The 56,128-nt window shown below is 54.2% G+C and carries 55 protein-coding genes and 2 tRNA genes (2 of these 57 running past the window's edge); 30 read left to right on the forward strand and 27 right to left on the reverse strand.

What is annotated here, in order from left to right; translation table 11 throughout:
- The 4 genes from trpB to BVC71_RS00305 all read left to right on the forward strand — a co-directional run.
- Positions 1–321, forward strand: the 3' end of a protein-coding gene (gene trpB, locus BVC71_RS00290; protein ID WP_086449650.1) for a tryptophan synthase subunit beta. Its footprint begins 936 nt before the window's first position; only the last 321 of its 1,257 coding nucleotides appear in the window; the start codon falls outside the window, past its left edge; the stop codon is at positions 319–321.
- Between the two features lie 136 nt (positions 322–457).
- The gene (locus BVC71_RS00295; protein ID WP_086449651.1) at positions 458–1,066 is read left to right on the forward strand and encodes a hypothetical protein; all 609 of its coding nucleotides are present in this window, start codon (positions 458–460) and stop codon (positions 1,064–1,066) included.
- A gap of 70 nt (positions 1,067–1,136) precedes the next feature.
- Positions 1,137–1,568: a hypothetical protein gene (locus BVC71_RS00300; protein WP_133064463.1), complete on the forward strand. Its 432-nt coding sequence runs from the start codon at positions 1,137–1,139 to the stop codon at positions 1,566–1,568.
- Positions 1,569–1,570: 2 nt separating this feature from the next.
- Positions 1,571–2,104, forward strand: coding sequence for a helix-turn-helix transcriptional regulator (locus BVC71_RS00305; protein ID WP_086449653.1), 534 nt, complete (start codon positions 1,571–1,573; stop codon positions 2,102–2,104).
- Here the strand turns inward: BVC71_RS00305 and BVC71_RS00310 are convergent.
- From BVC71_RS00310 to pth, 3 genes are read right to left on the reverse strand one after another with little or no spacing between them, the layout of a single operon-like run.
- A complete protein-coding gene (locus BVC71_RS00310) occupies positions 2,089–2,463 on the reverse strand; it encodes a DUF2237 family protein (RefSeq protein WP_086449654.1) in 375 nt (124 codons plus the stop codon). The two genes, BVC71_RS00305 and BVC71_RS00310, sit on opposite strands and share 16 nt — an antisense overlap.
- A gap of 12 nt (positions 2,464–2,475) precedes the next feature.
- Positions 2,476–3,507, reverse strand: a complete 1,032-nt coding sequence (locus BVC71_RS00315) for a DUF2332 domain-containing protein (RefSeq protein WP_086449655.1) — start codon at positions 3,505–3,507, stop codon at positions 2,476–2,478.
- A complete protein-coding gene (gene pth / locus BVC71_RS00320; protein WP_086449656.1) occupies positions 3,504–4,202 on the reverse strand; it encodes an aminoacyl-tRNA hydrolase in 699 nt (232 codons plus the stop codon). Before pth ends, BVC71_RS00315 begins: the two co-directional genes overlap by 4 nt.
- A 110-nt stretch (positions 4,203–4,312) precedes the next feature.
- On the opposite strand from pth, the gene BVC71_RS00325 reads away from it, so the two are divergent.
- The gene (locus tag BVC71_RS00325) at positions 4,313–6,448 is read left to right on the forward strand and encodes a DEAD/DEAH box helicase (RefSeq protein WP_086449657.1); all 2,136 of its coding nucleotides are present in this window, start codon (positions 4,313–4,315) and stop codon (positions 6,446–6,448) included.
- A gap of 118 nt (positions 6,449–6,566) precedes the next feature.
- Here BVC71_RS00325 and BVC71_RS00330 read toward each other — a convergent pair whose 3' ends face one another.
- Positions 6,567–7,181, reverse strand: coding sequence for a 50S ribosomal protein L25/general stress protein Ctc (locus BVC71_RS00330; protein WP_086449658.1), 615 nt, complete (start codon positions 7,179–7,181; stop codon positions 6,567–6,569).
- Positions 7,182–7,430: 249 nt separating this feature from the next.
- Here BVC71_RS00330 and ychF point away from each other — a divergent pair, with 249 nt between their 5' ends.
- The gene (ychF, locus tag BVC71_RS00335; protein ID WP_086449659.1) at positions 7,431–8,528 is read left to right on the forward strand and encodes a redox-regulated ATPase YchF; all 1,098 of its coding nucleotides are present in this window, start codon (positions 7,431–7,433) and stop codon (positions 8,526–8,528) included.
- Between the two features lie 164 nt (positions 8,529–8,692).
- On the opposite strand, the gene BVC71_RS00340 is transcribed toward ychF, so the two are convergent.
- Positions 8,693–9,382, reverse strand: coding sequence for a DUF4130 domain-containing protein (locus tag BVC71_RS00340; protein WP_086449660.1), 690 nt, complete (start codon positions 9,380–9,382; stop codon positions 8,693–8,695).
- A gap of 139 nt (positions 9,383–9,521) precedes the next feature.
- On the opposite strand from BVC71_RS00340, the gene BVC71_RS00345 reads away from it, so the two are divergent.
- The 4 genes from BVC71_RS00345 (at position 9,522) to BVC71_RS00355 (ending at position 11,773) form a co-directional block, all read left to right on the forward strand.
- Positions 9,522–9,611, forward strand: a tRNA-Ser gene (locus BVC71_RS00345).
- A gap of 177 nt (positions 9,612–9,788) precedes the next feature.
- Entirely contained in the window at positions 9,789–10,982 is a 1,194-nt protein-coding gene (locus BVC71_RS15305) for an ATP-binding protein (RefSeq protein ID WP_133064464.1), read from the forward strand.
- Positions 10,960–11,316 carry an STAS-like domain-containing protein gene (locus BVC71_RS00350; RefSeq protein ID WP_165767690.1) on the forward strand — a complete coding sequence of 119 codons (357 nt, stop codon included), beginning with the start codon at positions 10,960–10,962 and terminating at the stop codon, positions 11,314–11,316. Before BVC71_RS15305 ends, BVC71_RS00350 begins: the two co-directional genes overlap by 23 nt.
- Positions 11,317–11,332: 16 nt before the next feature.
- Positions 11,333–11,773 carry a hypothetical protein gene (locus BVC71_RS00355; RefSeq protein ID WP_133064465.1) on the forward strand — a complete coding sequence of 147 codons (441 nt, stop codon included), beginning with the start codon at positions 11,333–11,335 and terminating at the stop codon, positions 11,771–11,773.
- Between the two features lie 156 nt (positions 11,774–11,929).
- Here the strand turns inward: BVC71_RS00355 and BVC71_RS00360 are convergent, their stop codons facing one another.
- The 5 genes from BVC71_RS00360 to BVC71_RS15485 all read right to left on the reverse strand — a co-directional run bounded on the left by BVC71_RS00360 (position 11,930) and on the right by BVC71_RS15485 (position 18,164).
- The gene (locus BVC71_RS00360) at positions 11,930–12,484 is read right to left on the reverse strand and encodes a recombinase family protein (protein WP_086449663.1); all 555 of its coding nucleotides are present in this window, start codon (positions 12,482–12,484) and stop codon (positions 11,930–11,932) included.
- Between the two features lie 984 nt (positions 12,485–13,468).
- Positions 13,469–14,818, reverse strand: coding sequence for a tyrosine-type recombinase/integrase (locus BVC71_RS00365; RefSeq protein WP_086449664.1), 1,350 nt, complete (start codon positions 14,816–14,818; stop codon positions 13,469–13,471).
- 243 nt (positions 14,819–15,061) lie between these two features.
- Entirely contained in the window at positions 15,062–16,687 is a 1,626-nt protein-coding gene (locus BVC71_RS00370) for a GMC oxidoreductase (protein ID WP_086449665.1), read from the reverse strand.
- A gap of 198 nt (positions 16,688–16,885) precedes the next feature.
- Positions 16,886–17,482 (reverse strand): sugar phosphate isomerase/epimerase family protein, encoded by a 597-nt coding sequence (locus tag BVC71_RS00375; protein WP_240516735.1) that lies wholly within the window; start codon positions 17,480–17,482, stop codon positions 16,886–16,888.
- A 4-nt stretch (positions 17,483–17,486) separates the two neighbouring features.
- Positions 17,487–18,164: a trans-sulfuration enzyme family protein gene (locus BVC71_RS15485; protein WP_205905942.1), complete on the reverse strand. Its 678-nt coding sequence runs from the start codon at positions 18,162–18,164 to the stop codon at positions 17,487–17,489.
- Between the two features lie 46 nt (positions 18,165–18,210).
- Here BVC71_RS15485 and BVC71_RS15490 point away from each other — a divergent pair, with 46 nt between their 5' ends.
- Positions 18,211–18,570 (forward strand): ATP-binding cassette domain-containing protein, encoded by a 360-nt coding sequence (locus tag BVC71_RS15490; RefSeq protein WP_240516736.1) that lies wholly within the window; start codon positions 18,211–18,213, stop codon positions 18,568–18,570.
- 84 nt (positions 18,571–18,654) lie between these two features.
- Complete coding sequence (locus BVC71_RS15495; RefSeq protein WP_133064466.1) at positions 18,655–18,966, forward strand: oligopeptide/dipeptide ABC transporter ATP-binding protein; 312 nt, start codon at positions 18,655–18,657, stop codon at positions 18,964–18,966.
- A 90-nt stretch (positions 18,967–19,056) separates the two neighbouring features.
- Here BVC71_RS15495 and BVC71_RS00395 read toward each other — a convergent pair whose 3' ends face one another.
- A complete protein-coding gene (locus BVC71_RS00395) occupies positions 19,057–19,842 on the reverse strand; it encodes a carbon-nitrogen hydrolase family protein (protein ID WP_086449668.1) in 786 nt (261 codons plus the stop codon).
- Complete coding sequence (locus BVC71_RS00400) at positions 19,839–21,155, reverse strand: MFS transporter (RefSeq protein ID WP_165767691.1); 1,317 nt, start codon at positions 21,153–21,155, stop codon at positions 19,839–19,841. Before BVC71_RS00400 ends, BVC71_RS00395 begins: the two co-directional genes overlap by 4 nt.
- A gap of 136 nt (positions 21,156–21,291) precedes the next feature.
- Between BVC71_RS00400 and hisD the strand changes: the two genes are divergently transcribed.
- Entirely contained in the window at positions 21,292–22,590 is a 1,299-nt protein-coding gene (hisD, locus tag BVC71_RS00405) for a histidinol dehydrogenase (protein WP_086449670.1), read from the forward strand.
- 55 nt (positions 22,591–22,645) lie between these two features.
- Here hisD and BVC71_RS00410 read toward each other — a convergent pair whose 3' ends face one another.
- The 7 genes from BVC71_RS00410 to BVC71_RS00440 all read right to left on the reverse strand — a co-directional run bounded on the left by BVC71_RS00410 (position 22,646) and on the right by BVC71_RS00440 (position 31,286).
- On the reverse strand, positions 22,646–24,352 hold the full coding sequence (locus BVC71_RS00410) for an alpha-glucosidase (protein ID WP_205905944.1): 1,707 nt from the start codon (positions 24,350–24,352) through the stop codon (positions 22,646–22,648).
- A 12-nt stretch (positions 24,353–24,364) separates the two neighbouring features.
- Entirely contained in the window at positions 24,365–25,441 is a 1,077-nt protein-coding gene (locus BVC71_RS00415) for an ABC transporter ATP-binding protein (RefSeq protein WP_086449671.1), read from the reverse strand.
- A gap of 13 nt (positions 25,442–25,454) precedes the next feature.
- The gene (locus tag BVC71_RS00420; protein WP_086449672.1) at positions 25,455–26,360 is read right to left on the reverse strand and encodes a carbohydrate ABC transporter permease; all 906 of its coding nucleotides are present in this window, start codon (positions 26,358–26,360) and stop codon (positions 25,455–25,457) included.
- Positions 26,361–26,369: 9 nt separating this feature from the next.
- Positions 26,370–27,404 carry a carbohydrate ABC transporter permease gene (locus BVC71_RS00425; RefSeq protein WP_086449673.1) on the reverse strand — a complete coding sequence of 345 codons (1,035 nt, stop codon included), beginning with the start codon at positions 27,402–27,404 and terminating at the stop codon, positions 26,370–26,372.
- A 76-nt stretch (positions 27,405–27,480) separates the two neighbouring features.
- Positions 27,481–28,731 (reverse strand): ABC transporter substrate-binding protein, encoded by a 1,251-nt coding sequence (locus BVC71_RS00430; RefSeq protein WP_240516737.1) that lies wholly within the window; start codon positions 28,729–28,731, stop codon positions 27,481–27,483.
- A gap of 206 nt (positions 28,732–28,937) precedes the next feature.
- A complete protein-coding gene (locus BVC71_RS00435) occupies positions 28,938–29,960 on the reverse strand; it encodes a LacI family DNA-binding transcriptional regulator (RefSeq protein ID WP_165767692.1) in 1,023 nt (340 codons plus the stop codon).
- A 99-nt stretch (positions 29,961–30,059) separates the two neighbouring features.
- Positions 30,060–31,286 (reverse strand): nuclear transport factor 2 family protein, encoded by a 1,227-nt coding sequence (locus BVC71_RS00440; RefSeq protein ID WP_086450615.1) that lies wholly within the window; start codon positions 31,284–31,286, stop codon positions 30,060–30,062.
- Positions 31,287–31,697: 411 nt separating this feature from the next.
- Between BVC71_RS00440 and soxX the strand changes: the two genes are divergently transcribed.
- The 3 genes from soxX to hemA all read left to right on the forward strand — a co-directional run bounded on the left by soxX (position 31,698) and on the right by hemA (position 34,377).
- On the forward strand, positions 31,698–32,174 hold the full coding sequence (gene soxX, locus BVC71_RS00445) for a sulfur oxidation c-type cytochrome SoxX (RefSeq protein WP_086449676.1): 477 nt from the start codon (positions 31,698–31,700) through the stop codon (positions 32,172–32,174).
- A 25-nt stretch (positions 32,175–32,199) separates the two neighbouring features.
- The gene (gene soxA, locus BVC71_RS00450; RefSeq protein WP_086449677.1) at positions 32,200–33,048 is read left to right on the forward strand and encodes a sulfur oxidation c-type cytochrome SoxA; all 849 of its coding nucleotides are present in this window, start codon (positions 32,200–32,202) and stop codon (positions 33,046–33,048) included.
- Between the two features lie 108 nt (positions 33,049–33,156).
- The gene (gene hemA / locus BVC71_RS00455) at positions 33,157–34,377 is read left to right on the forward strand and encodes a 5-aminolevulinate synthase (RefSeq protein ID WP_086450616.1); all 1,221 of its coding nucleotides are present in this window, start codon (positions 33,157–33,159) and stop codon (positions 34,375–34,377) included.
- 1 nt (position 34,378) lies between these two features.
- Here the strand turns inward: hemA and BVC71_RS00460 are convergent, their stop codons facing one another.
- From BVC71_RS00460 to BVC71_RS00470, 3 genes are all read right to left on the reverse strand, one after another.
- Positions 34,379–35,326 (reverse strand): MBL fold metallo-hydrolase, encoded by a 948-nt coding sequence (locus BVC71_RS00460; RefSeq protein ID WP_086449678.1) that lies wholly within the window; start codon positions 35,324–35,326, stop codon positions 34,379–34,381.
- Complete coding sequence (locus tag BVC71_RS00465; protein ID WP_086449679.1) at positions 35,323–36,240, reverse strand: MBL fold metallo-hydrolase; 918 nt, start codon at positions 36,238–36,240, stop codon at positions 35,323–35,325. The genes BVC71_RS00460 and BVC71_RS00465 overlap by 4 nt, the downstream gene beginning before the upstream one ends.
- Before the next feature lie 104 nt (positions 36,241–36,344).
- Positions 36,345–37,241, reverse strand: coding sequence for a LysR family transcriptional regulator (locus BVC71_RS00470; RefSeq protein ID WP_086449680.1), 897 nt, complete (start codon positions 37,239–37,241; stop codon positions 36,345–36,347).
- 164 nt (positions 37,242–37,405) lie between these two features.
- On the opposite strand from BVC71_RS00470, the gene BVC71_RS00475 reads away from it, so the two are divergent.
- On the forward strand, positions 37,406–38,644 hold the full coding sequence (locus BVC71_RS00475; RefSeq protein WP_086449681.1) for a DUF3500 domain-containing protein: 1,239 nt from the start codon (positions 37,406–37,408) through the stop codon (positions 38,642–38,644).
- On the forward strand, positions 38,644–39,165 hold the full coding sequence (locus BVC71_RS00480) for a hypothetical protein (RefSeq protein WP_086449682.1): 522 nt from the start codon (positions 38,644–38,646) through the stop codon (positions 39,163–39,165). Before BVC71_RS00475 ends, BVC71_RS00480 begins: the two co-directional genes overlap by 1 nt.
- Positions 39,166–39,174: 9 nt before the next feature.
- Here BVC71_RS00480 and BVC71_RS00485 read toward each other — a convergent pair.
- A tRNA-Arg gene (locus BVC71_RS00485) sits at positions 39,175–39,252 on the reverse strand.
- 120 nt (positions 39,253–39,372) lie between these two features.
- Here BVC71_RS00485 and BVC71_RS00490 point away from each other — a divergent pair.
- The 3 genes from BVC71_RS00490 to BVC71_RS00500 are packed head-to-tail and all read left to right on the forward strand — an operon-like array spanning position 39,373 to position 41,812.
- A complete protein-coding gene (locus BVC71_RS00490) occupies positions 39,373–40,071 on the forward strand; it encodes a 5-oxoprolinase subunit B family protein (RefSeq protein WP_086449683.1) in 699 nt (232 codons plus the stop codon).
- Positions 40,068–41,078, forward strand: coding sequence for a 5-oxoprolinase subunit C family protein (locus tag BVC71_RS00495; RefSeq protein ID WP_086449684.1), 1,011 nt, complete (start codon positions 40,068–40,070; stop codon positions 41,076–41,078). The genes BVC71_RS00490 and BVC71_RS00495 overlap by 4 nt, the downstream gene beginning before the upstream one ends.
- Positions 41,075–41,812 (forward strand): LamB/YcsF family protein, encoded by a 738-nt coding sequence (locus BVC71_RS00500; RefSeq protein WP_086449685.1) that lies wholly within the window; start codon positions 41,075–41,077, stop codon positions 41,810–41,812. The genes BVC71_RS00495 and BVC71_RS00500 overlap by 4 nt, the downstream gene beginning before the upstream one ends.
- Here the strand turns inward: BVC71_RS00500 and BVC71_RS00505 are convergent, their stop codons facing one another.
- Both BVC71_RS00505 and BVC71_RS00510 read right to left on the reverse strand, forming a co-directional pair.
- Entirely contained in the window at positions 41,813–42,967 is a 1,155-nt protein-coding gene (locus tag BVC71_RS00505; protein ID WP_086449686.1) for an acetate/propionate family kinase, read from the reverse strand.
- Positions 42,967–44,352: a bifunctional enoyl-CoA hydratase/phosphate acetyltransferase gene (locus tag BVC71_RS00510; protein ID WP_086449687.1), complete on the reverse strand. Its 1,386-nt coding sequence runs from the start codon at positions 44,350–44,352 to the stop codon at positions 42,967–42,969. The genes BVC71_RS00505 and BVC71_RS00510 overlap by 1 nt, the downstream gene beginning before the upstream one ends.
- A gap of 325 nt (positions 44,353–44,677) precedes the next feature.
- Between BVC71_RS00510 and BVC71_RS00515 the strand changes: the two genes are divergently transcribed.
- From BVC71_RS00515 to BVC71_RS00535, 5 genes are all read left to right on the forward strand, one after another.
- Positions 44,678–46,309: a peptide ABC transporter substrate-binding protein gene (locus tag BVC71_RS00515; protein ID WP_086449688.1), complete on the forward strand. Its 1,632-nt coding sequence runs from the start codon at positions 44,678–44,680 to the stop codon at positions 46,307–46,309.
- Between the two features lie 68 nt (positions 46,310–46,377).
- Positions 46,378–47,301, forward strand: a complete 924-nt coding sequence (gene oppB, locus BVC71_RS00520) for an oligopeptide ABC transporter permease OppB (protein ID WP_086449689.1) — start codon at positions 46,378–46,380, stop codon at positions 47,299–47,301.
- Between the two features lie 10 nt (positions 47,302–47,311).
- Positions 47,312–48,241: an ABC transporter permease subunit gene (locus BVC71_RS00525; protein ID WP_086449690.1), complete on the forward strand. Its 930-nt coding sequence runs from the start codon at positions 47,312–47,314 to the stop codon at positions 48,239–48,241.
- Position 48,242: 1 nt separating this feature from the next.
- The gene (locus tag BVC71_RS00530) at positions 48,243–49,208 is read left to right on the forward strand and encodes an oligopeptide/dipeptide ABC transporter ATP-binding protein (RefSeq protein WP_086449691.1); all 966 of its coding nucleotides are present in this window, start codon (positions 48,243–48,245) and stop codon (positions 49,206–49,208) included.
- The gene (locus BVC71_RS00535) at positions 49,208–50,221 is read left to right on the forward strand and encodes an oligopeptide/dipeptide ABC transporter ATP-binding protein (protein ID WP_086449692.1); all 1,014 of its coding nucleotides are present in this window, start codon (positions 49,208–49,210) and stop codon (positions 50,219–50,221) included. The genes BVC71_RS00530 and BVC71_RS00535 overlap by 1 nt, the downstream gene beginning before the upstream one ends.
- 235 nt (positions 50,222–50,456) lie before the next feature.
- Here the strand turns inward: BVC71_RS00535 and BVC71_RS00540 are convergent, their stop codons facing one another.
- The gene (locus BVC71_RS00540) at positions 50,457–51,299 is read right to left on the reverse strand and encodes an EamA family transporter (RefSeq protein WP_086449693.1); all 843 of its coding nucleotides are present in this window, start codon (positions 51,297–51,299) and stop codon (positions 50,457–50,459) included.
- A gap of 121 nt (positions 51,300–51,420) precedes the next feature.
- Positions 51,421–53,256 (reverse strand): dihydroxy-acid dehydratase, encoded by a 1,836-nt coding sequence (ilvD, locus tag BVC71_RS00545; RefSeq protein WP_086450617.1) that lies wholly within the window; start codon positions 53,254–53,256, stop codon positions 51,421–51,423.
- Positions 53,257–53,392: 136 nt separating this feature from the next.
- Here ilvD and BVC71_RS00550 point away from each other — a divergent pair, with 136 nt between their 5' ends.
- From BVC71_RS00550 to BVC71_RS00565, 4 genes are all read left to right on the forward strand, one after another.
- Positions 53,393–54,052, forward strand: coding sequence for a YcbK family protein (locus BVC71_RS00550; protein ID WP_133064467.1), 660 nt, complete (start codon positions 53,393–53,395; stop codon positions 54,050–54,052).
- Positions 54,053–54,114: 62 nt separating this feature from the next.
- The gene (trpA, locus tag BVC71_RS00555; RefSeq protein WP_086449695.1) at positions 54,115–54,939 is read left to right on the forward strand and encodes a tryptophan synthase subunit alpha; all 825 of its coding nucleotides are present in this window, start codon (positions 54,115–54,117) and stop codon (positions 54,937–54,939) included.
- A 92-nt stretch (positions 54,940–55,031) separates the two neighbouring features.
- The gene (locus BVC71_RS00560; protein WP_086449696.1) at positions 55,032–55,961 is read left to right on the forward strand and encodes an ABC transporter ATP-binding protein; all 930 of its coding nucleotides are present in this window, start codon (positions 55,032–55,034) and stop codon (positions 55,959–55,961) included.
- Positions 55,958–56,128, forward strand: partial view of an ABC transporter permease gene (locus BVC71_RS00565; RefSeq protein WP_086449697.1) — the beginning only. The gene runs 591 nt beyond the window's last position; 171 of the gene's 762 nt are visible here — the first part of the coding sequence; its start codon is at positions 55,958–55,960; its stop codon lies off the right edge, out of view. The genes BVC71_RS00560 and BVC71_RS00565 overlap by 4 nt, the downstream gene beginning before the upstream one ends.

A 56,128-nucleotide genomic window follows, 5' to 3' on the forward strand; every position in this document is an offset into this window, starting at 1 on the left:
TCGATCTCGGCGGGTCTGGATTATCCGGGCATTGGCCCTGAACATGCTTGGCTGAATGACATCGGCCGTGCGCAGTACGTGTCGATCACCGACAAAGAGGCGCTAGAGGCATTCCAGTTTGCCTGCCGCACCGAAGGCATCATTCCTGCGCTGGAACCATCCCACGCGTTGGCACATGTGATGAAAATCGCGCCAACCCTGCCGAAAGACCACATTCTGGTGATGAATATGTGCGGTCGCGGCGACAAAGACATCTTTACCGTTGCGCGTCACCTAGGCGTGGATATGGGCGGCAAATCCGAAGGTCGCGATACCGATTAATCGCGCGGTAAACGGACGGAATAGATAAGGGCGAAGGTTGGCAAACCTTCGCCCTTATTTCGTTTGGCGAATTTCATCGTGGCCCGTTACGTGCGCATGTCGGCGGCGACTCAATGAAATCACGAGGGCCAGTCCAATGTCATTGTTTACCCGAGTTTTGCCGACCGTTGCGCTGTTCGCTGGGGTGTTTGCGGCGCCTGTTCAAGCATTGACCGTAACAGAAGCGATCACCGCCGCCGAAGAGGCGGGATACAGCGTTGTAGCAGTACGCACATCACCTGATGGAACTGTCGTATCAGTTTTGGCGACGGATGGTTCGGACTATTACGACATTGAGTACGATACGACATCGGCTGAGACTGTGACCACCACCGTCGATGTACGCGATGATGCCACCGCCGCCACATCAGAGGATGTCGCAGCTGCCATCGCCGCGGCTGAGGCCGCAGGGTATACCGTTGTGTCGGTGCGATCGACCGATAGCGGTGTGTCGGTTTTGGCGACAGACGGTGAAACGCTGTATGACGTCGATTACGACAGCGCGACCGGTACCGCGACAACAGAAACATCTACCCGCCCCGCACGTCATCACGGGGGGCGCCCGGACCGAGATGTCGAAGAAACCGATTCCACAGAAACCACTGACGAAAGTGACGAAACCCGTCCTGAACGTGATGACCGCCGCAATGACCGAGGCCACGGCGGCCGCGGGGGCGAAAAAAATGGCCCGAACGGGCGACGGTAATCTTTGGTTTATTCGTTTAACCCTCATCGTCGCGATAAATGGCGGCGATGACTGCTAGGTAAGGCACATAATGAAACTTTTGCGAATGGCACTTTTGGGGGCTGGTCTGTTGTGGGGCGGCATTGCGCATGCGCAGTCCACTCCGGAAGAGATTGCAGCCCAATTGATTGCTGAAGGTTACACCGATGTGCAGATCGAACGAACCTTGTTGGGTCGTGTTAGGATCGTTGCCAGCGGCGCGGACGGACGCCGCGAAATCGTGATACAGCCGACAACCGGCGTGATTTTGCGGGATCGGGTTCAGGGTGACAATCCACGCCCTACGCCGCGGGACGACCGCGATCCTATGTCGCCGCCTTCTGCGCCGCCTGACGGTGCGGATAATGACGACGCACGCCCCGATCGCCCCCAGCCTCCAGATGACCAAGGCCACGATCGGCCCGAACCGCCTGATCGTGACAGAAATGATAAGGGCGATGAACGTCCCCCACAGGAACAATAGATATGGATTTTGTAAACAGACTACAGGCGGCGTCGCTGGGCATGGTGATGGTCATATCGCTGCAGGTTGTGTGTGCGTGTGTTTTTGTATGGGAACTGCTGTCATCGGTGACGGGCGGTGTGTTGCCACCTATTCCGTGGCAGGTATTTGAAATTGTGCAAATTATCGCGGCGGCTGGTTTGATCGCAGGGATTGTGTTGGGCGCACGCCTGTTGCGGAAATCCGAATGTCGCGCAGAACAGGCCGAAAATCGTCTGCGTGCGGCATCAGGTGCTTTTGGCGAACTGGTGGAAGAACGGTTTGAACAATGGGCACTGACACCAGCCGAACGTGATGTGGCGCTGTTTGCGATCAAAGGTATGACGACGGCTGAAATCGCATCCTTGCGCAACACGTCCGAAGGCACGGTCAAGGCGCAGACAGCATCCATCTACCGCAAGGCAGGTGTATCGGGCCGCCCGCAACTGATCAGTCTGTTTATCGAAGATTTGTTGGACGCAGAAACCGCCGCCCCCATACGTCAGGCGGTTGCGTGACGTTGCAGAATTTCCAGTGGAACGATGTCCAAGGCACCTTTGTGCGTCGCCTTTAGGTCAACCAGCGGGGCGCAGCCTTCGTCGGCGGCCTGCAAAAAACGTCCAGCGCATAGGCACCATTTGTCACCTGCCTTTAGGCCCGGAAAATTGAACGCCGGTACAGGTGTCGACAGATCGTTACCAACGTATTTGGAATAGGCCAGAAATTCGTCCGTCATGACGGCACAAACCGTATGGCTGCCTGTATCTTCGCTGCAGGTATTGCAGTGTCCATCCCGGAAATAGCCCGTTAGAGGATCGGAAGAGCAGGGGATTAACGGATCACCGTAGACGTTCACGGATGGATCTTGTTCGTACATTTGATGCCTTTCCTAAACGGGCGGTGCCCACTGTACCCAGCGACCATGAAAATCCATACGGCCAAGCGATAGTTTCAGATCATTGGGCCACAGGCGCAACGATATCCCTGCGCCTTCGCCTTTGCCGTCATTTTCGATCAGTAGCCACGCAAGAGGCGCATCAGCATTCGTCGCGCGCCCTACCATTTCCATGATTGCTTCACCGCGGTATTGAGCGTCTCTGGGCAAATACTGCCACGCGATTGTTGAATAGACCAAGGTTAGATGGCCTTTGCGCGTGGACAGCGATTTGCTCAGCCAATCTACGGCGTCGGCCTGATCTATTTTGGCGTTGAACATGGAAATCGCCGCATCGGTCATGTCCATCCTTTGGGGCTGGTCCGGCCAGATGTAGGATTTGAGTCGCAGGCGGTCGATTGGGCTGTGTATGTCAATCGGCGCTAGATCAACGCCGCGCCGGTCGCTGATGGCTACTGTTCCCGCAGGCGGTAGGTTTCCCTGCCAATCTGGCATCAATTGCACTTTGCTATCGGCAGGGCCAAAGGTTGCGTCGCCCGCGTTCAGTGCGAATTGATCCCACATCAAATTCAGACCCGCGCTGCATCCGATTTCGCGCAAATCGATCGGCAGCCCATAGCGACGATTGAGCCATTGACCCGCCGCGATCAGGCCTGCGCTACGACGGACTTCGTTCGTTTGGGGCGGACTGTCGATGAAGGTCGAAATATAGGCTGCTTCTTTATCTAGCGCCCAGTCCACGGCTCCCCAAAGGATTTCGATATCCAGTTCATTGGGGGGATATGCGTCTTGTAGTCCGCAACGGTCCAGCATCCGCAGGGCATGGAGCGCCCCCGTCAGGCGCAAAGGCACAGATTCAGCCGCAGGACCCAAGTCGCCGGGCCAGTTAAAGAGGCGTTTCTTTAGCGGCGTATCGGGGCGTAGACGTTCTGCCAAAAGCTCTAGCAGGGTTCGCATAAAAGGCGATCCCAGTTTTTCGCAGGCGTTTGCCTGTTCTATCAGAGCTTCGGTCAGGCGTGCGGTCATTTGAATTTGTCTGCTAGTTTCTGCAACGGGCTGCGGTTATCGACCTCAGGCTCTGCGGGCGAATCCTTTTTCTTTTTTTCGGCAGGTTGCGCAGGTTTTTTACCCTGTTGTCCGGTCCCTGAACGCGGCGGGTTCACGCGCAAGGCGACTGCGTTCATGAATTTTGCGCCGTCACCTGCGGCCAAATCGGCTGCGCCATCGCTGCAGCCGCGGATCATATCATCCAGCCAATCTTGATCAGCCTTGGCAAAATCGGACAGCACATAGCCCGCAACGCGGTCTTTGTGGCCGGGGTGGCCGATGCCCATGCGGATACGGTCATAGTCCGCGCCGATGTGCTGATGGATCGACCGCAGCCCGTTATGGCCCGCATGCCCTCCGCCCGTTTTCAGGCGACATTTGCCAGGGGCAAGGTCCAATTCGTCATGGAAAACAATGACATCCGCTGGCGTTAGTTTGTGAAACCGCATCGCTTCGCCCACGGCCTGACCTGATAGGTTCATGAATGTGTCGGGTTTCAGCAGGATGACTTTTTCCGAACCCAACCTGCCTTCGCTGGTTTGGCCCTGAAATTTCGACCGCCACGGTGTGAAACCGTGGTCGTCTGCAATGCGATCCAATGCCATAAACCCGATGTTATGACGGTTCTGCGCGTATTTCGCGCCGGGGTTGCCTAGGCCTACAAATAACTTCATTCCTTACCCATACCCTCAGGGCATGGCAGAGCCAACATATTTGCTATATACATAGGGCAGTGCCCCGTGTATTCGGCGGCCTTGACCTTTTGACCCGAAAGCCTCCTGACATGATCCCGACCCTATCCGCCGCGCTATCCGAGCGTGGGTATGACAAATTGACCGACGTACAAGAAGCCGTTTCCAACCCTGAATTGGCAGGGCAAGATTTGTTGGTTTCTGCACGGACAGGATCGGGCAAAACCGTTGGCTTTGGTATCGCAATCGCATCCGACATTCTGGACGAAGACGGCAACGCAGGCCGCGCAGGTTTGCCGACCGCGTTGATCGTTGCGCCGACCCGTGAGTTGGCGTTTCAGGTGGGCCGCGAATTGGAATGGCTGTACGCGAAAACCGGCGCTGTCATCGCGCTAGGCGTTGGCGGCATGGACCCACGCAACGAACGCCGTGCGCTGGAACGCGGCGCGCATATCGTTGTCGGCACCCCCGGCCGTATCCGTGACCACATCGAACGCGGCGCGCTGGACCTGTCGATGGCTCGCGCCATCGTTTTGGACGAAGCTGACGAAATGCTGGATCTGGGTTTCCGCGAAGATCTGGAATTTATCTTGGGCGAAGCGCCAGAAGAAAAGCGTTCGTTGATGTTCTCGGCCACCGTGCCGCCGATGATCGCGAAACTGGCCAAAGAATTCCAAAAAGACGCTGTTCGCGTCGAGGTTCAGTCGAAAACCGAACAGCACGCTGACATTTCGTATCAGGTTTTGAACGTTGCGCCGCACGATGCGGAAAACGCGATGATCAACCTGCTATTGTTCCATGACCCGAACAACGCAATCATCTTTGCGAACACCCGCGCTGCTGTTGCGCGTTTGACGGCGCGTCTGTCGAACCGTGGTTTCCAAGTTGTGTCTCTGTCGGGTGAACTGACCCAGACCGAACGTAGCCACGCATTGCAAGCGATGCGCGATGGCCGTGCAAAGGTATGTGTGGCGACCGACGTTGCTGCGCGCGGTATCGATTTGCCTGGTTTGGAACTGGTGATCCACGCCGAAACCCCACAAAACACCGAAGCCCTGCTGCACCGTTCGGGCCGTACTGGCCGCGCGGGCCGCAAAGGTATTTCGGCGCTGCTGGCAACCCCGCGTGACCGTCACAAGGTTGGCCGCCTGCTGAAATGGGCGAAACTGGACGCAGAAAACATTGACCCGCCTAGCGCAGAAGAAGTTCAGGCCCGCGAAGAAGAGCGCCTGATCGGCAGCCCTGTTTTCAGCGAAGCACTGAACGAAGATCAGTCCGCATTTGCCGCGAAACTGCTGGACAAATATTCGGCAGAACAGGTCGCCGCAGCCTATCTGCGCCTGTACCAAGAACGCCGCTGCGCGCCCGAAGAGCTGGGCGGCGCGACCCGTGAACGCGCTCCGCGCGAAGAATTTGGTCCGTCCACTTGGTTCTCTTTGTCGATTGGTCGCAATGGCCGCGCAGAGCCGCGCTGGATTCTTCCGATGATCTGCAAACAGGCTGGCATTTCCAAAACCGCAATTGGCAAAATCCGCATCACCGATGATGCGACCCTGATCGAGCTGAAAGAGGCTGACGCATCGGCGCTGGTCGCACGTGAAGGCGAGTCGATCGGAATGGAGCAGGGTCTGACCCTAACCAAAATGGACGAAGCACCGTCCATGCCTGATCGTGGTCCACGTAATGACCGCGGTCCGCGTAAACCGCGTGACGACCGTGGCCCTCGTGGCGATTTCAAATCGCGTGATGATCGCGGCCCGCGCGGTGACAAACCACGCGGTGATTTCAAAGGTCGCGGTGATAAACCGCGCGGCGATTACAAATCGCGGGACGATAAACCGCGTGATGAATACAAATCCCGCGATGATCGCCCGCGTGAAGATCGCAAGCCTCGCTACGATGACAAACCGCGCGAGGATCGTAAACCACGTGGCGATTTCAAGCCACGCGAAGATCGCGCGCCAAAGGGTGATTTCAAAGACCGCAAGCCGCGCAAGGATGACAAGGGCGGACGTCCTTCGAAATTCGAAAGCGCCGTGTCCAAGTCGGACAAGGATCGTCCATTCAAGAAAAAATCTGACGGCGCGCCAAAGTCGAACAAGCCAAAGTTTGACGTGAACGACCCATCCGCAGGACGCAAAGCGCGAAAAGGCGTCCGCGTGAAAGGCAAAGGCGCTGATGCCAAACCTTTCGCGAAAAAGGGCAGCGGTAAATCGTTCCGCAAATAAGAATTGAAAAAGGGGCCCGCTGCGGCCCCTTTTTTGTGGCCCAGTCGTTTTTAATACCGGGCCAATAAAAAACGGGGCCCGAAGACCCCGTTTTCTAATTTCAGTCGAAACGCGAAGATTACTCTTCTGCTGCTTCTTCTTCGTCGTCGCCAGCTGCAACCAGACCCGATGGAGCCGAGATGTTCGCAATAACGAAGTCACGGTCGATGGTTGGTTTCACGCCTTCTGGCAGGGTCACTTCGGAGATGTGGATTACATCGCCGATTTCTTTGCCGGTCAGGTCAACAACGATCTGTTCAGGAATGTCGCCTGCAACAACGTTCAGTTCAACTTCGGAACGAACGACGGTCAGAACGCCACCTTTTTTGATGCCTGGTGCTGCTTTGTGGTTTTCGAATTCCACGTGCACGAACAGGTTCACACGGCTGGTGCGCTTTAGGCGCATGAAGTCGATGTGAGTTGGCAGGTCTTTTACAACGTCGCGCTGAACGCCGCGGCAGATGACGCGAACGTCTTCTTGGCCTTCGACTTGCAGGTTGAACAGGGTCGACAGGAAGCGGCCTTGTTTCAGTTTCTGCAGCAGTTTGTTGTAGTTCAGGTTGATCGGCAGAGGGTCTGCGCCGCCACCATAAACAATACCTGGTACCAGGCCATCACGACGAGCTTGACGAGCGGCCCCCTTGCCTGTCCCCGTACGTTCCGTGGCGATAAGATCAGGAATCTCACGTGCCATTTTAATTCTCCAAAAATAAAGGGGCTGTCCTCCAAGGGTGTGCCAGCCCGGTTAGAAGCCGTCCCCTTACACGCGAATCCCTATTTTGCAAAGGTCAAAACGCCCCGTTTTGCCCATGTTTTGCGATATTCGCGAGGGGGAAAGCCCAAAGCGTCGCCGGGGGCAGGCCCCCACTCGGCTTTGGGCGCGCAATACTTGCGCATACCAGCGCCCGGCCTTAGAAGCCAATCAACTAGATAGGAGGGTCCTATGGGATTCAAGATGGGTATCGTGGGTCTGCCGAACGTCGGTAAATCGACCCTCTTTAACGCGCTGACAAAAACTGCTGCTGCGCAGGCGGCGAACTTTCCATTCTGCACGATTGAACCGAACGTCGGTGACGTGGCCGTGCCTGACGCGCGTTTGGACACGCTGGCCGAAATCGCAGGGTCCAAGCAGATCATTCCGACACGCATGACATTCGTGGACATCGCGGGTCTGGTCAAAGGCGCGTCCAAGGGCGAAGGTCTGGGCAACCAGTTCCTAGCCAACATCCGCGAATGTGACGCCATCGCGCACGTCCTGCGCTGTTTCGAAGACGACGATATCACTCACGTCGAAGGCCGCGTTGATCCGGTTGCGGACGCTCAGGTGATCGAAACCGAATTGATGCTGGCCGATTTGGAAAGCATCGAAAAGCGACGCGCCAATTTGGTTCGCAAGCTAAAGGGCAACGACAAAGAGGCCCAACAGCAGGATCGTCTGCTGGCCGCCGCGCAAGAGGTTCTGGAAAACGGGCAGCCTGCACGTACCGTTGAAGTATCCGGCGAGGATATGAAGCAATGGAAAATGCTGCAGCTGCTGACCCAAAAGCCGATCCTGTATGTGTGCAATGTCGAGGAATCTTCGGCCTCGGATGGCAATTCCAAATCCGCTGAAGTTGCCAAAATGGCCGAAGAGCAAGGCGCTGGTACGGTCGTTATTTCCGCTAAGATCGAAGAAGAAATCAGCCAGCTGGACGCCGAAGAGGCTGAGATGTTCTTAGGCGAAATGGGTCTAGAGGAAGCCGGTCTGGATCGCCTGATCCGCGCTGGTTACGAATTGCTGAAGCTAGAAACCTATTTCACCGTCGGCCCGAAAGAAGCCCGCGCTTGGACCATCAAAGCGGGCACCAGCGCGCCGCAAGCGGCTGGCGTGATTCACGGCGATTTCGAAAAAGGCTTTATCCGTGCGGAAACGATCGCCTATGTCGACTACGTCGAATTCAAAGGCGAAGGTGGCGCCAAAGAAGCGGGTAAAATGCGCGCAGAGGGCAAGGCATACATCGTAAAAGACGGCGATGTGATGCATTTCTTGTTTAACAACTAGGCCGCGGCCAAGTTTTAAAACTTTATATTTTGGAATGCCGCTCCTTCCGGGGCGGCATTTTGCGTTTCTTAGGTGCAAACCTTTTAGTGTCACCTGATTGGCCTAAAAACAGGTTGGGATCGGCAGAAATGTTCGCTTCGCCTGTGTGGTAGAAAGGTATGGTTCTAGCTCTCGACGAGGTCACAGTCGTCTTGAAAATCCGGTGGTAACGCTGGGCCAATCAAGTCGTAGGCGGGGTATTCTTGTGCCTGTAACCATCTTACCCAGTCAGGGTGCGCCGTGTTGCGGGGCAGGTCTGGGCGTTCTGGTGGGCGAAATATAAATTCCTGCTGTGCAGTTGACCGAACGGCGCGGGCAGGGGTGTAGATAACCCAGTCAAATTCAGACAGCTGGCGGCGTAACCGCGGTAGGGCAATTTCCAGCGGATCTTGTTGAATGTCGCACCATCCTGCGAACATGCGGCGCGATGTCGTAGATGGTAGTTCATGCAACCGAAGGCGTTGATTAAACCGTCTAAGCGATGTCAGAACGTCTTGTTCCATCGTTATGAGAGTTGCGACATCAGGATCGTTGGTTTCGGTCAAAAGAGTCGGTTTTAACCGCAATCCCCAAGCCGTGCGGTAAAGCAGAGCAAACCTGTCAGCTGCATCATGCCAGCCAACAACATCCGATAAATGCACAAACCGTTCAGGTACGCGCACTTTGAATTTTTCTGCGGGTAGTCGCGGGATGTCCAACGCGGCTCCGATTTTCCAATGCAAATGTTCTGGCGGAATACGCGCAGCCAAAAGCCGCCGCGCGGTTTGGCGCCACGCGGAAACGGTTCCGGCAAAGGGTAAAGTGATATCGACCATGGCAGGCTCTGGGATTTTTGTTCACTTTATGTTCTAGTTGAGGCAATGCAAATCGAAAAGACTATAATCTGCCCGCAGTGATGAATTTTCTTACTTTCCAGCCTTGTTTTCCCCCGAGGTCGCAGATAAACGGGTCGACGGAGACGTGGCCGAGTGGTCGAAGGCGCTCCCCTGCTAAGGGAGTAGGCGGGTAACCGTCTCGAGGGTTCGAATCCCTTCGTCTCCGCCATTACCCCATCGGTAATAAAATGCTTTCAATTTCAATAGCTTATGGTTTCAGTGTCGCGGCGGTCACCACACGTCGTCACCACACGCTTCTTGGCCGGTGCTGTACATTTCGCGCTTGGGCTTTTTAGCTTATTTCGATATTATCTCTGGTTGTATCAGTTGAGGTGTGGGGTTTTTTATGAGGAAGTTGACGCTTAGGTATAAAAACGTACTTCTTTATCGCTCTCGGAAGGCGATGTTGGCAAAGCGGCGCCTCGGCAGATCGAAGCGTCTCTTGGTTGACGTTTGGTACGGGGGGGAAGTCGAGCAAGTATATTGTTTAGAGGCTCCTCAAGTGCCGCCAGAGGTTCTCTGTCTCGACAAAAATACACTTGGCTCACTACGTTTTTTAGCTGATTGGCGTCATCGGATGCTCACGCACAAAGATTGGGACACTTTGGATGATGTAAAGTGGATCAATGACGCAAAGCGCCCGGGGGGTATGAGGTCAATTCAGTATTACGCAGACTTTTCAGGCATCAAGGAGCTTTCGACCGCGGTAGCGTTGATATTAACGGCAGAATACGATCGGCTAGGTACACTAGTTAACGACGTCCCGCCGACAGTGGAGTTGGATAAGTGGCCGAAACACTTGTTTCGACAATTGTTTGAGATTGGTTTTTTTGAGATTCTCAAGCTTTCAGAAGATGTCGCTGATAGATATCGGACGTCGGGTAGTAAAAAGACAATGAGGATCATAGCTGGCAGTACTTCTGAAGAAATAGAAGTTGTTAGCAGTCGAATCAAAGAGCTCTACCAATTTATTGAGCCTGAGCACGGTTTGGGGCAAGAGCTATCTGTAGCATTGAATAATGCTCTTTCCGAAGCAATGATTAATGTTGTCAAACACGCCTATCCAGCGGATCACAAATTCACCTACCGACCCATAAATAAGTGGTGGGTTACCGCATCGGCCGATGTGGACAAAAGAGAATTAACCGTTGTTTTTTATGATCAGGGCGTGACTATTCCAATCACCTTCCCGAGGAGAAAAATTAGTGATAGGACCCGTGATTTCATCAATAAACTGCTGACTTCACGAGGCAAATTTGATTTTGAGAATGATGGAACATATCTTGCAGGTGCAATGCAGAAGGGAAGTACTCAAACAGATGAAGAACATCGAGGGCTGGGCCTTGCTGAGATGAAAGAGTTAATCGATATATGTGGTCATGGTTCACTAAGGGTCTTTAGCCGAGGTGGTGAGTATCGCTATGATGCTGGCTCACAAATTGTTAGTAGGTCTAGGCGATTGTCGATTGGCGGAACCTTGTTTGAATGGACCTTGCGAATTCCACAGGAGCAACTCGATGAAGGACGAAATAGTGCTTAACGTGGCGGAGGAGTTCTCCAAATTTCCGACAGGAAGGGTTCCGGAGGATGGCTCAAATAGTGGGCAACGTTTCCGTCAGGATTTTCTAAGGCCTCGTTTGATTGAGGCGATCCGGTCAGATGCTAAGCTGGTTGTGTCGTTGGATAATTTGGAGACTTGCGGTTCTTCATTTTTGGAAGAATCCTTCGGGGGGTTGTTTCGTGATGAGTGCTTCCGAAAGAAAGGGTTCACGTTTGAACAAATCAAGAAGCATTTGAAGGTCAGTGCTACACAACGTGGAATGTTGAGGTATGTACGTTCGGCAGAGAAGCATATTGAAAAGGCATCACGATAGTTGAGAGGGTGCACTTTTGGCAACCGTTATTGTTACTGTTTTTCTAACAGCACTTACTGCTTATTTAGCTCAAAATTATTTTGCGACCCTTTCTGCACGTGCCGCGCACATGAGAGATCATGTCGAAGAGTTTTCCAAAATCGAAAGCCTAGCTGTCGAGTATTGGTCGAATCGCAGCGCGGATGACGTCAATAAAGACAAGGTGTTGTCAGCGCGATTGCTGGGGGCCGTGACGGCGTCTAGTTTTTTTAGCTCAGAGGCAACGCGCCTGTTAGGGAATCTAGAAGAAGAGTATATTGAGCTTGATGTTGCGGTTTACGATGCTGCCACGGGAGGTGACTTCCAAGCGGCTGATCGTGATCCCGATCCCGCTCGTGTTACCGAAGTCATTAAATGTTGCACGGAGATGCGCAACCTACTTAGACGGGCGTCGTGTCGATTGTACTGGGCAAGGTAGGACTGAAACATTTGCCAGATTTTTAGACGTTTATGTGTCATGTGAATGGCCGAAATACCCCCCCCGCCCCCCCCTCTTGCTTACTCGTTTGTGAGGATCGACTCGATTAAGCATCGAAATGGTTCGATGCATTTGACTCCGTTCATCAAGCAGAACCTACGTCCTCGACAAAATACGATACGTAGTTGCTCTACTAATCCCTACTCGTTTCGCAATTTCTGTAACAGCTGTGCCTTTTTCCCGAAGTGCTTGAACCTCTAATGCAATCTCGCGCCTAATTGGCTTTCGGCCCTTGTATCTGCCCAGAGCTTTGGCCTTCGCAATTCCCTCTCTCTGCCGCTCGAGCATGATCTCTCGCTCAAACTCAGCGATGCTACCGAGGAGGTTGATCATTAGCTTTCCTGTGGGAGTGTTGGTGTCCATGTTGAGGTCAATAATCCGAAGCTCAGCACCTTTGGCTCCAAGCTCGTCTCTAATGGCTCCCAGATGACTCACAGAACGCGCTAGACGGTCCAACTTGGTCACGACTAGGGTATCTCCCTCCCGAATGAAGGATAGGCACTCAGCGAGTCTCTCTCGCGCTCTGGCGTCAACTGAAGACACCTGCTCCTCATAGATGCGTTCACATCCTGCGTCTTTGAGTACTTTGAGCTGCGCCTCTAGACCTGCTGTTTGGTCGGAGGTCGATGTACGGGCGTATCCAACTAGCATTCCGAAAATCTCCTTTGTCTCAATAGGGCCTTAGGGCCTATGAGAGGGTGTGTCTCAAAATGCAGGGATAACTCCAATGAGTCACTTTGACTCATCTTAAGGCTGTCTCACATGGGCAAGGTCTTTTGAGACGTGCTGTCCGTTGATTGAGAGCTACTGCGTTAGAGAGGGAAGTGTAGGGCCGATTACAGGGGCGGTGCGAAAACTCAAATGCACAGCTGCCACGACAGCAAAGTTCGGAGGTTGAGGGAGAGCTTTGGTTTTTGGGAGACATACCCGACAATACAATTAAGCAAGCTTTGGACCTATTTGGTCGGCAGGGAGTTTCTGAATGTTTTGAAGCGTCATTACGGCTAACGGGTATTCATCAGGTTGCTTATCTGGGGGGTCGTGTGTGCTTCATGCGAAGACTTGATTTAACCGTGTTTTGGGTATGCAAAGCGCAAGGCGGCGATTTAAGAGACGCACTCGAAGGGCCGAAGGCCCCTCCGCTGTATGACATATACTTTAAGTCTAACTGTATGTCTTAGCTGTAAGATCTACTTTAGGAAGGACTGTAATCGAGAGAAGGAGAATATTTATATTCCCTCTTAACTATATGAAGTTGTAGATCAATCTGTTCGATTTGTTGGGGTCTACAGATCCATATGGACCATTACTAATCGCCCAAATCTGAAGCTTGTTAACGTGCCTTCGATTTAAGAGACGCACCCGAAGGGCCGAAGGCCCCCCCGCTGTATGATACATACTTTAAGTCTAACTGTATGTCTTACTTTAAGTATTACCTAAGATCTTACTAATCGAGTTACTGGAAGTCTTACTTATGGATCTAACTTAGATATTACTCTTCGATATACCTATGCTCTTGCCTATAGTTGGACAGTTGTCCGTTAGGGGGTTCCGAATTTTCGGATCCGTTTGATGCTTCTGCTTTCGCGCATTGCTCGATGCGGTTACCTGCGCCCCGCCATGGATGGTTAGCAGTCAGCTAGCTAGTAGCCGCAGTAGATCATTCGTAGCGCCGTCAATTCGCGGGTATGAGAGCGTTTGGATGGCCTGTAGCTTCTGCTCAAAACTCGGACCGCCGCTGTAGAGGCCATAAGTCATTGTGCCGACTTCATGCCCAACAATTGCAGCTGTGATGGTTTCAGGGACGCCGTTTTGCTCGAGTTGAGTCACGACCGTCTTTCGAAAGCTGTGAAAGACTTTTGTTTGCTTTTCATGTCCCATTCGAGTTTTTAGGTGTCCGAAGCGTTTTCCCACAGCGTTTGAGCGTGCCCCTGTTTTTTTTGTGGCGCTGAGGTCGGGGATGACAAATTCATTTGTGCTGGCTTCTCGAAGTTTGTTGATTACTGGCGAGAGTTTGGGATGGATTGGTACTCTCCGGTTTCCGGCATCTGTTTTGTCTTTCAGGTGAATTGTCTTGCCGTCTACCTGCGCCCACTGGAGGGAGCACAGAGACTCGATTCTAGCGCCCGTCCACAATGCCAGCAGTACGAGGATAGCTAGAGGTGCGTCTCGCTTCTCTAGGGCCCCTCTCAGGAGCTCTACGGACTCGTTTGGTGTGAATGGTTCATAGTGTTTTGCTCGACCTTGGCGATTTTGGCCCTTTCTAGATGTGGACCGAACTGAGCTAAATGGGTCGCGTTCACTGCTTACGGCACCTTTGGTTTGTAGGTAGGTCCAGAACCTGCGCATAGCTGCTAAATCGCGGCCTAAGGTGTTGTCTGCTCGACCTTCATTGCGAAGCCCTTCGAAGTACCCCTGAATGGCAGCGGCGGTTACGTCTCGCGTATTCTCAAAATTGTCGAGAAACTGAACGATGGCATTGCTGTATAGGTCAACCGTTTTACTTTGGACGTCCCGTCTGAGTTCAGCAATGAAGCCATCGAGGTGTGGGCGTAGCGGCGAGCATTCTCCAAGTGCAATTTCAACGAAAAGAGTAGCGAGTGCGTCGCCATTTGCTTCCTCTGGATCTTCGGGATCGAGGTACTCCTTCGCATTCTCTTTCATATCATCGATGTGAAATTCTCTGGTCGCTGGGTCTGCTGCCATTCCAATACGCTCACGCCATTCTGATGCCTCGCTGAAGACAAGACGTTGTTTTTCTTCGTATGTGAGTGCTGATTTCGAGATCGTATGTTTGCCGTGGCGAGCCTCGTGAATCCGCGCTCTCCAATCGGAATCCCACTTGGATGCGAGTATTTGGGCTTTCTCACGATCTTTTTGCTTGGTGCTTTTAAAAAAACGCTTTGTGCCAAGCTTGCTTTGGACATCCTTAGGGACATCCAAGACCGCGTACCAAAGTTGCCGCCGTTTTTCTAATCGCGCCATGTCGTCACCACACGTTTTCACCACACATTTAGCGTGATTATTGTTTTATTTCAGTGGTTACAACTGGTTATTCGAGGGCGTCGTGTAATCCCTTCGTCTCCGCCATCGAAAGTTTCAGCTTTCGTGAGACCTTGCGTTAGACCAAAAGCGTCCAGTCATTCCAGAAAGCAACGTAGCGATGCGAAAATTGGATCGCTCGCAGCGTGTAGATAACGATAGCGCTGTGGCTAAACGAAGGGCCAGTTATCCTTTTCTTTGACCGGCCAAATGGCGGCAGGCTCGGATTGTTTGGGCCATTATGGTCAGAGTAGTACCTGACACTCCGCTGCTTGGGAAAGCGCTGGCATCAGTGACATAAAGGTTAGAAATATCCCAGCTCTGCCCCCATTTGTTGAGGACGGACGTTTTCGGGTCTTTGCCCATTCGTGCGCCTCCAGTTTCGTGAATGGCAGCGCCCATTTGCATCACCATCGGGAAAAACCGTTTGAACAAGAAACGCGCGATTGGGTGGGCGTTGGGGTAGATGCCGCGCCCCCATTCGCGGATACCGTTGGTCGTTCCTAAGAATTCTACCTGACCACCCGCGTTATTCACGGTGTCCATAATCAGGTCTTCTTGAAGTTTTAGCGTGGTCTTGTCTTGGTCGCTCATTTTGCAACGGATGTGGGGCACCGGAATGCCGTATCGATCGCGCTTGACCGGGTCGATTGTGATCCGATTGTCAGGGTCGGGTTGCATACGGCCGAAACCAAAGAACATGAGTTTTGATGGCTCGTCTGGCTGGTCCGTCGGGGCGCGCCCGATGGAGCCTTGATAAACGAACTCACTTTGGTCCGCTTCGGTGACGAAAATGCCACCGCCATTTTGATAGAATGGGTCTTTCGGTTGGCTGTCCTCGGTGGTGTGACCTTTGATCGGTGGATAAGAGCCCATGCAAAGCAAGGGCAGCTGATCCATGAAATAGCGGCCTAGCGAATCCGAAGAGTTGCCGAGGCCGTTGGGGTGTTCCTCGTTGGCCGAATTCAGCAGCAGCCGCACGCTCTCTATTGGCGAGGCACATAGGACGAAGTGTTTGCCAAGGATGGTTGACCGAACGCCGGTTTGCGCGTCTATCACTTGTATTCCAGTGGCACGGTTACCTTCGCTTATGATCTTTTCGGCAACCGCGTGATATCGGATCGTTAGGTTGCTCGTTGCAAGTGCATCTTCTAGCGGTTTGTAGACGCGGCTTTTTGGCGGCAAGACAGAGCGCCAGCCAAGGACGCGGCGTTCGGGCCATTTGCGTTGAACGCGCGCCTTGAAATTTTCCTCGGCTTCTGTGAGCCCTTGCTGTGCTACGTAATGACCATCCGGCATGCTCTTGATGCCATCTGAATTTCCGTAGATGCCAAGGCAAGTTTCGACTTCGGTATAATATGGTTCGAGATCATCATAGCAGATTGGCCAGTCCACGCCGCATCCCGAACGGCAGTTGTGTTTGAAATCATCATCTGACCAACGCATCAGAACGCGGCCAAACAGATGAAGGCGACCACCTTCTTGGCGTCCTCGAATCCAGATGTAAGGCGCGTCTTTGGGCGTCGTATACGGGTTATCGCGATCGCTTGTGTAGAAATGACCCAGCATTCCGCGGAAAAACATAGAACGCACTTGGATCCAGCGTCCCAGCGCGCCATGGCGTGCGCGTTCAACGATGTTGATGATCGGCGGCTTTTTTGGTTTCAGCGAAAGATCGAAGTCTTCGGGGCCAACTTTGCGACCCGCCTCTAACATTAAGACGTTCAACCCCTGTTCACAAAGCTCTTTGGCGGCGAAGCTGCCAGATGCGCCTGACCCCACGACGATGGCATCATAGGGTTCTGCGCTCATTGATGCCCCCATTCCGAAGTGGCTGAACTTGCTGCATCAAGCGCACGCGCCGTTGCTACAGATCGACGTGCAAAGCGGCGCCAGTCTGCGGGTAAGTCGTGTTCGAGGATATTAAGGCGTGAGCCAGCCTCGACGCAGAGGCCCCAAAGATAATCCCAATCCATTATGCCATGGCCGAGATCGGCAAAGCCTTTTTCTTCAAGGCAGGTACCCGAGGGAGCGACATCTTTCACATGAACTGCAGGAATGCGGACTTTTGTATTTTTCAACGAATGTTCGTGGGTCGGCGCCGCCAACGACCATCCAAGCAAGATCTGGTTCAAAGGGCACAGTTTCACCCAGGAGACGATCAATAGGGTAACTGCCATCGGCCAAAGGCACCATTTCAAATTCATGATTGTGGTAGGCAAAAGTGAGGCCTCTTGAGGTCATTTCCTCATTGACCGCGGCGAGCCGTTTGCCAATAGCATCCCAGCCTTCGGGCGTTTCGGGCCTGATTGCGACGTCAATGACGGGGCAGGCGACGAGCCACATACCAAAGGCTGTTGCGATTTCTTCTACTTGATCGGGGGTTTCTTCAAATTGCTCGAGTAAGAAATGCCCGCTTTGCGCTGTTAGGCCGTGCGCCTTCATTGTGGAGATATAGTTGTGGACATCCTCCATGCTGTCCGGGGGACCAAAGAAAAAGGGTTGGATATCGGTGAGGCCAAGTTCGGCCAAAAGAGCCAACTGAGTATCTAGGTCTTCGGCTGCACGCGAGGAGAACATTTGAAAAGACAAAGTGGGACGCGTCATGGTGTCAGCCTAACGTATCAAGTGCTGCGGCCAAATCGGCCTTTAGGTCTTCGGGGTCCTCGAGGCCGATTTGCAGGCGAATGATTGGCCCGCGATCTTGCCATAGCGGTAGGCTGCGGCTCTCTGGATGGATAGGTAGGACGAGGCTTTCAAAACCGCCCCAACTAAAGCCGATGGAAAAGAGTTTGAGTGAGTCGATGAAACGACGGACTGCCGTTACTTCACGAGAGGCGAGTTCTATCGAAAAGAGGCCTGCGCTCCCCTTGAAATCGCGTTTCCACAAGTCGTGACCAGCGAAAGATGGAAGCGCAGGATGCAAAACGGCGGACACTTCGCTGCGGGTTTCGAGCCATTCGGCGAGCGCGAGGCCAGTGGCTCCCTGTCGTTCAAGCCGAACGCCCAAGCTGCGTAAGCCGCGAAGCGCAAGGTTGCATTCTTCGACACCGGCGCATCCGCCTAGATCTTGGCTCGCTGCACGCACGGCGTCATAGGTTTCAGTGTTGGTCGTAATTACGCCAAGCATCCCGTCCGAGTGGCCGACAATGTATTTGGTCGCTGCGTGGATCGAAATGCCTACCTCCAAATCAAGCGGTCTGAGGAGTAGGGTAGTCGCCCATGTTGCGTCGATCGCCGTGACGATGCTGCGGGATTTGGCGACAGCGACAATTTGCGTTAAATCCACATTGGCGCGCTGTATAACCGGAATTCAGTCTCCAACTGGGGGCAGGTTGGCGATCGAAGGTGTCCAGCCCGGCAAGGGCCGTGCTACGCGGCTCGAACGTGCCCGCAACGTTCAAATGATTTTTCAGGACCCGTCAGGTGCGTTGAACCCTCGTTTAACCGTCGAGCGAATTATAACCGAACCTCTTGCCGTCAGCGGTATAGGCACCCGTGCCAGTCGACGTGAAATGGTGATCGAGATGGCAACCAAGGTTGGGCTGTCCGGTTATCACCTAAATCGGCTGCCACACGAGCTTTCTGGTGGCCAGAGACAACGTGTTTCCATTGCGCGTGCTCTTGTCCTGAACCCTAATCTGCTTGTGTGTGACGAAGCGGTCTCAGCTCTGGATGTTTCGGTGCAGGCATAGGTTCTGAACCTGCTTGTTGATCTGCAACAAGAGTTGGGTCTTGCCTATTTGTTCATTTCACATGACCTCGCTGTCGTGCGTTATGTGTCGCATCGTATTGCGGTGATGTACCTTGGTCGGATTGTCGAAATCGGGAATGCCGAAGATGTATGGGCGGGGCGACTGCATCCGTACACGCAGGCTTTGGTCAATGCGATCCCTGACGAGGCCGCGCGTCGGGACGATGTCCAGTTATTAGAGGGCGATGTGCCGAGTCCCGTCAATCCACCTTCGGGGTGTCCGTTTCGTACCCGATGTGTTTTCGCAAAAGAGGCCTGCGCCGAAAGTCGACCCGAACTACGCAAGGTGGGAACGCACGAAGTCGCATGTCATTTTGCGGAAAAGATTTCATCCTGATGCGCAACTTTTGAAACGCGACCCGTTGGCGCCACGCTATCGCGCGTCACGGATGCCTAAGAGTTCACCGCGCAAAACGCTGACTAGCCATCAGCGATAAAGTTCTGGCCGACGGTCGCGCAAGTAGGGGCCAGAACGATCTGAACGCCCGACCAAACCTGTGTCTAAATCGGCGATCAGCAGCGCTTCGTCTTCGCCGCATTTGGCGAGCGTTCTGCAATCAGGGGCGGCGATGTGACTGCCGCCTAGATATGTCATGCCGTTTTCGACGCCGCTAAGGCCCGCATAGGCGACAAAAATTCCATTTTCAAAGGCGCGGGTTGGGATGTAACGATCAGAAACTGTGGTAATGTCACCAACCTTTGGTAGTGCTGTAGGGACCAGAGCCAATTGCATACCGTCCAGCGCTAATGACCGAACCATCTCTGGGAATTCGACATCATAACAGATCAGCAGGCCGACCTTTAGGCCGTTCCAGTTTACAAGCCGAGATCGGCGGTTTCCTTGCGCAAAAGTGGCCCTCTCCTCTTCTCCAAACAAATGGCATTTATCGTATGTCAGAACGACTCCATCTTCTGGGGTGATTAGGACGGCTGAATTAAATAGCTGGTCATCCTCTATTCGCGGGACCCCCAGCGCCAGTGCTACACCTGTTTCTTTGACCTTTTGGGCCAGCCGCTTGATCGCGGCGGGGACCTCACTCGCCACGTCGCGCAATGCCTCTGCGGATTGATTGTAACCGCTGAGGGCAAGTTCGGGCGCAAGCAAAAGCGTAGCGCCTTGTGCGGCCGCTTCATTCAGGCCACGTGCCAAACGAGTCTCATTGTCTTGCGCTCTTGTCGGTGTCATCTGAAGGGCGGCGATACGGAGGTTCATGCGCAGGATTCCTTTGGGTGGTTGTTGGGGTCACTGAACCAGAAAAGCAAAGCGGCTGCGAGAACGATGATGCCGACCACAGCCGGAGGCTGCCACCCGTGTTGGGCGAACAGTAGCCCCCCGACAGCAGACCCAAGAGCGCCCGCCGAATAAAAGCCTGCCATGAAAATACCGTTTAAACTGCCACGTCGCGTTGGCCCAAGAGCAAAAATGATACGTTGGCCGATCACAAAACTGACTGTCAGGGCGAGGTCGATCAGAAGGGCAGCAATAAAAAATACTAACAGCCCCACCCACTGATTAGTGATTGGTAATAGCGTTAGGCCAAATGCCACAATACCAAGGAAAAGCGCCGCCCCAGAGGTCAGATGGCCATGGCCTTTGTCTGCGAGAGCGCCGCCCAAAGGGGCCGCGAGCACGCTCATAGCCCCGGCTAGTGCAAATAAAGCAATCTCGCGTTGGCCTAGTGCGAAGTCAGCGCTGGCCAGTTCCAGAGGCACTACGGTCCAAAACAATGAAAAGGTGGAAAAGAGCGCGGCTTGATAAAACAGCCTGCGACGCAAAGTGGGTTCTTGGCGTACGGAAGCAAGCATCCCGCGGATCGTGCTGAGGTATTTTGCGGGTACGTCAGGCTGACGGCTGGGGAGGCGCCGCAATATCAAAGCCATGCACAGGGCTATGGCGCCAGCGGCGATAAAGAAAATACTGCGCCATCCGCCGAAACTCGCCGCCAAAGATGCGGCAGGTCGGGCCAGCATAATACCGAACATTAATCCACCAGTGACAATTCCGACCACCCGACCTTCGTACCCGCGCGGAGCAAGGTAAGAGGCGTAGGGGACCAGAACTTGAACGCATACGCTTCCACTTCCGATCAGAAAGCATGCGCCAAATAACCACCACAGGCTAGGTGCCAATGCTGCGCCAACGAGTCCAAGCAGGGCCACCGCTGCTAGGAAAAGCATCAGTCGTCTGTTCTCTACAACATCTAGTAAAGGGACCACAAAAAGCAGCCCCAAACCATAGCTGAGCTGGGTCATTGTTACGGCGAGGCCTGCGCCGCCTTCGGAATGGCCAAAGTCAGTGGCTATTTCGCCAACAAGTGTTTGTATATAATATACATTTGCAGAAAATAGGCCGCAAGAAATCGTCAAGAAAATCAGTAACAATGCAGCTGAATTAAGTGTCGGTTCAGTCGTCTGGTTTGACAATTCTGATGGCGCTGTTCGTGTCGTTTTCACGTCTTGCACTTCCTCAATTCGGCTCATTTTTTGGTCAGATGATTGGCGATTTTTGATGAACTTGATGACCATATAAAAAATCTCTGGCACCTTTTGCATACGTATGCAAGAAAAGAATCAAGAACAACGCAAATATGGGCATTAGACCCTGCGGAAAACCGGTATTTGCGAAATCATGCGGCAGTTGCCGCCTCGACAGGAGAGTGACATGACCTCGGACCCTTTTGCCTTTGACGGCGTAACCTTTATCAAAGCTCCAACTATCGACGAGGTGGCTGACGGCGCGTCGGTCAGTGCCCTTGTGGCGGACGTTTTGGCCGATGTGAAAACCCGCGGTGATGCCGCTGTCCACGATTATTCTGTGAAATTCGACAGCGCAGACATAAAGGTTTTCGAAGTGACACCAGAGGAGCGCGAAGCTGCTTTGGCGCGTCTGGACGACCAAACGCGCGCAGATACGGAATTCGCGATTGAAAACGTTCGCCGGTTTGCGCAGGCGCAATTGGATACCATGCTGCCGTTGGAAATTGAAACGCTGCCAGGGGTGCATCTGGGGCACCGTATCATTCCGATGGAACGGGTTGGTTGCTATGTCCCTGGTGGCCGATATCCGCTTTTATCCGCACCAATCATGTCAATCGTGCCTGCCAAAGTCGCGGGCGTTGATGAGGTGATTGCGTGTCTGCCGCCGAATGCACACGAGGCAATGATCGCGGGATGTCATCTGTCGGGCGCAGATCGTATTTTCCGAATTGGTGGGGCCCAAGCGATTGCAGCGATGGCCTTTGGTACGGAAACTGTGCCGCAGGTGAATAAAATAGTTGGCCCAGGCAATGCATTTGTAAATGAAGCAAAACGCCAGATTTTCGGTCCGATCGGAATTGATCAGTTGGCTGGCCCATCGGAAATTTTCGTGGTTGCTGACGGGACAGGCGATGCCGAGATGATCGCGACAGATCTATTGGCGCAAGCAGAACATGATATCCGCACGCGTGTCGGTTTGATCACCACCTCGGAGTCGTTGGCGAATGCTGTGGCTGAGGAAGTTGAGCGCCAGCTACAAACCCTTTCCACCGCCGAGGTGGCGCGTAAATCTTGGATCGACCGTGGTGAAATTGCATTGGCCAAGGATGAGGCCGCGATGATCCGTTATTCCGATTTTGTGGCCGCTGAACACCTGCAGGTCCATACAGAGGATCCGAAAGACTTTGCGCTGAAACTGCGTAACTACGGTTCTCTTTTTATCGGAGAGCTGGCCTCTGTCGTTTATTCCGACAAATGTTGCGGGACGAACCATACGCTGCCAACGCAGCAGGCGGGCAGATACACGGGCGGGCTATGGGTTGGGGCCTATGTCAAAGTCTGCACCCATCAATGGATGAGCCCTGAAGGTGTCGCCCAAGTCGCGCCACCCGCTGTGCGCCAATCTGCATCCGAAGGGTTGGAGGGTCACCGACGTGCGGCGGCTTTGCGGTTGTCGCGGCTGCAACGTGAAGCTGCGGAGTAAAAATAAAAAGGGCCTGAAAAACTCAGGCCCTTTTGCTTGCGCGGGTTAAGTTTTGCTAGAGTGCTAGAACGATACCGCTCCATCCACCTAATTTGATTTTGCCGCCATCTACGTTCGCGCGATTGTCGGTGCGATAAGCCACCCCCTGAATATGAATGCTCTTGGGCAGCTCCCACGTTAGTGTTTTGCGGCTAAAGTTAAGGGCAACCAAGGCGCCTTCGTTTTCCTTTGCCAGCCAGCGTCGGTAAATCAAAAGTTCAGGATGATCGGGGGCGAGGTCCGTGTAATCGCCATAGACCATTGATGGCGTGTCCCGACGTAGTTGGGTCAACTTTGCAATCGCATGGCAGGCGCTTTGGGGATCGGCCCACGCGGCTTTGGCGTTGATTGTCGCGTGGTCGGGATGCACAGGGAGCCAAGGCGTGACCCCTGATTGCGTGAACCCAGCATTCGGACCGTCATCCCATTGCATCGGTGTGCGCGTGTGATCGCGGGACACAATGTTCAATTCTGCGAGATATGCAGATGGGTCGGTTTCGCCCGCAGCCTGACGTTTTGCCCACCCCTGTCGCACGGCGATATCATCGAATTGATCCAGTGCTGTGAACGGGTAGTTCGACATTCCCAATTCGTCACCCTGATAAATATACGGCGTGCCAGGTTGGGTCAGGATCAACGTGTGCAGAACCTTTGCCGAAGCTTGGCGCCACGCTGGGTCGGGGTCGCCATAACGGTTCAGCGCGCGGGGGGTGTCGTGGTTGCTTAGGAATACCGTGTTCCACCCGTGAGGACGAACCGAAACGGATTGGTCACGCAAAACCCGTTTAAATTCGGGCAATGTCCAAGTGCGAGGTTGTTCGCGGCCCCAAAGAAAATTGATCACGTCGAACTGGAAAATCGTGTCGAGTTCGCCGCGCCGTGCATCGACCATGCGGCCCATTTGTTCGACTGACAAACCGTTGCCTTCGCCGACGGTCATGCAATCGTAGTGATCCAACACCTCTTGGCGCATTTCCTTTAGATATTCGTGAAGCTTTGGCCCCTCGGCGTAGAATTGTTCCCAGGGCAACGCTTTGTCGTTTTCGGGCAGATCGGCGGGCTTTGATATGAATGGGATCACATCCATGCGGAAACCGTCCACGCCTTTGTCCAACCAAAAGCGCATGATGTCATAGACTTCTTCACGGACTGCGGGGTTGTCCCAATTTAGATCGGGTTGTTCGCGCGCGAAAAGGTGCAGATACCACGCCTGTGTCGCATCATCCCAAGTCCAAGCGGGAGTCGAGAAAAAGCTCTGCCAATCATTTGGTGGTGCATCTGGCGTACCATCGCGCCAGATGTAGAAATCGCGTTTTTCGGCTGTTCGGCTTTTACGGGCGTCGGCAAACCACGCGTGTTGATCAGAGGTGTGGTTGACCACAAGGTCGATGATTAATTTCATTCCCCGCGCTTTGACTTGCGCCAAAAGCGTGTCGAAATCTTTCATCGTGCCGAACAGGGGCGACACCGCGCGATAGTCGCTAATGTCGTACCCGTTGTCGACAAAAGGGCTTTGGTAATGCGGTGATAGCCAGATCACGTCGACGCCCAGATCGGCGATGTGATCCAGATGCGCTGTGATCCCAGCAAGATCGCCAACACCATCGCCATCACTATCCGCAAAGGACCGCGGATAGACTTGGTAAACGACGGCCTCTTTCCACCATGCGCGGGCAATGGCGGTATCATCCGCCTCTGGGCTGGGCGGGGGTTTGTGCATCATGTCAGATCGCCTTTATGCCACGGCCTGATTGTCAAAACCGTCAATCCGCAGACCACTTTCGCGATCAAAAACGTGACATGCGGCCGCTGGAACATGGGCATGGACCGTTTCACCGATGGCCATGCGCGCCGTTTTATCGGCCTTGAGCGAGATCAGATCATCATGTGCGCCCTTGATTGCGAACATTGTGCTGTCACCTAGGTTTTCGACCGAATAGACAGGCGCGCTTAGGTTTCCACCTTCGCTAACAACCGACACATCTTCGGCGCGGAATCCTAGTGTGACAGGGCCGCGCGCGGCGTGGGGTAGGCCGCTGACCGTTAGGTAAGGGTTTGAGAATGTGCCGTCTGCGATATCCCCGTCGATCAGGTTCATAGCGGGGGATCCAATAAAGCTCGCAACAAAGGTATTGGCCGGACGGTCATAGATTTCCATCGGTTTGCCTACCTGCTGGGCAATGCCGCCTTTCATCACAACAACACGGTCGGCCAGGGTCATAGCCTCGACCTGATCGTGGGTGACGTAAATGGTCGTCGTTTTCAGCGCGTGGTGCAGGTTCGCGATCTGAGCGCGCGTGGATACCCGCAGCTTTGCATCCAGATTGGACAGCGGTTCATCCATCAGAAAACAGTTTGGCTCTCTTACAATCGCGCGGGCCAAGGCGACACGCTGACGTTGCCCGCCTGATAGGGCTGCAGGGCGTCGATCTAGGAACGGAGTCAGCTCTACCATCTCTGCAGCTTTCATCACCCGCTGTTTGTGTTCGCTGGCGGGAATGCCCCTGATTTTTAGGGGGAAGCGAATGTTTTCGTAGACGGTCATGTTTGGGTATAGGCCGTAGCTTTGGAAAACCATGGATACATCGCGATCCTTTGGTTCGAGATGGTTCATCAGTTTGCCGCCCATCCAGATTTCGCCGGATGAGACGTCTTCTAGTCCCGCGATCATGCGCATGGTGGTGGACTTGCCGCATCCCGACGGACCAAGAAGCACAAGGAATTCGCGATCTGGGATTTGCAGCGTTAGGTCGTCGACGGCGGTAAAGTTATGCCAACGGCGGCTCACGTTCTTGAGGTGAATCTCGGCCATTTTGTTTCCTTTCTCAGCCTTTGACGGCGCCCGCGGTGAGACCACCGACGATTTGGCGCTGGAAGAACATAACAAGCAGGAACAGCGGCACAGTTGCAGAAACAACAGCCGAGACGGCGAACATGATGTTGCCCTCCTGCTCGATTGATCCCATGAATGATGTGATCTTGGGGATCATGGTCTGGTTTTCTTGACTGAGCAGCATCGCCCCGACGGCAAAGTCGTTGTACGCGAGCAGGAAAGAAAACAGACCAGTGGTGATAATGCCAGGCCACATGACTGGGACGATCACAAGGCGGAATGCTTGTAACCTTGTGCAGCCGTCCACCATTGCGCTTTCATCTAGGTCTTTGGGGATCGACAGGAAAAAGCTGTGCAGCATCCACAATGTGAAAGGCTGGTTAATTGCGACAAGCACGATGATCGTCGTTGGCAATGTCCCCCAGATATTCCATTCGAAAAACGGCATCAGGTAGCCCGAGACCAACGTGATGTGTGGCATCGCCCGAAAGACCAGCGCGACCATCAGCAGCCAAAATGCGTATCGACGCCCCGATCGGGCCAAGGCATAGCCGCCCAAAGTGCCTAGGATCAGGCTAAGGGTCGTGACGAAAACGGTGACGATTGCGGTGTTTAGCGTTGCCTTCCAAAAGGCTTGATCAATCCAAGCGCCTTGATAGCCGCCAAGCGTGAATGGCCCGCCCGTTTGGCGGGTGGTATTTTCCCCGCTTAGGGCAAAGGTCCAGTCAATACGGCTAAAGAAATCCGCCTCGACCTTGAATGACCCCCATGCCGTCCAAAGGAACGGAAAGCCCGCAGTCACCAGCCAGATGGCGACAAAGACGACGGCAACAACAGAGATCAGCGGGATGCGTTGGCGCGGTTTGGATTGGGCGGTGTCGGTATGAAGTGTGGTCATTTCGCCTCCTTAGTGCGCACGTTTGCCGAACTCGCGCCATGTACGCACAAGGACGGGAGACAAAAGAATGACAACGAAGCCGATGGTCAGCATGGAGGTTGCCGCAGCAGAGCCAAAGAGCTGGCCGTTCTCGGCTTGCAGATCAGTATAAATGATGGATGACAGGGACATTGCGTGTGCCTCGGCGTTAAAGCCGACAATGGGTTCTAGCACGCGGAAGTTATCCATGACCTGAACCAGCGATACAAAGGTCGCCAGGGGCATAAGGTGCGGGATCACCACATAGCGCACCCTTTCCCAGCGGTTCGCGCCGTCTATCATGGCGCTTTCCAGCGTGTCGTCGGGCACGGTTTGTAGGCCGGCATAGAAAACAACAAAGGAAAATGGCGCAGCAATCCAGATGCCGTAAAGGATCAGCGACACCCACATCAACGGCCCCGACGCCGCGATCGACAGATCGGGATTGCCCGAAAGCCATTGCAGCGCCTTGCCTAGAATGCCACGTGAATTGAGCATCCAATATAAGACGAGAGAGCCAATCAATGGCGTGATGATCATGGGCAAAAGCGAGACAAAGATCACTGGCCCCTTGAGCATTTGCGGTAGGCGATTCACCGCAAGCGCGATCCAGAACCCGACGATGATGCCGGCTGGCGTTACGACAAAGGTGTAGATCAGCGTGAAAAACAAAGCGCGGTAAAAACGCAGCTGATAGACCTGCGCGAATTTTTCCCTAAGCGTCGTGTCAGAACGGAAAATTTCGCCGAGTTCCGCCGTCGCCAGGTGCGCGCGGTTCATATACGTACCCAATCCGTTCCATCGTCCCAAAGGTGCTTCGGCGCGCAGGGCGGCCGTTGCCTCGGCATCGACACGTGTCTGGGTTTTGCAACCGCCAAAGGGGGTGCAGCTTTCGACTTCGACGAGCACTTGCCCGTGTTCAACGTGCAGGGATTGCAGGATCACCGAGCCGATCGGCAGGGCGATGAACAAAAACATCGCAACCGCAGAGGGCAGAATGAAAAAGAGAAAGGTTCTGTGCGGCACGGTCTGTCCTAGTGTCTGGCGTGGTTGGCTCCGCGCGACGTGGGCCGCGCGGAGCTATAGTGTTTTCCTGGGGGACTTAGTTCAGGAAACCACGTTCGGTGGCCGCAGCCGAATAGGCTGCTTCGATATCGGCCAAAGCTTGTTCCGCGCTTTCGTTTCCTTGCATGAAATCAGCCAATTCAGAGCCAAGAGCGGAATGCAAAAGATCCATGAACGGCAGTGTTGGGTAGCCGCGCGCACCTTGTGCAACGTCAGCCATAATGCCAACTGCGCCTGGGGTGGGTTCATACCCTTTGATCAGCCATGCTGCGATGTAGCTGTTTTCTTCGGCGAATTCAGGTGCGGTCGCGTGCATCATCGCTTGGAATGACGCTTCTGCATCTTCGTCGGAAATGTTTTTGGAAATGGCAAAACCGTCCCAGAATAGGGTGGCGGCAGGGATGCCGTTCCCTTGAAAGCTTGGTGCGGCGGCAAGGCCCGCAACCGCTGCAATTTCTGGGTTGTCGCCTTCGGGGTCTAGGACTGGACCTGCCTGCGATGCCCAGATCACAGTCATTGCAACTTCGCCAGAACGGAACATTTTCGATGCTTCGGACGAACCGACCGACATGTAATCGGGCGATTGGTATTCCGTCAAAGCTTTCATCATCTCCAATGCGGCAACGCCGTTTTCATTGTTGATGGCAACCTCGGCAGAGCCGGGGGCAAAGAAGTCGGCGCCAGTTGCGGAATACATGTTCACGAATTCTTCGGCGAGTTCCCAGCCTGCTTGAACAGATGCCGCATAAGGGTAGTCTGTTTTGCCTAATTCTTCGAGTACAGCCGCGGCTTCTAATAGTTCTTCGTATGTTGTTGGGACTTCTAGGCCAGCTTCTTCCAGTAGGTCTTTGCGATAGAACAGGTGCTGACCGTTCACCATAAAGGCGATGGCCATAACCTTGCCGTCGATCCGGATGAGTTGTTGTTCGGTTAGGTTTTGGCCGTATTTTTCGACCAGATCATCCAGCGGACGCACCAGCCCATCATTCAAGAGAGGCGGCAAAGAGTTATTTGCGATCACAGCGACTGTATATTCGGCTGGATCAATCGAAAGTGCAGGCACCTGTAGGCTTTTGTGTTCTTGGGTCTGGTTGAACGTCACGGACACGCTATCGGTTGCGCATTCGGTTGCGCGTTCGTTGATTAGTCGCAATGCGTCAAAGTCATTGGATAGGATCCGAACGGAGCCTGCTTCGATCCCGCAATCCGCCAGCGCAGGCATTGCAGAGGCAGCAAAGACGACGCCTGTCGCAAAACGCGTCGCCAGTTTGGTCATTGAAATAGCCATGAAAGTATCCCTGTTATCTGCGCCCGTCGGTAAACCTGGGCATTTGTGCATTCGTATGCGTAAACTAATGCACACGACTTCTCACGGATCAAGGCCCATATGGGCTGATTTAGCGGAAACCACGTCTATTTACTGAAACATATGCCTAAATTTTTGGCACATCGCCACGTCTTGCAGGGAAAATCCTGCATACGCTGGCATTGTCGCTACCCGAGTCGGGCGGTCCCGCGTTTGACAAAGCTGCCGGGGATAAGAATCCTTTGCGGCGGGTTGTCAGGTGCTGCCATGCGCTTGCGCAATAATTCGACTACGGCTTGCGCCATGTCGGGTAGATGCTGGCGCACAGTGGTTAGATCGTAGGCGGGCTGGCGGGCTTCGGACACATCGTCAAATCCAACCACCGACAAATCATTAGGAACCTTCAGTCCCAATTCGCCCCGCGATGCGTCAACCACGGCCATAGCGATGCGGTCGTTCGCGCAAAAGACCGCGTCAAACGGACCTTTTTCTTTAATCGCCGCCAGAAAGGCTGCTTTGCCGCCATCATAGGAATAGTCAGCCGAAACAAGTTCGATTGAGCCTGAGCCAAGTTCTTCTATTCGTTCGGAAAAACCGCGCGTCCTTTGTTTGGATACGGGCGCATCTAAAGGGCCGGCAATGGATAGAAAGCGACGGTGCCCCGCCGCATGAAGCCGATCTGCCACTTGCTGCGCGGCTTCGTAGTGGTCGGTGGCGACGCTATCAAACGCTGCGCCAGCTGGATGACGGTTGTAAAACGCAACAGGAATTCCCCGCGTGCGAAAACCATCAAGTTGCGTCTGGGTTAGCGTGACGCAAGATATGACCCCATCCAGCGGGTACCCATATGCACCTTCGATCACGTCGCCCACGTGGGTTTCATCTTTTGGAGAGATCAACAGCATGCGCTGGCGTTCGCCTTCTAACGCTTGGCTGAGTGCATTGATCATTTCGGGCAGAGAGGAAATAGATTGTTGGGTCAGGATCACCCCAACCATCCCAGAGCGTCGCGTAATCAAAGAACGTGCGATCGCATTGGGCGTATATCCAATTTCCGCCGCAACCTTCAGCACATGATCGCGGGTCTTTTTGGAAATCTTGCTATCCGGAGAAAAGCACCGTGAAACAGTCGATTGTGACACGCCCGCCTTTTCGGCGACATCTGTTGCAGTGGCACGTTTGTGTAGGGGACCGCCCTTTGACTCACTCATCGCGCTCACTCTTCTTTCTTGGCACACTGACAGCGGAAGGCACGTTGCCACGATAGGCATACGATTGCAATGCGCCTTCCGTCAGTTGCCGTGCGAAGATTAAACGTCTGCCTCAAACGCTTCGGCTGCGCCTTTGATTGGCTCGGGTTCAACTTCGCGAGGTTCCGCAGGTGTCAGCGTACCATCTTGTAGCTGCGCCAATTTCAACTGAACCAATAACGATAGTTCGTCATAAACGCGCCATTCTTCGACGATTTTGCCATCCTTGATCCAGTAATGGCTGATGCCAAGGATTTGGATGCGCTTGCCAGTAGGCTCGCCCAAGGACTCGAGCAATCCATAACCCAGATGATGACCCTCTAGGATCCAGCGCACTGCGATCTTGTATCCGCCCTCTTCGCAGGGGGTCGTTGCGATATGCTGTGGGACAAAGGCCGCATCAGGTAGTGATCCAATCAGCGCAAGGCTTTGATGCATGATCGAGACGCGGTTGTAGGTATCGACCATATTGGGGCCGTGATACATCGCGGTCGTTGAATACGCCTCGTCAATGCGTCCAAACATCTTGCGGTTCCAGATGTCGTGCAGCAATTGCAGGAACTCGGCTTCTGTTTCGGTGTGGGCAAGCAATGTGTCTGCTTGCTCTTCTGGTGGGTATTGCCCAATGCGTCCGCGCATTTCACCGATATCAAGGTTGGTCACGCCAGCCGCAAGTTTTTTACGCGCGATTTTTTCTGCGTAGGGGTGCGGATCGATGCCAAGCTGACGCAAAATGGCCATCTGATCTGAGACCACCCATTCGCGATAAATCTTGTTGGCGTGTATCATACAATCGGCGACGGTACGCGAAACGTAAGTTTGGCCTTTGGCTGGTCCCAAGTGACCATTTTGCGTGTAACGTCCTGCGCCCGTGACCAGATGCGAGGTGTAGAACCCTTCTTTGTCGTCGCCATTCCAAACCACCTGCGTGGCCATACCGCGGCGTTCGGGAAAGCTCACGAGGCGCTGGATCGTGTCGTGGATGACGGCTTCGCGGTCATACATGGTTCCCATCGTGCCGTAGAGGACGCAATTATGGGTGTAGTGGGTGTAAATCAGGCCGACATTTCGTTCGTCCCAGATTTTGTGAGTGCATCGGACAATATAGTCGACGATGTCAGTGTAATCGTCATCAAACCCGTCCATCGACTGCACCCGTGGGCGATCTGTCGGGACGAGTTCGATGAAATCACGGCGTTCAACCTGAAGAACTGCGCCCTGCGGATCAGTTGAGCCCGTCTTTTCGACAGGTTTTGATGTGGATTTTGTGGGGGAATTCTCGGTCATATTTATTTCCTGCTGGGCCAAATCGCCATTGCGACGGGTCATAAAGCGAGCAAAGCGCATACGTATGCACATGTCAAATCGAAATTTCAAAACGTCATAATGCGGCGCGCACAGCAAAACTCGTTTGGACATAAAAGGGTAGGGGTCAGCCGCGCCTTGAGCGTGAGTTGCGTTGCGGCGATGCGCCATCGTTTTTGTATCCGAAAGTATACATCAGGTCGTTGAGGTGTTCTGTGTATTGCACCTTTGGTTAGTGGTTTTTATAGTTTTTCCGCATGATTTAGGCATCTAAGCATTTGAAATAGTTCAGTTTATATATACAAACATTCAAATAATTATTTTTGTTATTGCGTGAATCTGACTCTGTCGCCTAGGCTGGGGCATATAGTTTTCGTGATCTAGGGAGGGACCATGAAACAGATGTTTTTGACGGCCGCCGTTTTGGCGTGTGCGACCGTTGCTAAGGCCGAGGTGGTTGCGCCCGGCGATGTTCAATTCGGCGAATATGGAGCGATCGAAGCATCCCTGTCAGGTGTGCCTGGCAATGCGGATAGCGGGCTAGAGATCATGGTCACACGCGGCAAAGGCAACTGCATCGCGTGCCATGCTGTGTCTGCGCTCGAAGATTATCCGTTCCACGGCGAAGTTGGCCCATCGTTGGATGGTGTCGGCGCACGTTGGTCCGAAGCCGAGCTGCGCGGCCTAGTCGCAAATGCGAAGATGACGTTCGACGGAACCGTGATGCCAGCGTTTTATCAGACCACCGGCTTTAACCGCCCAGGCAACGCATTTACTGGCAAAGCGGCAGAGGGCGAATTGGACCCGCTGTTGACTGCACAAGAAATCGAAGATGTCGTCGCCTATCTGATGACATTGAACGAATACTAAAGGCCAAGCGGGGAGGAGACACACTATGAAAAAGTTCCTGAAAGCATCCGCTCTGGCTGCATCAGTATTCGCGATCGCCTCGGCTGCGCAGGCAGACGAAGAAGCCGATCTGGTTGTAAACGGCGAGATTGAAATCACCGTTCGCACGTCAGCGCCAGAACACGTTGATGGTTTGCGCGATATTTACTCGGGTTGGGTATTTCGTTCGGATGAAACCCAAGCGATGCAAATGGACGATTTTGATAACCCCGGCATGATCTTTGTCGAGGAAGCGATCGAAGCGTTTAACACCGTTGAAGGCTCCGAAGGTAATTCCTGTGCGTCGTGCCATGACACCCCTGAAAACCTAGCCGGTGCGCGTGCGACCCATCCAAAATGGAACGATAACGCCGAAGAGATCCGCACGTTGGGTATGCAGATCAATGGCTGCCGTACCGAACAGATGGGTGCAGAGCCGTGGGCTGCGGATAAGGGTGATATGCTTGCGATGGAGGCTCTATTGGCGTCCGTGTCGCGCGGTATGCCTGTGAATGTTCAAATCGATGGCCCTGCTGAGGCTGCGTATGAATTGGGCCGCGAGTTGTACTACACACGCACTGGCCAGCTGGACCTGTCCTGCGCGAGCTGTCACGAACAGAACTACGGCAATTACATCCGCGCTGACCACCTAAGCCAAGGTCAGATTAACGGGTTCCCGACCTATCGTCTAAAGAACGCTAAACTGAACGGTGTTCAGTCCCGCTTCCGCGGCTGTGTTCGTGATACCCGCGCCGAAACCTATGCTGTGAATTCGCCGGAATTCATCGCGCTGGAACTTTACGTTGCATCGCGCGGCAATGGCCTTTCGGTCGAAGGTCCATCGGTTCGCAACTGATCTGAAATGGCCCGCGCTATGATTGGCGCGGGCTTTTTCTATTTCGAGATATTCCAAAATTTGCATGTGATTGCAGCATGTTACCAAGCCAGCGCTAGGGGCGACTTGATGAACTATGATGCCTTCTTTGAACAATCCCTCAACGATTTGAAATCCGAAGGGAACTATCGCGTTTTTGCCGACCTAGAACGCCATCGGGGTGAATTTCCCAAAGCGACCAATCGTGGCGATGCGGAAAAAGAAGTCACCATCTGGTGTTCCAATGATTACCTAGGCATGGGTCAGCACCCCACCGTTCTGAACGCGATGCACGACGCGATTGACCGCGTCGGAGCGGGCGCGGGCGGAACGCGTAATATTTCGGGCACAACGCATCACCATGTCCTGCTGGAACGCGAACTGGCTGATCTGCACGGCAAAGAATCGGCGCTGTTGTTCACGTCGGGCTATGTGTCGAACTGGGCCGCGCTGGGCACCTTGGCTGCGAAAATCCCGAATTGTTTGGTGATTTCCGACAGCCTGAACCACGCATCCATGATCGAAGGCATCCGTCATTCCAAAGCCGAACGGAAAATCTGGAAACACAACGATCTGGCTGATCTGGAACGCCTGCTGGCCGAACAGCCTCTGGACCGCCCGAAACTGATCGCCTTTGAATCCGTGTATTCGATGGATGGAGATATCGCTCCGATCCGCGAAATTTGCGATCTGGCCGATAAATACAACGCGATGACCTATCTGGACGAAGTCCACGCCGTTGGCATGTACGGACCGCGCGGCGGCGGCATTGCCGAACGCGAAGGTCTGATGGATCGCCTGACCGTGATCGAAGGCACATTGGGCAAAGCATTTGGCGTGATGGGCGGCTATATTGCGGCGTCCCGTGATCTGGTCGATTTTGTGCGCTCGTTCGCGTCTGGTTTTATCTTTACCACCGCGCTGCCGCCCGCTGTGGCGGCGGGTGCCTGTGCGGCGATCAAACATCTGAAAACGTCATCCGTCGAACGCGAAAGCCAGCAGGCCAAGGTAGCGAAGGTGCGCGATCGGCTGGAGCAGATTGGCATTCCGCATATCGACAACCCAAGCCACATCATTCCAGTGATGGTGGGCGATCCTGTGAAATGTAAATTTCTGTCGGATGTGCTGATGCGCGATCACGGGATTTACATCCAGCCGATCAACTATCCGACAGTTCCAAAAGGAACCGAGCGACTGCGCATCACGCCGTCGCCCGTGCATTCTGATGCTGATATTGATGCGCTGCTATCCGCGTTAGAGGACCTGTGGGCCCAGTGCCAATTGCAGCGCATGCCGATGGCGGCGCAGTAGTCTATTCGAACTCCATCTGTTCATAGACGCGGCCCGCATTGCGCTTGGCTAGCTCTTCGAAGGTGTCCAGATGCGCGTAGGGGGATTGGTCAACGTAATAGGCTTCGGCCAAGTCGCCGCCGTTATCCAGATGTTCGCCGATTTTGCCGCGCAAATATTCCAGATAGCCTTTGGTGTAGCGACGCACCTGTTCCATGTTCGTTGGATGTCCGTGCCCAGGAATGACGTAGGTCGCGTTCAGCGCTTCGAACTCATTGTCCCATGTGTCTAGCCAGTCGGCGGTATAGGTATGTTCGAAAATCGGCAGCATGCGTTCGTGAAATGCCATATCCCCCGAAATCACCAGTTCCTGATTGGGCAGCCAGACCACTACATCACCAGGGCTATGGGCGGGGCCTAGGTATCGCGCTTCGATCCGATAATCGCCTAGATCGACGATATATTCGTCATCAAAGGTTTCGGTTGGGCCTTGAACGAACGTGCCTTCGGCGCGGTCCTGTAGATTGCGCTGCGCGCTTTCTAATTGGCGGTGCCCTGTTTGTTCGAATTCATGGGCGGCGTCACTGTGGGCGATGATTTTCACGCCTTGTTCGGCCCAATATGAATTGCCCAGCATCGCATGGCCCTGACCGTTTTCATCAATGACCAGCACAACGGGTTCGTCTGTGCGCGCACGAATTTCGTCATGCAATGCTGCGGCCAAACCGTAGGAGCCGCCCCCATTTACGACGACAACGCCTTCGCCCGTGATAACGAAGCTTAGGTTATTGTTGTGACCCGCATTGTCATAAGTAGACGGGGCCGTTGCGCCTATTGCGCTGAAAACACCGGGAACGAATTCCACAGGTGCGCTGTATAATAGGGACTGTGGGTACTGGTCAGGAATGTTTTCATTTGCGGCGGCGGCCGTTGCGAATAGCGCGACAGGAATGGTCCAATATTTGATCATGATGCGCTCACGAAATGATACCCGTTTCCACGCTTTTCGGCATATCCGATCCCTCCATTCGGCAGATGATAGCCAACCAACAGCATTTGATCGGTATTTAATTGATCGAGTAATTTTAGGCGCGTTGATGCGCCCAGATCGGCATCTTGGTCAGATCCCGATGCCCATTCGGGGCGTTCGAACCCGACGTGGTGATTGCCAATCGCGTCGCCGACGATCATGACAGACTGATTTCCGACGCGTGTTTCAAACGACATATGTCCCGGAGTGTGGCCGTAAGTCGCGCGCGCTGCGATGCCGGAGATGATTTCGGCGCCGTCATCGAATAGGGAAATTTGATCGGACAATTCACCCAAACGGTTCGCCGCGCCTACCGCGAATGTCTGGCGTTCCGTGCCAATAGTGGAAACCGTATTGGGGTCTGTCCAATAGTCCCATTCAGCCCGTCCGATATGATGGGTCGCATTGGGGAACCACATATCGCCAAAATCGTCAAAGCTGCCCCACAGGTGATCGGGGTGCGCATGGGTGAAAATCACATCCGTAACGTCATAGGGATCGACGCCCGCTGCAGCCAAAGCATCGGCCAGTTTTCCAGCAGTCGGCATAAATTCAGTACCGGATCCCACGTCAAACAAAACAGTCCGATCACCCGATTGCAGCAGTGTCACATTACAGTCTGGTGTTAGGGCATCACCCGTTACGCCATAGCGCGCCAGAATTTCGTCCGCTTCGGCTGGCATAGCGCCGGTAATAAACGACCGAGGCAGCGACAGCGTGCCGTCCGATAGCGTTTGCAGGTGAACACCTTCGGATTGCGCGACGGTGGTTTGGGCAAACATGCGTGCGGGCAGGGTAGATGCGACAGCAGTTGCCGCCGCCCCCCGCAAAAGGTCACGACGATTGACAGACATTACTCTCCTCCCATTCAAATAATTGAATATTAGAATGGAATGCCGAAAGGTATGAGTCAAAAGAAATCGCATGGCCCTATGCCGATGCGAGCGAGAATTGAATGTTATAGAATGCTAGCGGTTTTGATGTCTTGAACCGCAAATTCAATCAGTTCTCTGATTTTGCGGGGCAGGGCGCGGCCTTCTAGGTAGACGATGTTTGCCTGTCCTTTTTCGCTTTCATAATCTTGGAACAACGGGACCAGTTTGCCATCGCGAACCAGATCGCAGACCGCGAACCATGGGGCATAGGCGATCCCGATATTTTCCAGACATAAATCGGATGCTGCACGGGCGGAGTTCACCTCGAACGGTCCCGCGACATTGACCATCGTTTCGGTGCCATCTTTGAAAAACGTCCAGCGGCGCGGGGCGCGGCGGTTAGTGTCGATAATGCAGGTGTGTTCGTTTAAATCGGACGGCGATTTAGGCGTTCCGTTTGCATCCAGATATGTCTGACTGGCAACGGCGACCGAATGAAATTGTCCCAGTTTTCGGGTTTTAAGGGACAGGATATCGGATTGCCCTAGGCGAAAGGCCACATCAATCCCATCGGTCGCGAGATCGACAAATGTATCATTCAGCCGCAGGTCAAAACTTAACTGCGGATGCAGCCGTGAAAATCTGCCCAACATTGGACTGACGTAGACCTCTCCGAATGTGACGGGGGCAGAGATGCGAATAACGCCGGATAAGCTGCGCGATCCTTCGGCGACTTGTGTCAAAAGGTCGTCCAGATCATCCAATAGCGCAGGCGCGCGAGTGAATAGGTCTTGTCCTGCAGGGGTTAGGCCAACCTTGCGTGTTGTGCGTTGAAATAGTCTTACGCCCAAACGCGCTTCTAACTCGGCCACATATTTAGACGTGAGCCGGTTGGAAATTCCCAACTGATGGGCCGCTGCTGTAAACGATCCCGTCTGCGCGGTGGCGACAAACGCCTTTAGTTCGTCTACAATGTCCATCAGTCATTCCGAATAAAATGTGATCTATCACTGTGAAATTTCGGCGTTGAGGGCCGAATAATCAAGCTGATTATGTATTTCGTTTACTGGCAACGGAAAATGCAGCGCTCTACGTATAAGTCATGAAAGGCGGTTTTTCCGTCACCCCAGTTTAGGTTTCTAAAATGAATACTTTAAAAATTTCGGCTTCTTTGTTTGCATTTGGCGCGGTTCTGTCATCTGCGGTCTATGCGCAGGATACGTCCATATCTATGGAGGACGATGGCACTATCATCCTGTCGGGTCTGTCCGAACCTGGCCAGGACATCGCCATTGATCCAACCTGTGATCAAACCAGCCAAGGCGCGGTTGTTGCCTGTATGGCTGATATTTTTCTGAACACATTGGATGATAATCAAAAGGCGCAAGTGTTGTTGCCGATGACCGCCGAGAATGCGGCGTCGTGGTCGAATTTGCCATGTGGATCGGGTTGCCGTGTCGGTTTGGAAATGACCGACATGACCGAAGAACAACGTCAGGCGGCCTTGGGCGTTGTTTACGCGGCATCGAATACGGGCGCTGCGGGTGATGGCTATTCCGAAATTACTGCGTTGTTGATGGCGGACGATGTTCTGACACTGGCCCAAGATGCAGGCCTGTCGACCCAAGGCCAAGGCGGTGGTACACCGCCCGACCTGCCAGAAGGTGCAGAGCCACCACAAGGCATGTCCGACGACGGCCCAGATGGTGGCCCGATGGGCGACGGCGGTTTGGCCTATTCATCGAACAATTACTTTATCGCATTTCTGGGTGAACCATCTGCCACCGAAACGTGGCAGTTCCAATTTGGTGGTCACCATTTGGGCACCCTGCACACCTATGCAGGTGGTGAAGAAACGTCCGCCACGCCGAATTTTATCGGTATCGAACCAAAAGTTTGGATCGCTGACGGCGTTACCTATGACCCTCTAACAGATGATCGTAATGCGCTGGCCGATATGTTGGCATCGTTTAGCGCAGACCAATTGGCCGTTGCCGAATTGGATACTGTGTTTTCCGATGTGTTGCTGGGGCCAGGCCAAGACGGTCAGTTCCCTGACGAAAAGGTCGGTATCGCCGTATCCGAATTGGATGATGCACAAAAAACATTGGTTTTGGCCGCGATCCGTGAATGGGTTGGCGATACGTCTACCGCTTCTGCCGATGCGATCATGGCAGGCTACGAAGCGCAACTAGATGAAACCTACGTTGCATTTTCGGGCAGCGCTGAGCTGAACGCTCATGCCAACTATGTCCGCATTGATGGGCCTGGTGTTTGGCTGGAGTTTGTTTGCCAGAACGGCGTTATTTTCGGCGATCAAATTCACTACCACACCATTTGGCGTGATCACGTGAATGACTACGGTGCGGTCTACGATTTCTAATGAAAAAAGCACTGCATCTAGTGGTCTTTTCGGCGCTTGCCCTTTTGGGCGGCGCCGTTTCGGCCATTGCTCATCCCATACCTGAAACCACGATTGAACTGACCGTCGAAAACCAATCAGTGCGGGCTGATGTCACGATCCCGCTGAACGAATTTGCCTTGGCATTTGACCTATCGACGCCTGTAACTGATGATACGATTTCTGCGCAGTCTCCGCAGATCGCGCAGTATGTGGCGGAACACACCCATGCAGACGGTTGGTCGGTTGCGGTTTCGGAAATCGCCCTATCAACAGGCCAAACCGACGAAGGATCATATGCTGAACTGGTCGCAACCATGCGATTGGAACCTACGGCAGGCGACGTCACAGATTTTGATTTGTATTACGACGCCGTTTTGGAACGCGTTATCACGCATAACATTCTGGTATCGTTTGGCGGCAGCACGGATTTGATTGGCGTCATTTATGCCGAGCCCAAAGATGGGTCTGTCGCACCGTTGCATATTGATCTGAATGGATAAAATCCCGAATGGCGAGCCGTGGAGGACTCGAACCCCCGACCTGAGAATTAGAAGTTCCCTGCTCTAATCCAGCTGAGCTAACGGCCCCCAATTCGGTGTCGGCTGTATCGGTCAATTTTCGTGCGAATGTCAACTTGGTTATTGGCGCTGTAATTTGCTAGTAAGGCGCGACACACATGCGATCAGCGGGCGGATACAGGAAAAATAATGGTGCCACAGATTTTGCCTCTGGGAATTGATGGCGCTCTTGTTCGGTTCGGCACGGTCATGTCGGACGAGGCAAACCAATGCGCAGCCCAAGTGGCCCAAATCCTATCGCAAGACGAATTTGGGTTCATCGATGTTCAAGGTACCTTGGCCTCGGTCGCGGTGCGTTTTGATCCGATCCAAACGAATTTTTCAGATGTCCGTGCTGTTATCACAGCCCAAATCAACGATGCGACAACGGCACAGGCGATCCCGTTCAAACAATGGCGCATTCCAACCTGTTTTAATGGCGAAGATTTGGCAGAAGTCGCCGCAATCATCGGGGACAGCGCGCAATCCGTGATCGATGAAATCGCATCGATTCCCGTTCGTGTTTTAACCATCGGGTTTGCACCGGGGCAGCCCTATTTGGGTGAATTGCCAGATCGATACGGCATTCCGCGTCAGTCCCAATTGCGCCCAGTTCCGGCTGGCGCATTGGTCGTGGCGGTGAGGCAGATGGTTTTGTTCGCAAATGCGTCACCAACAGGTTGGCGTTGGATTGGGGCCACCGCTGCGCGATTGTTTGATGCGGGTCGCGATCCCGCTGCGATCCTGACGGCGGGCGACATGATAGAATTTTGCCCTGTCACAGCGGATCAATTGGCAAAGCTGCAATCAGACCCAATAGGCGGGGTCAGTTGGGATTGGTCATCATGAGCGGTGCGTTGATAGTCGACCGCGCTGGGCCTGCGATGACGATTCAGGATTTGGGTCGACCTGGGTTGCTGCATATGGGGGTGCCGCGCGGCGGGGCGGCGGATCGTTTGGCGCTATGCGAAAATGCTGCATTGTTAGCGCAGTCGCCAAACTGCGCAGTCGTTGAAATGGCAGGCTATGGCGGAGTTTTTCGCGCGACCTGCGATATGGCGGTGGCCCTGACTGGTGCGATCATGCGGGCTGATATTGACGGCCAACCGGTCAACTGGAATGCGGCACATCAAATGCATTCTGGTCAGATCCTGACGATCGGTGCCGCGACCCAAGGCGTCTATGGATATCTTGGCGTAAAGGGCGGTTTTCAAACACCCGTAATGCTGGGCAGTCGCGCTGCGCAGCTAACTTGCAACATCGGCGGACTTTTACAGTCAGGCGACACATTAGAGGTGATGCCGGCCACTTCATTTAATGCATGTAAATTAGACGTTTCTGCGCGATTTGGCGGGTCAGAGGTGCGTTATATTGCTGGACCGCAGACGGATTTGTTTAGTCCAGATACGCAAAAGTCATTCCAAGAAACGATATTCGTGCGCGATGCGGCGGCCAATCGACAGGGCGTAAAGTTTGGTAGCAGCGGGGCGCAATTCGCAACAGATGGTCAATTGGCGCTGTTGTCCGATGCAATCACGGTGGGTGATATTCAATTGACAGGGAATGGCGTGCCATACGTCCTGATGCCCGAATGCCAAACGATTGGTGGCTATCCGCGGATCGGCACAGTGATCCCGCAGGACATGCCGATCGTGGCGCAATCCGCTGTCGGTGACAAAGTTACATTCCGCCAAATCACGTTAGAGGACGCGGTCGCCAGTTATGAAAACGAACAGGCCATAACCCGATCCCTGACGGCGCGGGTGACACCGTTGGTTCGGGATCCGGCGAAAATGACCGACCTTTTATCGTATCAATTAATATCGGGCATGGTGACCGGATGGGAGGACGCATGAAAATCGACCTGAATTGCGACATGGGCGAAGACATGGGTGACGATGCAGCGATGTTGCAGATCGTTAGTTCGGCCAATGTCGCCTGCGGCGCGCACGCGGGCAGCCCACTCACTATGGCACGGACCATGGAAAATGCTGTTGCAAACAATGTGGGTATCGGCGCGCATCCTGGTTTTTTTGACCGTGAAAATTTCGGTCGGACCGAATGTCATCTGCAAGATGCCGAATTGGATGCGATTGTGCGGTATCAGGTGGCAGCGGCCCATGGCATGGCGACCGCATTGGGCGCAAATCTTACCCACCTGAAGTTACATGGCGCGATGGCGAATATGGCAACTAAAGACGCCGATATGGCATTGGTCTGTTATCGTGCCGCGCGGTCTGTTGTGCCCGAATTGCCCCTTATGGTGATTGCAGGCACAGCACAGGCAACTGCCGCAAATCAATTGGGTGGCCGTGTGATCAATGAAATTTTTGCGGATCGCACCTATGAGCCCGATGGCACTTTGACCCCGCGCAGGATCGAAGGATCGGTCATTCATGATGCGGATTTGGCCGCAAATCGCGTGGTGCAGATGTTAAAAGACGGCGCGATAACCCCGCGTGTCGGCGATGCAATACGGCTGTCGATTGACACCATCTGCGTACACGGCGACACACCCGGTGCTGTGCAAATGGCGGGCGTGATCCGCGACCGTTTGATCGAAAACGGATTTAAGATCGAACGGTTCTGACTAAGCCAGATTGCGAACAGCGCGGGCGATCACGACCTCTTCGTTGGTGGGGATGGTCATGACGGTCACGCGCGATAATTCTGCCGAAATACGGGGCGTGTTTTCGGCGTTGCGGGTATGATCTAATTCAATGCCCATCCACTCCATCCCTGAACACACGCGTTCGCGAATGAGGGTCGAATTTTCACCGATCCCGCCGCAGAAAATCAGGGCGTCAATGCCATTCAGAACCGCCGCCATTGCGCCCAATTCGCGCTGAATGCGGAATATGAAATAATCAATGGCCTGTTTTGCGCCAATCTGATCAGAGCGTTCTAACGTGCGCATATCATTCGATACCCCAGACATGCCCAGTAGACCCGAATTTTTATACAGCATGTCCGATATCTGATCGGCGGTCATATTTTCCTGCTGCATTAGGTATAGGACCACGCCCGCATCAATCTGTCCGCAGCGCGTCCCCATGGGCAGACCGTCCAGCGCCGAAAATCCCATGGTCGATGCGATAGATCGACCACCGCGCACGGCACACATGGATGCGCCATTGCCCAGATGCGCGATAACCACGCGGCCTTGGGCAAGGGTGGGTGATTGTTTTGCGATTTCACTGGTGATGTAGTCATAGGACAACCCGTGAAACCCGTAACGCCGAACACCCTGATCGTAATATTCGCGTGGGATCGCAAAGGTATCATTCACAAATGGGTGGTGACGGTGAAACGCGGTATCAAAACACGCGATTTGCGGCACATCACCAAAAGCGGCGCGAGCGGCATAGATACCTGCCAAATTATGAGGCTGGTGTAGCGGCGCAAATGGCGTCAGCGTTTCAAGATAAGCGATGGTTTCGTCAGCTAAAACTGCAGGCGCATCAAACCGCATACCACCATGCACAACGCGGTGCCCCACGGCAGAAATCTTGCGACCGTCCAGTAGTGGCAGAATGTTGGTCAAAATTGCCTGAACGGCAGACCCATGGTCGGATAAATCTGGCGCTGTGACGGGATGTTCGAAATCCTGGTCATCTTTAACAGTCAGGCGACCGTTCGGGCCGATGCGTTCCACCTGCCCACGGAACAGGCGCGCATCGCCGTCATAGACGGAAAATTTGATCGAAGACGATCCTGCATTCAGCGTCAGAATAAGCCCTGTCATCACAAAACTCCGCCAGATAAACGGGCCTGATGCAGGGCTGCCACTGCGCAGGATGCAAGGCGCGATTTTGAACTGTCAGACCGCGAATTCAGGATCACGGGCACCTTGGCACCCAGCACAATGCCCGCGCCTTCGGCGTGGCTGATAAAGGCCAATTGTTTGGCCAACATGTTACCCGCATCAATGTTGGGAACGACCAGAATGTTGGCGTGGCCTGCGACTTTGCCTGTTAAACCTTTGGTGCGTGCGGCGCCGATGTCCACCGCGTTATCCATCGCCAATGGTCCATCGACAAAGCCACCAGTGATTTGGCCGCGTTCCGCCATTTTTGATAGCAATGCCGCATCAATCGATGACGGGATGTCGGGGTTTACCGTTTCTACTGCTGATAGGATCGCTGCCAATGGTGCGTCGTGGCCGATCGAAATGGACAGATCGATTGCGTTTTGGACAATGTCGACTTTGGTTTTCAGGTCGGGCGTAATGTTGATCGCGGCGTCCGTCACCATCACAGGATGAGGCATCCCAGGGACATCCATGACAAACACATGGGTGAACCGTTTGCCGATCCGCAGGCCTGTGTCGCGCTGAACCATTGGGCGCAGCAAATCTTCGGTATGCAGGTGACCCTTCATCACCGCGCGGGCGCGACCTTCGTGAACCAATTTGCAGGCAAGGGCAGGGGCGCTGTGATGATCGCCGTCCAGCAGTTCATAGCGGGAAATATCGATCCCCAATCCTTGTGCTGCTGCCAATATTTTGTCGCGGTTTCCGATCAGGATCGGGGTGATGATGCTATGTTCAGCCGCTAAAATCGCGCCGCCCAGCGATTTTTCATCCTCGGGGCAGACGACTGCGGTTGGAATAGAGGGCAGGGGGCGGGCCTTTTCCAAAATGGCGTCGAAATGTTTGTGCCGTTCAACAACCAACCGTGGAATGTCGACATCATCGCGATCAAATTTTTGGGTTGGGGCAGCGACGGTTGCCTGACCTGTTAAAACGATGGCATCGTCAATCGCGCGACGGATGTCGGTGTCTAGCACAACCAAACCACCGTCGAGTTTATCAGCAACGGTCACGCGGCAAATAACCTCTTCTCCTGCATAGACGCGATCCAGAAATTCGATGGACTGTTTGCGATATGATGTCCCTGGGCCAGGGAGGCTGGTGCCCAAAACAGCAGAAATCAGAGATGCGATATACATCCCCGGCGCGACGCTTTCGACGTGTCCATCGCCGTCGCCATCCCATTCAGGCAGGTGCATCGGGTTATAGTTTCCGGACACATTGGCAAAGACATACAAATCGTCTGCTGTGACCAGGCGGCGCAATTCCTGTGTTTGACCGATTTCCATTTCATCAAAGGTTTTATTGGTGAGGTGCATGAAAACGGTGTCCTAATCTATGTATTCAAATCGTCGCGCAGCTGGAACGCAGCTGTGCCCAACTGTTGTTGCTTTGTGGCGAATCGCAACAGTAGGTCGATCAACTTTGTTCAACCTTTATCCCTGTGCCTGAATAATGTGCACTTCGCATGGTTGCACTTTACGTAAGGGATTTATGATCAATTTTTGAATGATTGGTGAAAAATGCTGCATTTAGATGTTGCGCTTTTATCGTTTGATCAAAAGTATGGCTCCTATGACCGTTCGAATAGACGAACGGCACGCCATAGAGCGGCTAAGCCGTCTAAGCAGGGAGAATAATCTCATGAAAAAAACAATTGCACTATCATCCACCGCAGTGACCGCATTGGTCCTGTCGGCCAGCATGGCATTTGCCGCTGGCACCCATCCCGTCACTGGCGAAGCGTTGGCCGATGACCAAACCTTTACCTATGCGACTATCGACGATTCCCCATCGTTTGACCCAGGTCTGGTAGAAGACGTCGAAGGTTCGGCCGTCACCCGCGACCTATTCGAAGGCCTGATGATGCAGGACCGCGAAGGCAACGTGATACCAGCCGTCGCCACCGGATACGAAGTGTCCGAAGATAAACTGACCTACACCTTTACCCTGCGCCCCGAAGCGATGTGGTCGGACGGCACCCCCGTGACCGCCAATGATTTCGTGTTCGCGTGGCAACGTGCGGCGAACCCTGAAACCGCATCGCCATACGCATGGTTCATTGAACTGATGTCGATCGAAGGCGCTTCCGAAATTATTGCGGGCGAGGCTGATCCATCGACCTTGGGCGTGTCGGCACCTGACGATCACACCTTGGTCGTGACCCTGACAAACCCTCTGCCGTATTTCCCGCAGATGGTCACCCACACCACAACCTTCCCAGTGCCGCAACACGTGGTCGAAGCGCACGGCGATCAGTGGATGCGCCCCGAAAACTTTGTCGGGAACGGCGCGTATGTGATGACCGAATATAACCCGCAGGAAAAATTGGTCCGTACCAAATCGGATACCTATTGGGACGCGGAAAACGTTATTATCGAAACCGTGAACCGCGTCATCATCAACGACGAAAACCAAGCGTTGAACCGTTGGATCGCAGGCGAAATCGACAAAACCGAAACCGTCCCAGCAGGCCAATTTTCGTCGCTGAGCGAAGAATACCCAGGCGAAGTATATTCGGTGCCTGAACTTTGTTCGTATTATTACAACGTCAACGTCCGCGACGATGCGCCTGAATGGGCCAAAGACGTGCGTGTGCGTCAGGCTCTGTCGTTGGCGATTGACCGTGACATCATCACCGAATTCGTTCTGGGCGCAGGCCAAACCCCTGCCTACACATTCACCCCCGGCGCGACCGCAGGGTTTGATGTGCCAGAGGTTCCCGCCGCCGCAATGACCCAAGCGGAACGTAATGAGGCAGCAATGGCCCTGATGGCCGAGGCTGGTTACGGCGCAGACAACCCACTGTCCGTTGAAATCCTGTACAACACATCCGAGGCGCACAAATCCGTCGCGATCGCAATCAGCCAGATGTGGAAACAGACGCTGGGCATCGACACCACGCTGGGCAACATGGAATGGCAGACATTCCTAGAGGCACGCGGCAACGGCCAGTTCGAAATCAGCCGCGCAGGTTGGTGTGGCGACTATAACGAAGCGTCGACCTTCCTTGACCTGATGGATTCGGAATCGGGCTACAACGATGCGGGCTATAACAACCCTGCCGTCGATGAACTGCTGGCTGCTGCCAAAACGATGGAAGACCCATCCGCCAACTATACCGAAATCGAACATATCATCGCCGAAGATATGCCGATCATCCCGATCTATCACTACGCATCCGCGTTCCTGATGGACGAGTCGGTCAAAGGTTGGCCATTCGACAACGTGCAGAACAACTGGCAGTCCAGCCTGCTGTACAAAGTCGCTGAATAATCCATCCTAAAACAACTCAGGTTGCGCCCCTATTGGGGGCGTAACCCACGCAGACCAAGGGGCACATAATGTTCGCCTTTACCATGCGCCGTCTTGCGGTGGCGATTCCGACGATCCTTTTGCTGATCGTCATTTCCTTTATCCTGATGTTTGCTGCACCCGGTGGCCCGTTCAATGCCGAACGCCCGTTGCCGCCCGCTGTTCTGGCAAATATCGAAGCCAAATACGGGCTGGATCAGCCGTATTGGAAACAGATTACGGACTACATTTACAACATTGTCGTCCATTTCGATTTCGGACCGTCGTTCAAATATCGCGACCGTTCGGTTTCTGACATCATCGCGCAGGGTTTCCCTGTGACCCTGAAATACGGTTTCTGGGCCTTTGTGGTCGCCGTGATTTCGGGCGTGTCGTTGGGCATTGCCGCGGCGGTGAAACACAACAGTTGGCTAGATTATCTGGCCGTTGGCATTTCCATCGGCGCGCAGTCGCTGCCGAACTTTGTCATGGCGCCGCTGCTGGTGATCGTGTTCACGCTGTGGCTGGGCTGGTTGCCGGGGGGCGGCTGGAATGGCGGGCAATGGCAATATGTCGTGCTGCCTGTGATCGCGCTGTCCACGTCCTACATGGCGTCGATTGCGCGGATCACCCGTTCGTCGATGTTAGAGGTGCTGAACGCCGGCTACATCCGTACCGCGCGGGCGAAAGGTTTGCCCACCAGCCGCATCATTTTCCGCCATGCGCTGAAACCTGCGCTGCTGCCTGTGCTGTCCTATATCGGGCCAGCCTTTGTTCTGATGATCACGGGGTCCGTTCTGGTCGACGTCTATTTTTCGACGGGCGGCATTGGGTACTATTTCGTCAATGCGGCGTTCAACCGTGACTATTCGGTGATGATGGGCATCACGATCCTGATGGGCGTGCTGACCATTCTGTTCAACCTGATTGTCGACCTGCTGTACGCATGGATCGACCCCAAAATCCGTTACTAAGGAGCCAACAATGTTAGCAACCGGATGTAACACCGCCGACGATATTCTGAACGCCGCCCACCGCAGCGAAGTCAAAGGCCGCAGCCTGTGGCGCGACGCGATGGGCCGTTTTGCCCGCAACCGCGCTGCTGTCATTTCGCTGTTTGTACTGGGTTTGATCTTGATCTTCGCGTTCTTTGGGCAGTTTCTATCCAGCCATGACCCTGCTTTTGTGGATTTCATGCTGCGCGGAAATATCAAAGAATTGGGCGGACCCTCCATCGAAAACGGCCACTATTTCGGTTTGGAAAAAGAAGGCCGCGATTTGTACCAACGCACCGTTCAGGGCATTCGCGTGTCGATCATGATCGGCGTGATCGGATCGCTCGTGTCAGTTGTGGTCGGCACGTTGTACGGCGCGATCGCGGGCTATTTTGGTGGCCGCGTCGACAGCATCATGATGCGGATCGTCGATATCCTGATGGCGATCCCATTCATGTTCGTGATCATCCTTCTGCTGGTGATCTTTGGCCGCTCTGTGTTCATGCTGTTCGTGGGTATCGGCCTGATTTCATGGCTGAACATGGCGCGTATTGCGCGCGGCCAAACCCTGACCATCAAAAACAAAGAGTTCGTCGAGGCCGCCATCGCCAGCGGCGTTAAACCATTCACCATCATCGTGCGCCACATCGTGCCGAACCTTGCTGGTGTGGTGATCGTTTACGCGACCCTGTTGATCCCTGAACTGATCATCATCGAAAGCTTTATCAGCTTTCTGGGCCTAGGCATTCAGGAACCGATGACGTCGCTGGGCGCGCTGATCAATGATGGCGCCAGCCAGCTGAATCGCGGCACGCCGTGGATGATCGCTTTCCCGCTCTTTTTCTTTCTTGCAACGCTCTACGCCTTTTTCTTTGTCGGCGATGGCCTGCGCGACGCATTAGACCCCAAGGATCGATAATATGGCTTTGTTAGACGTAAATGGCCTGTCGGTCACATTCAAAACAGGCGACGGTTTCGTAAATGCCGTCAACGGCGTGTCCTTTTCCGTGGAAGAGGGCGAAACGCTAGCCATCGTGGGCGAATCCGGTTCTGGCAAAAGTCAGACCGCATTCGCCGCGATGGGTCTATTGGCCCGCAATGGCACTGCAAAGGGCGAGGCGCTGTTTGACGGTCAGAACCTTTTGACGATGAAACAAAAGGAACTGAACCGCATCCGCAGCCAAGAGATCGCGATGATCTTTCAGGATCCGATGACGTCGCTGAACCCTTACATGCGGATTTCGGACCAAATGGCCGAGGTGCTGACCCTACACAAAGGCATGTCAAAATCCGCCGCCGTGGCCGAGGCGGCCCAAATGCTCGACGCCGTGCGCATCCCCGATGCAAAGGCGCGGATCAACATGTTCCCCCATGAATTTTCGGGCGGGATGCGGCAACGGATCATGATCGCGATGGCTCTGCTGTGTCGTCCGCGTTTGCTGATCGCGGATGAACCTACGACCGCGCTGGACGTGACCGTTCAGGCGCAGATCATGGATTTGTTCGGCGATATCCGCAAAGAATTCGGGACGGGCATTATTCTGATTACCCACGATCTGGGCGTCGTTGCAGGTTTCTGTGATCGCACGATGGTCATGTACGGCGGGCAGGTTATGGAGGAAGCCCCCACCGACCAACTGTTCGCAAAACCAGCACACCCCTACACCAAGGGCCTGTTGCAAGCGGTGCCGCGTTTCGACGTGGACGAAGATGAACTGCGCACCATCGCGGGCGAACCGCCTGACATGTCGCGCCTGCCTGCGGGCTGCCCGTTCTGTCCACGCTGTTCGATTGCCAAAGACCGCTGTCAAAACCAGCGCCCAGAGATCGACGTTTTCGGCGACCGCCGCCGCGCCTGTCACGCCACATTAGACGAGGTCGCATAATGTCCGATGCATTGCTTTCTGTTCGTGATCTGACGGTCACTTTTGACGTGCCGCGCCCAGGTGCCTGGCCTTGGACGGCTCCGCGGAAATTGCACGCGGTCAATGGGATCAACTTTGATCTGGCTCCGGGGGAATGTCTGGGGCTGGTCGGGGAATCCGGTTCTGGTAAATCCACCGCCGCCCGCGCTGTGATTGGGCTTGCACCTATTTCGTCTGGTAAAGTCATGTTTGACGGGCAGGATCTAGGGGCCCTGTCCCCTGTTCAGCGCCGCAAATATGGCCGCGAAATCCAAATGGTATTTCAGGACCCATTGGCCGCACTGAATCCGCGTATGACCGTTGGTGATATCATCGCCGAACCGCTGATCACGCACGAACCATCACTACCCCGCAAAGAGGTCCGTACCCGTGTCCAAGAGATGATGGAGATGGTTGGCCTGTTGCCCAATCTGGTCAATCGCTATCCACACGAGTTTTCAGGTGGTCAGTGCCAACGCATTGGAATCGCTCGGGCACTGATTCTACGCCCGCGATTGTTGATCTGCGATGAACCTGTGTCTGCGTTAGATGTTTCAGTACAGGCGCAGGTTGTAAATTTGCTAAAACGTTTACAAAAAGATTTGGGTCTTTCGATGATTTTCATCGCCCACGATCTAAGCGTGGTAAAGCATATTTCAGACCGTATTTCGGTGATGTATCTGGGCCGTTTGATGGAGCAGGCAGGCGCCAAACAATTGGTCCAAAATCCCGCGCATCCCTACACTCAGGCATTAATTTCTGCGGTTCCGATCCCAGACCCAGAGCGCGAAAAATCGCGTAAAATTATGATGATACAAGGGGAATTACCGTCACCTTTGGCCCCTCCATCCGGATGTGTTTTTCGGACCCGCTGCCCCTTTGCGCGCCCGGCATGTGCCGGCGACCGGCCTGAATATCACGTCGTCGGGGGCGATCATGTGGTGGCTTGTCCATGGTATAATCAGCTGGAAAATTCAACACTTACAGCGGTTTAATTGCTGCGGTGCAGCGACGAATTATCGCGGTAAGGGTTTGACAGTTGCACTTACATAGGCCAGCCTCTCGCTACGTCCCTGATTAGTCAGGATAGCCGGACGGTTGGTTTTTGGAGGAGGACCAATTGTCATAAGGCAAAAAGCCCCCCGATCTGATCGCCAAGCAGCTGAGCGGATCGGGGGCTTTGATTCCAAAATCGATTAAACAGCGAATGTGTGATTGATCCTGCGCGGGTCAGGCTTTCATGGTGATAACACCGACGGCAATCGCCGCCGCTGAAATCCAACGCCAAAGCGTGACGTTTTCCCGCAGAATTACGGCGGCAATCAATACCGCAAATAATATACTAGATTCCCGCAATGCGGCGACCAAAGCGATGGGAGCGACGGTAAAGGCCCAGATCGCGATCCAGTATGATCCCAGTGACATTGCCCCAGCCACCAGCCCTGGTTTCCATGCTGTGGCTATGGCAGTCCAAGGGCTACGTTTGCGGACTGTCAATGTGTAGATGGTCATCCCGATGGCATCACCAATGACCATCCACAAGATGAACGCAGAGGCCGATCCAGACGCCCGTGCGCCCATGCCGTCAGCCAAAGTGTAACTGGCCGTAAATGCGGCCGTCCCGAATGCGTAGAATAGGGCGCGACCGTTTATGGGTTTTGCGCTTTTGCCGCCAACAGCCATAACGATGACACCGCCTGAAATGAGCGCAATCGACAACACGGATAACGATGTGAATTGCGTCCCCAAAAACGCCGCCGAAACGACCGCGACGATCAATGGCGCAGTGCCGCGCGCCAAAGGGTATGCTTGGCTCAGATCGGCATGGGCGTAGGCTTGGATCAGGAAAACCTTGTAGCCTGTATGCAGCACTGCTGCCAGTACCAGCCATGGCCACGTAGCGGACCATGTCGGCGGATCGATAAAGGGTAGAATTGGGATCGCAATCGCAGCTTGGACCAGCGATAGCATGTAGACAGTCGACAGGCGGTCCAACCCGATTTTCAGGACGGAATTCCAACCTGCGTGTAACAAGGCTGCTAATAAAACGGCGGCGTAAACATGACTGTCCATCGTGGCAGCCTCACTAATTAATTCGCACTAACCTTATTCGATGCGTGAGGCCGCTCAATACAAAAGGCCCGCCGCGAAAATCGCGACGGGCCTCTGGATCAAAATATCAAATTTCCGCGTGTTATTCAGGCAGAATGCGAACGCCGCCTTTAGCCGCCGAAGATGCCAGCATCGCGTATGCCTTTAGCGCGGTCGAAACGGCGCGCTTGCGTGGCTCTGCTGGTTTCCAAGGCAGCGGGCCTTTGGCTTCGCGGCGGGCAGCCAGCGTTGCTTCGTCTACGGCCAGATTGATTGTGCGGTTCGGGATGTCGATTTCGATGGTGTCACCGGTTTCAACCAGACCGATCAGACCGCCTTCTTCCGCCTCTGGGGACACGTGGCCGATGGATAGGCCCGAAGTACCACCCGAGAAACGACCGTCGGTCAGCAGCGCACAGGATTTACCCAGTCCTTTGGATTTCAGGTAAGACGTTGGGTACAGCATTTCCTGCATGCCTGGGCCGCCGCGTGGGCCTTCGTAGCGGATGACCACGACTTCGCCAGCCTCGACCTTGTTGGTCAGGATGCCGTTCACTGCGTCGTCTTGGCTTTCGTAGACTTTGGCGGTGCCTGTGAATTTCAGGATGGAATCGTCCACACCTGCGGTTTTCACGATGCAGCCGTCCAGCGCGATGTTGCCGTATAGAACAGCCAGACCGCCGTCTTTGGAAAACGCGTGTTCTACCGAGCGGATCACGCCGCCTTCGCGGTCGTTGTCCAGTTCCTTGTAACGGTTCTGGGTCGAAAACGCTTCGGTCGTGCGAACGCCGCCAGGGGCCGCGCGATAGAATTCGTTAATCTTTGGATCGTTCGATGTGACGATGTCCCATTTTGCGATCGCTTCGTTCATGGAGGCAGAGTGGATGGTCGAAACATCGCCGTGAAGCAGGCCGCCGCGGTTCAGTTCGCCCAAGATGCCCATGATGCCGCCCGCGCGGTGGACATCTTCCATGTGGACGTCTGCTTTGGCTGGTGCGACCTTGGACAGGCATGGCACCTTGCGCGACAGACGATCCATGTCGGCCATGGTGAAATCAACTTTGCCTTCGTGCGCGATAGCCAAAAGGTGCAGAACCGTGTTGGTCGAACCGCCCATTGCGATGTCCAGAGACATAGCGTTTTCGAACGCTTCGAATGTCGCGATGTCGCGTGGTAGCAGGCCTTTTTCTTCGCCTTCGTAGTGGCGTTTGGTGATGTCGACGATGCGGCGACCTGCCTCTAGGAACAGTTCCTTGCGGTCGGCGTGCGTTGCCAGAACCGAACCGTTGCCCGGCAGCGCCAGACCCAGCGCTTCGGCCAGACAGTTCATGGAGTTCGCGGTGAACATACCCGAACACGACCCGCAGGTCGGGCAGGCGGCTTTTTCGATCGCGTCGACTTCTTCGTCGGAATAGCTGTCGTCGGCTGCGGCAACCATTGCGTCAACCAGATCCAGCGAATGTTCCAGATCGTCGATGGTGACTTTGCCGGCCTCCATCGGGCCACCGGATACGAAAATCACAGGGATGTTCAGGCGCATTGCCGCCATCATCATACCCGGAGTGATCTTGTCACAGTTCGAGATACACACCATTGCGTCCGCGCAGTGCGCGTTCACCATGTATTCGACCGAATCCGCAATAATTTCACGGCTAGGCAGCGAATACAGCATACCATCGTGGCCCATTGCGATGCCGTCATCGACTGCAATGGTGTTGAATTCTTTGGCGACACCACCTGCGTTTTCGATTTCGCGGGCGACCATTTGGCCTAGGTCTTTAAGGTGAACGTGACCGGGAACGAACTGGGTGAACGAATTCACAACAGCGATAATCGGCTTGCCAAAGTCGCTGTCGGTCATGCCGGTTGCACGCCATAGGCCACGGGCACCTGCCATGTTGCGGCCATGGGTGGATTTGCGGGAACGGTAATAAGGCATCTGGCTGTCCATTTGTTTGCGCGCGCCCGTGATACAGCGAAGGGGCGCAATTGAACAGGGCATCAACACTTTTTTGAAGATTGGCCTGCATCTTGCATTCAAATGGCAACTTTGAATCGGATTAGAAGGATCATCTTTGGATCGTCGTCAGTTCATAGCAGGTGTATTGGCCGGAATGGCTGCAACGCCATCCATGGCGGGGTCGGGGCTGTTGTCAGGGGCCTCTGGTCCGTTGATCGACATGTCGGGCGGGTTTTCATTGTATGAAAAACATGACCTTGAACCCGAACCTGTTGCGGCGCCACGTGCGCGGCCTGCGGAAATTGAACTACCGACAGGTAATCCGACCTTGTCTATGTATAACGTCCACACCGAAGAAACGCTGCGCGTTCAGCCCGTCAGCGCGACAGGTTTCGATCACGATGGTTTAGCGCGCGTAAATCGTTTTATGCGGGACTGGCGCCGAAACGAGGTTGCCCAAATAGATCCGAATGCGATTTTGGGATTGCTGCAAATTCAACAGCGCGCTCGTCGAAACGGGTTTTCGGGCAATGTGCGGTTCCTGTCAGGATACCGTAGTCAGGCCACCAATGACGCATTGCGGGCGTCGGGTGTGAATGCGGCGCGCAATTCGCTGCATATTCAGGCCAAGGCAATTGATTTTAGTCTGCCCGGCGTTGGAATTCCGCAAACCATTTTACTGGCCAAGGACTTGGATATCGGCGGGGTGGGTGGCTATTCCAGCTTTGTCCATATTGATACGGGCCGCGTACGGTTTTGGGGCACGGCTGTCTGATCGCATTTGCAAGCGGTGTTATTCCTGCTAAAGCCGTTGCAAAGCTAAGGAGACCGACACCGATGACTGCCCGCATTGACGCCTGCTTTGCCAAAGCCCGCGCCGAAAACCGCCCTGTTCTGGTAACCTACACCATGGCTGGCGACCCCGATGCAGAAACGGGTCTGGAAATCCTAAAAAACGTGGCGCGTTCTGGCGCGGATATCGTTGAATTCGGTCTGCCGTTCACTGATCCTGTCGCAGATGGTCCCGCCATTCAGGCTGCTGGTCTGCGTGCATTGGACGCTGGCCAAACCACGAAAAAGACGTTGGCGCAGGTCGTTGAGTTCCGCAAGGAATTCCCCGACACCCCTGTGATCTTGATGGGCTATTACAACCCGATCTACAGCTACGGCCCTGAAAAATTCGTGGCCGACGCGAAAGAGGCTGGCGTTGATGGCATGATCATCGTCGACGTGCCCGCCGAAGAAGACGACGAACTGTGCATTCCAGCTCAAAAGGCTGGTCTGGCGTTTATCCGTCTGATCCCACCAACCGCAGACGACAAACGCTTGCCTGTGATCCTGAAAAACTCGTCTGGTTTTGTGTACCACGTGTCGATCAACGGCATCACCGGTTCGGCAACGCCTGATTATTCGACCGTGTCGCGCGCTCTGGATCGTATCCGCAAATACACCGACCTGCCGATCGTCGTTGGTTTTGGCGTGAAAACAGGTGAACACGCGGCGGCGCTGGGCGAACATGCGGACGGTGTTGTTGTTGGTACTGCGCTGATCAATGAAATCACGGCAACCTATGACGGCGACAAAGCGACCGATGCGACCGCATCGTCGGTCAACGCGCTGGTCACCGAACTGGCTGACGGGGTTCGCCGCGCCAAGGCGTAACCCGACTGCGCACCTTCGCACAAAACTATTGGTGGCCCGTCAGCATCTGGCGGGCTATTTCTTTGACCGAATAGAAAAAGGGAGGGCGCAATATGGCACCCATCGTTCAGGTCAAAGACCTGCGAAAGACCTATGATGGCGGGTTTCAGGCGCTCAAGGGCGTTAATCTGGATATTGAAGAGGGCGAAATCATCGCTCTGCTTGGCCCGAATGGCGCGGGCAAAACCACGCTGATTTCGACGATCTGCGGGATCACCATGCCGACGTCGGGCTCTGTAACTGTTGGCGGGCACGATATTATCAGTGGATTTCGCCAAACACGGTCGATGATCGGGCTGGTGCCGCAAGAATTGTCGCTGGATGCGTTTGAAACCGTGTTCAATGCCGTGCGCTATTCGCGGGGCCTGTTCGGTAAACCGCGCAATGACGCCTATATCGAAGATATTTTGAAACAGCTGGGTCTGGCCGACAAACGCGACACGAAAATCATGGCGCTGTCGGGTGGTATGAAACGCCGCGTTTTGATCGCCAAAGCGCTATCGCACGAACCCCGCGTTCTGTTTTTGGACGAACCGACCGCTGGCGTGGATGTTGAGCTGCGCAAAGACATGTGGAACGTCGTCGATGACCTGCGCAAAACGGGCGTCACGATCATCCTGACCACCCATTACATCGAAGAGGCCGAAGCCATGGCCGACCGCATCGCGGTGATCGACGGCGGGCAGATCATGTTGGTCCAACGCAAGGACGAACTGATGCAACACATGGGCCAAAAGGAACTGCGCATTCATCTGGCGTCCCCCGTGACCGAAATTCCTGCGGGACTGGATCGCTATGATCTGGAAATCGTGCTGGACGGAAACGCGCTGCGCTATGTCTACGACACGCGCGCGGATCGGACGGGCATCACCGCGTTGCTGAATGATCTGAACGCCGTGGGCCTGCAATTGGCCGACATAGAAACCCGTCAAAGCAGCCTAGAGGAAATCTTTGTCGGTCTGGTCAAAGGAGACGCAGCATGAACCTAACTGCAATCAAAGCGATCTACCTGACCGAAATGGCACGGTTTTTCCGCACGTATAAACAAAGCTTTCTAGCGCCCGTCATTTCGACTTCGCTGTATTTCGTGGTGTTCGGCGCGGCCATCGGCAGCCGTATCGATCAGGTCGAAGGCGTCAGCTACGGCGCG

Origin of the sequence: Marivivens niveibacter (assembly GCF_002150005.2) — a bacterium.
Taxonomy (GTDB): domain Bacteria; phylum Pseudomonadota; class Alphaproteobacteria; order Rhodobacterales; family Rhodobacteraceae; genus Marivivens; species Marivivens niveibacter.

What these genes read in the sequence shown, in the direction of transcription:
- BVC71_RS00295 (WP_086449651.1), top strand. Translation starts at nt 458, where the DNA reads ATGTCATTGTTTACCCGAGTTTTGCCGACCGTTGCGCTGTTCGCTGGG.
- BVC71_RS00300 (WP_133064463.1), top strand. Translation starts at nt 1,137, where the DNA reads ATGAAACTTTTGCGAATGGCACTTTTGGGGGCTGGTCTGTTGTGGGGC.
- BVC71_RS00305 (WP_086449653.1), top strand. Translation starts at nt 1,571, where the DNA reads ATGGATTTTGTAAACAGACTACAGGCGGCGTCGCTGGGCATGGTGATG.
- BVC71_RS00310 (WP_086449654.1), bottom strand. Translation starts at nt 2,463, where the DNA reads ATGTACGAACAAGATCCATCCGTGAACGTCTACGGTGATCCGTTAATC.
- BVC71_RS00315 (WP_086449655.1), bottom strand. Translation starts at nt 3,507, where the DNA reads ATGACCGCACGCCTGACCGAAGCTCTGATAGAACAGGCAAACGCCTGC.
- pth (WP_086449656.1), bottom strand. Translation starts at nt 4,202, where the DNA reads ATGAAGTTATTTGTAGGCCTAGGCAACCCCGGCGCGAAATACGCGCAG.
- BVC71_RS00325 (WP_086449657.1), top strand. Translation starts at nt 4,313, where the DNA reads ATGATCCCGACCCTATCCGCCGCGCTATCCGAGCGTGGGTATGACAAA.
- BVC71_RS00330 (WP_086449658.1), bottom strand. Translation starts at nt 7,181, where the DNA reads ATGGCACGTGAGATTCCTGATCTTATCGCCACGGAACGTACGGGGACA.
- ychF (WP_086449659.1), top strand. Translation starts at nt 7,431, where the DNA reads ATGGGATTCAAGATGGGTATCGTGGGTCTGCCGAACGTCGGTAAATCG.
- BVC71_RS00340 (WP_086449660.1), bottom strand. Translation starts at nt 9,382, where the DNA reads ATGGTCGATATCACTTTACCCTTTGCCGGAACCGTTTCCGCGTGGCGC.
- BVC71_RS15305 (WP_133064464.1), top strand. Translation starts at nt 9,789, where the DNA reads ATGAGGAAGTTGACGCTTAGGTATAAAAACGTACTTCTTTATCGCTCT.
- BVC71_RS00350 (WP_165767690.1), top strand. Translation starts at nt 10,960, where the DNA reads ATGAAGGACGAAATAGTGCTTAACGTGGCGGAGGAGTTCTCCAAATTT.
- BVC71_RS00360 (WP_086449663.1), bottom strand. Translation starts at nt 12,484, where the DNA reads ATGCTAGTTGGATACGCCCGTACATCGACCTCCGACCAAACAGCAGGT.
- BVC71_RS00365 (WP_086449664.1), bottom strand. Translation starts at nt 14,818, where the DNA reads ATGGCGCGATTAGAAAAACGGCGGCAACTTTGGTACGCGGTCTTGGAT.
- BVC71_RS00370 (WP_086449665.1), bottom strand. Translation starts at nt 16,687, where the DNA reads ATGAGCGCAGAACCCTATGATGCCATCGTCGTGGGGTCAGGCGCATCT.
- BVC71_RS00375 (WP_240516735.1), bottom strand. Translation starts at nt 17,482, where the DNA reads ATGACGCGTCCCACTTTGTCTTTTCAAATGTTCTCCTCGCGTGCAGCC.
- BVC71_RS00395 (WP_086449668.1), bottom strand. Translation starts at nt 19,842, where the DNA reads ATGAACCTCCGTATCGCCGCCCTTCAGATGACACCGACAAGAGCGCAA.
- BVC71_RS00400 (WP_165767691.1), bottom strand. Translation starts at nt 21,155, where the DNA reads ATGGTCATCAAGTTCATCAAAAATCGCCAATCATCTGACCAAAAAATG.
- hisD (WP_086449670.1), top strand. Translation starts at nt 21,292, where the DNA reads ATGACCTCGGACCCTTTTGCCTTTGACGGCGTAACCTTTATCAAAGCT.
- BVC71_RS00410 (WP_205905944.1), bottom strand. Translation starts at nt 24,352, where the DNA reads ATGATGCACAAACCCCCGCCCAGCCCAGAGGCGGATGATACCGCCATT.
- BVC71_RS00415 (WP_086449671.1), bottom strand. Translation starts at nt 25,441, where the DNA reads ATGGCCGAGATTCACCTCAAGAACGTGAGCCGCCGTTGGCATAACTTT.
- BVC71_RS00420 (WP_086449672.1), bottom strand. Translation starts at nt 26,360, where the DNA reads ATGACCACACTTCATACCGACACCGCCCAATCCAAACCGCGCCAACGC.
- BVC71_RS00430 (WP_240516737.1), bottom strand. Translation starts at nt 28,731, where the DNA reads ATGGCTATTTCAATGACCAAACTGGCGACGCGTTTTGCGACAGGCGTC.
- BVC71_RS00435 (WP_165767692.1), bottom strand. Translation starts at nt 29,960, where the DNA reads ATGAGTGAGTCAAAGGGCGGTCCCCTACACAAACGTGCCACTGCAACA.
- BVC71_RS00440 (WP_086450615.1), bottom strand. Translation starts at nt 31,286, where the DNA reads ATGACCGAGAATTCCCCCACAAAATCCACATCAAAACCTGTCGAAAAG.
- soxX (WP_086449676.1), top strand. Translation starts at nt 31,698, where the DNA reads ATGAAACAGATGTTTTTGACGGCCGCCGTTTTGGCGTGTGCGACCGTT.
- soxA (WP_086449677.1), top strand. Translation starts at nt 32,200, where the DNA reads ATGAAAAAGTTCCTGAAAGCATCCGCTCTGGCTGCATCAGTATTCGCG.
- hemA (WP_086450616.1), top strand. Translation starts at nt 33,157, where the DNA reads ATGAACTATGATGCCTTCTTTGAACAATCCCTCAACGATTTGAAATCC.
- BVC71_RS00460 (WP_086449678.1), bottom strand. Translation starts at nt 35,326, where the DNA reads ATGATCAAATATTGGACCATTCCTGTCGCGCTATTCGCAACGGCCGCC.
- BVC71_RS00465 (WP_086449679.1), bottom strand. Translation starts at nt 36,240, where the DNA reads ATGTCTGTCAATCGTCGTGACCTTTTGCGGGGGGCGGCGGCAACTGCT.
- BVC71_RS00470 (WP_086449680.1), bottom strand. Translation starts at nt 37,241, where the DNA reads ATGGACATTGTAGACGAACTAAAGGCGTTTGTCGCCACCGCGCAGACG.
- BVC71_RS00475 (WP_086449681.1), top strand. Translation starts at nt 37,406, where the DNA reads ATGAATACTTTAAAAATTTCGGCTTCTTTGTTTGCATTTGGCGCGGTT.
- BVC71_RS00480 (WP_086449682.1), top strand. Translation starts at nt 38,644, where the DNA reads ATGAAAAAAGCACTGCATCTAGTGGTCTTTTCGGCGCTTGCCCTTTTG.
- BVC71_RS00490 (WP_086449683.1), top strand. Translation starts at nt 39,373, where the DNA reads ATGGTGCCACAGATTTTGCCTCTGGGAATTGATGGCGCTCTTGTTCGG.
- BVC71_RS00495 (WP_086449684.1), top strand. Translation starts at nt 40,068, where the DNA reads ATGAGCGGTGCGTTGATAGTCGACCGCGCTGGGCCTGCGATGACGATT.
- BVC71_RS00500 (WP_086449685.1), top strand. Translation starts at nt 41,075, where the DNA reads ATGAAAATCGACCTGAATTGCGACATGGGCGAAGACATGGGTGACGAT.
- BVC71_RS00505 (WP_086449686.1), bottom strand. Translation starts at nt 42,967, where the DNA reads ATGACAGGGCTTATTCTGACGCTGAATGCAGGATCGTCTTCGATCAAA.
- BVC71_RS00510 (WP_086449687.1), bottom strand. Translation starts at nt 44,352, where the DNA reads ATGCACCTCACCAATAAAACCTTTGATGAAATGGAAATCGGTCAAACA.
- BVC71_RS00515 (WP_086449688.1), top strand. Translation starts at nt 44,678, where the DNA reads ATGAAAAAAACAATTGCACTATCATCCACCGCAGTGACCGCATTGGTC.
- oppB (WP_086449689.1), top strand. Translation starts at nt 46,378, where the DNA reads ATGTTCGCCTTTACCATGCGCCGTCTTGCGGTGGCGATTCCGACGATC.
- BVC71_RS00525 (WP_086449690.1), top strand. Translation starts at nt 47,312, where the DNA reads ATGTTAGCAACCGGATGTAACACCGCCGACGATATTCTGAACGCCGCC.
- BVC71_RS00530 (WP_086449691.1), top strand. Translation starts at nt 48,243, where the DNA reads ATGGCTTTGTTAGACGTAAATGGCCTGTCGGTCACATTCAAAACAGGC.
- BVC71_RS00535 (WP_086449692.1), top strand. Translation starts at nt 49,208, where the DNA reads ATGTCCGATGCATTGCTTTCTGTTCGTGATCTGACGGTCACTTTTGAC.
- BVC71_RS00540 (WP_086449693.1), bottom strand. Translation starts at nt 51,299, where the DNA reads ATGGACAGTCATGTTTACGCCGCCGTTTTATTAGCAGCCTTGTTACAC.
- ilvD (WP_086450617.1), bottom strand. Translation starts at nt 53,256, where the DNA reads ATGCCTTATTACCGTTCCCGCAAATCCACCCATGGCCGCAACATGGCA.
- trpA (WP_086449695.1), top strand. Translation starts at nt 54,115, where the DNA reads ATGACTGCCCGCATTGACGCCTGCTTTGCCAAAGCCCGCGCCGAAAAC.
- BVC71_RS00560 (WP_086449696.1), top strand. Translation starts at nt 55,032, where the DNA reads ATGGCACCCATCGTTCAGGTCAAAGACCTGCGAAAGACCTATGATGGC.